At 60.0% G+C, this 56,092-nt stretch carries 58 protein-coding genes (2 of these 58 only partly in view); 27 read left to right on the forward strand and 31 right to left on the reverse strand.

The window, feature by feature from the left end:
* A protein-coding gene (locus CD58_RS00260) for a nucleoside recognition domain-containing protein (protein ID WP_025211102.1) crosses the window boundary here: on the forward strand, window positions 1–508 show its end. Its footprint begins 722 nt before the window's first position; 508 of the gene's 1,230 nt are visible here — the last part of the coding sequence; the start codon falls outside the window, past its left edge; it ends in the stop codon at window positions 506–508.
* A 5-nt stretch (window positions 509–513) separates the two neighbouring features.
* Here CD58_RS00260 and CD58_RS00265 read toward each other — a convergent pair whose 3' ends face one another.
* From CD58_RS00265 to CD58_RS00310, 10 genes are all read right to left on the reverse strand, one after another.
* Window positions 514–1,146, reverse strand: a complete 633-nt coding sequence (locus tag CD58_RS00265) for an ABC-type transport auxiliary lipoprotein family protein (RefSeq protein ID WP_025211103.1) — start codon at window positions 1,144–1,146, stop codon at window positions 514–516.
* Window positions 1,143–2,081: an MlaD family protein gene (locus CD58_RS00270; protein ID WP_025211104.1), complete on the reverse strand. Its 939-nt coding sequence runs from the start codon at window positions 2,079–2,081 to the stop codon at window positions 1,143–1,145. The genes CD58_RS00265 and CD58_RS00270 overlap by 4 nt, the downstream gene beginning before the upstream one ends.
* Window position 2,082: 1 nt before the next feature.
* Entirely contained in the window at window positions 2,083–2,886 is an 804-nt protein-coding gene (locus CD58_RS00275; RefSeq protein WP_025211105.1) for an ABC transporter ATP-binding protein, read from the reverse strand.
* Window positions 2,883–4,031, reverse strand: a complete 1,149-nt coding sequence (locus CD58_RS00280; protein ID WP_025211106.1) for an ABC transporter permease — start codon at window positions 4,029–4,031, stop codon at window positions 2,883–2,885. The genes CD58_RS00275 and CD58_RS00280 overlap by 4 nt, the downstream gene beginning before the upstream one ends.
* 52 nt (window positions 4,032–4,083) lie before the next feature.
* On the reverse strand, window positions 4,084–5,109 hold the full coding sequence (locus CD58_RS00285) for a DUF5924 family protein (RefSeq protein WP_025211107.1): 1,026 nt from the start codon (window positions 5,107–5,109) through the stop codon (window positions 4,084–4,086).
* Between the two features lie 301 nt (window positions 5,110–5,410).
* On the reverse strand, window positions 5,411–6,802 hold the full coding sequence (locus CD58_RS00290) for a M16 family metallopeptidase (RefSeq protein ID WP_025211108.1): 1,392 nt from the start codon (window positions 6,800–6,802) through the stop codon (window positions 5,411–5,413).
* Between the two features lie 170 nt (window positions 6,803–6,972).
* Window positions 6,973–8,631 (reverse strand): Na/Pi cotransporter family protein, encoded by a 1,659-nt coding sequence (locus tag CD58_RS00295; protein ID WP_025211109.1) that lies wholly within the window; start codon window positions 8,629–8,631, stop codon window positions 6,973–6,975.
* Between the two features lie 325 nt (window positions 8,632–8,956).
* A complete protein-coding gene (locus CD58_RS00300) occupies window positions 8,957–9,724 on the reverse strand; it encodes a TerC family protein (RefSeq protein WP_025211110.1) in 768 nt (255 codons plus the stop codon).
* A 62-nt stretch (window positions 9,725–9,786) separates the two neighbouring features.
* A complete protein-coding gene (locus CD58_RS00305; protein WP_025211111.1) occupies window positions 9,787–11,094 on the reverse strand; it encodes a CitMHS family transporter in 1,308 nt (435 codons plus the stop codon).
* Between the two features lie 372 nt (window positions 11,095–11,466).
* On the reverse strand, window positions 11,467–11,805 hold the full coding sequence (locus CD58_RS00310) for a DOPA 4,5-dioxygenase family protein (RefSeq protein WP_025211112.1): 339 nt from the start codon (window positions 11,803–11,805) through the stop codon (window positions 11,467–11,469).
* Between the two features lie 85 nt (window positions 11,806–11,890).
* Here CD58_RS00310 and CD58_RS00315 point away from each other — a divergent pair, with 85 nt between their 5' ends.
* Window positions 11,891–12,550: an NAD(P)-dependent oxidoreductase gene (locus tag CD58_RS00315; protein WP_025211113.1), complete on the forward strand. Its 660-nt coding sequence runs from the start codon at window positions 11,891–11,893 to the stop codon at window positions 12,548–12,550.
* Between the two features lie 111 nt (window positions 12,551–12,661).
* Here the strand turns inward: CD58_RS00315 and CD58_RS00320 are convergent, their stop codons facing one another.
* Window positions 12,662–13,612 carry a choline sulfate utilization transcriptional regulator gene (locus CD58_RS00320; protein WP_025211114.1) on the reverse strand — a complete coding sequence of 317 codons (951 nt, stop codon included), beginning with the start codon at window positions 13,610–13,612 and terminating at the stop codon, window positions 12,662–12,664.
* Between the two features lie 114 nt (window positions 13,613–13,726).
* Between CD58_RS00320 and betC the strand changes: the two genes are divergently transcribed.
* The 3 genes from betC (at window position 13,727) to CD58_RS00335 (ending at window position 17,941) form a co-directional block, all read left to right on the forward strand.
* Complete coding sequence (gene betC, locus CD58_RS00325; RefSeq protein WP_025211115.1) at window positions 13,727–15,241, forward strand: choline-sulfatase; 1,515 nt, start codon at window positions 13,727–13,729, stop codon at window positions 15,239–15,241.
* A gap of 15 nt (window positions 15,242–15,256) precedes the next feature.
* A complete protein-coding gene (gene choX / locus CD58_RS00330; RefSeq protein ID WP_025211116.1) occupies window positions 15,257–16,177 on the forward strand; it encodes a choline ABC transporter substrate-binding protein in 921 nt (306 codons plus the stop codon).
* A 195-nt stretch (window positions 16,178–16,372) separates the two neighbouring features.
* On the forward strand, window positions 16,373–17,941 hold the full coding sequence (locus CD58_RS00335; RefSeq protein WP_025211117.1) for a SulP family inorganic anion transporter: 1,569 nt from the start codon (window positions 16,373–16,375) through the stop codon (window positions 17,939–17,941).
* Between the two features lie 126 nt (window positions 17,942–18,067).
* Here the strand turns inward: CD58_RS00335 and aroE are convergent, their stop codons facing one another.
* Both aroE and hemF read right to left on the reverse strand, forming a co-directional pair.
* Entirely contained in the window at window positions 18,068–18,889 is an 822-nt protein-coding gene (aroE, locus tag CD58_RS00340) for a shikimate dehydrogenase (RefSeq protein WP_025211118.1), read from the reverse strand.
* 13 nt (window positions 18,890–18,902) lie between these two features.
* A complete protein-coding gene (hemF, locus tag CD58_RS00345; RefSeq protein WP_025211119.1) occupies window positions 18,903–19,817 on the reverse strand; it encodes an oxygen-dependent coproporphyrinogen oxidase in 915 nt (304 codons plus the stop codon).
* A gap of 329 nt (window positions 19,818–20,146) precedes the next feature.
* Here hemF and CD58_RS00350 point away from each other — a divergent pair, with 329 nt between their 5' ends.
* Entirely contained in the window at window positions 20,147–21,124 is a 978-nt protein-coding gene (locus CD58_RS00350; RefSeq protein ID WP_025211120.1) for an NADPH:quinone reductase, read from the forward strand.
* A 423-nt stretch (window positions 21,125–21,547) separates the two neighbouring features.
* Here the strand turns inward: CD58_RS00350 and CD58_RS00355 are convergent, their stop codons facing one another.
* The 3 genes from CD58_RS00355 to CD58_RS00365 form a co-directional block, all read right to left on the reverse strand.
* Entirely contained in the window at window positions 21,548–22,105 is a 558-nt protein-coding gene (locus tag CD58_RS00355; protein ID WP_014335849.1) for an L-threonylcarbamoyladenylate synthase, read from the reverse strand.
* Window positions 22,106–22,165: 60 nt separating this feature from the next.
* Window positions 22,166–23,266 (reverse strand): DNA-processing protein DprA, encoded by a 1,101-nt coding sequence (gene dprA, locus CD58_RS00360; protein WP_025211121.1) that lies wholly within the window; start codon window positions 23,264–23,266, stop codon window positions 22,166–22,168.
* 80 nt (window positions 23,267–23,346) lie between these two features.
* The gene (locus CD58_RS00365) at window positions 23,347–24,372 is read right to left on the reverse strand and encodes a LysM peptidoglycan-binding domain-containing protein (protein WP_025211122.1); all 1,026 of its coding nucleotides are present in this window, start codon (window positions 24,370–24,372) and stop codon (window positions 23,347–23,349) included.
* Window positions 24,373–24,539: 167 nt separating this feature from the next.
* Here CD58_RS00365 and def point away from each other — a divergent pair, with 167 nt between their 5' ends.
* From def to CD58_RS28840, 17 genes are all read left to right on the forward strand, one after another.
* On the forward strand, window positions 24,540–25,046 hold the full coding sequence (gene def, locus CD58_RS00370) for a peptide deformylase (RefSeq protein WP_003196300.1): 507 nt from the start codon (window positions 24,540–24,542) through the stop codon (window positions 25,044–25,046).
* Window positions 25,047–25,117: 71 nt separating this feature from the next.
* Window positions 25,118–26,077, forward strand: coding sequence for a methionyl-tRNA formyltransferase (gene fmt, locus CD58_RS00375; protein ID WP_025211123.1), 960 nt, complete (start codon window positions 25,118–25,120; stop codon window positions 26,075–26,077).
* Window positions 26,074–27,384, forward strand: coding sequence for a 16S rRNA (cytosine(967)-C(5))-methyltransferase RsmB (gene rsmB, locus CD58_RS00380; protein ID WP_025211124.1), 1,311 nt, complete (start codon window positions 26,074–26,076; stop codon window positions 27,382–27,384). Before fmt ends, rsmB begins: the two co-directional genes overlap by 4 nt.
* Before the next feature lie 24 nt (window positions 27,385–27,408).
* Window positions 27,409–28,782, forward strand: a complete 1,374-nt coding sequence (trkA, locus tag CD58_RS00385) for a Trk system potassium transporter TrkA (protein WP_025211125.1) — start codon at window positions 27,409–27,411, stop codon at window positions 28,780–28,782.
* 173 nt (window positions 28,783–28,955) lie between these two features.
* Window positions 28,956–29,267 carry a tetratricopeptide repeat protein gene (locus CD58_RS00390; RefSeq protein ID WP_025211126.1) on the forward strand — a complete coding sequence of 104 codons (312 nt, stop codon included), beginning with the start codon at window positions 28,956–28,958 and terminating at the stop codon, window positions 29,265–29,267.
* A 217-nt stretch (window positions 29,268–29,484) separates the two neighbouring features.
* A complete protein-coding gene (locus tag CD58_RS00395; protein WP_003177098.1) occupies window positions 29,485–29,787 on the forward strand; it encodes an ArsR/SmtB family transcription factor in 303 nt (100 codons plus the stop codon).
* 64 nt (window positions 29,788–29,851) lie between these two features.
* Window positions 29,852–30,826: a zinc-dependent alcohol dehydrogenase family protein gene (locus tag CD58_RS00400; protein ID WP_025211127.1), complete on the forward strand. Its 975-nt coding sequence runs from the start codon at window positions 29,852–29,854 to the stop codon at window positions 30,824–30,826.
* A gap of 32 nt (window positions 30,827–30,858) precedes the next feature.
* A complete protein-coding gene (locus CD58_RS00405) occupies window positions 30,859–31,152 on the forward strand; it encodes an antibiotic biosynthesis monooxygenase family protein (RefSeq protein WP_025211128.1) in 294 nt (97 codons plus the stop codon).
* A gap of 250 nt (window positions 31,153–31,402) precedes the next feature.
* Complete coding sequence (locus CD58_RS00410; protein ID WP_025211129.1) at window positions 31,403–32,050, forward strand: ferric reductase-like transmembrane domain-containing protein; 648 nt, start codon at window positions 31,403–31,405, stop codon at window positions 32,048–32,050.
* Between the two features lie 175 nt (window positions 32,051–32,225).
* A complete protein-coding gene (locus CD58_RS00415; protein WP_235195285.1) occupies window positions 32,226–32,858 on the forward strand; it encodes a histidine phosphatase family protein in 633 nt (210 codons plus the stop codon).
* 314 nt (window positions 32,859–33,172) lie between these two features.
* Entirely contained in the window at window positions 33,173–33,454 is a 282-nt protein-coding gene (locus CD58_RS00420; RefSeq protein WP_025211131.1) for a hypothetical protein, read from the forward strand.
* Between the two features lie 71 nt (window positions 33,455–33,525).
* On the forward strand, window positions 33,526–33,768 hold the full coding sequence (locus CD58_RS00425) for a hypothetical protein (RefSeq protein ID WP_025211132.1): 243 nt from the start codon (window positions 33,526–33,528) through the stop codon (window positions 33,766–33,768).
* A 236-nt stretch (window positions 33,769–34,004) separates the two neighbouring features.
* Window positions 34,005–34,313 carry a GNAT family N-acetyltransferase gene (locus CD58_RS28835; RefSeq protein WP_235195286.1) on the forward strand — a complete coding sequence of 103 codons (309 nt, stop codon included), beginning with the start codon at window positions 34,005–34,007 and terminating at the stop codon, window positions 34,311–34,313.
* 100 nt (window positions 34,314–34,413) lie between these two features.
* Entirely contained in the window at window positions 34,414–34,824 is a 411-nt protein-coding gene (locus CD58_RS00430) for a hypothetical protein (protein WP_025211133.1), read from the forward strand.
* Between the two features lie 252 nt (window positions 34,825–35,076).
* Window positions 35,077–35,853 carry a hypothetical protein gene (locus tag CD58_RS00435; RefSeq protein ID WP_144238491.1) on the forward strand — a complete coding sequence of 259 codons (777 nt, stop codon included), beginning with the start codon at window positions 35,077–35,079 and terminating at the stop codon, window positions 35,851–35,853.
* A gap of 405 nt (window positions 35,854–36,258) precedes the next feature.
* Entirely contained in the window at window positions 36,259–36,645 is a 387-nt protein-coding gene (locus CD58_RS00440) for a TIR domain-containing protein (protein WP_025211135.1), read from the forward strand.
* Window positions 36,645–37,631 carry a caspase family protein gene (locus CD58_RS28840; RefSeq protein WP_080712485.1) on the forward strand — a complete coding sequence of 329 codons (987 nt, stop codon included), beginning with the start codon at window positions 36,645–36,647 and terminating at the stop codon, window positions 37,629–37,631. Before CD58_RS00440 ends, CD58_RS28840 begins: the two co-directional genes overlap by 1 nt.
* 143 nt (window positions 37,632–37,774) lie before the next feature.
* On the opposite strand, the gene CD58_RS31320 is transcribed toward CD58_RS28840, so the two are convergent.
* Window positions 37,775–38,194, reverse strand: coding sequence for a hypothetical protein (locus CD58_RS31320; RefSeq protein ID WP_235195287.1), 420 nt, complete (start codon window positions 38,192–38,194; stop codon window positions 37,775–37,777).
* Between the two features lie 258 nt (window positions 38,195–38,452).
* Window positions 38,453–38,815, reverse strand: a complete 363-nt coding sequence (locus CD58_RS00450; protein ID WP_025211137.1) for a DUF6124 family protein — start codon at window positions 38,813–38,815, stop codon at window positions 38,453–38,455.
* Window positions 38,816–39,262: 447 nt separating this feature from the next.
* On the opposite strand from CD58_RS00450, the gene CD58_RS00455 reads away from it, so the two are divergent.
* On the forward strand, window positions 39,263–40,513 hold the full coding sequence (locus CD58_RS00455; protein WP_025211138.1) for an IS256 family transposase: 1,251 nt from the start codon (window positions 39,263–39,265) through the stop codon (window positions 40,511–40,513).
* A gap of 730 nt (window positions 40,514–41,243) precedes the next feature.
* Here the strand turns inward: CD58_RS00455 and CD58_RS00460 are convergent.
* Genes CD58_RS00460 through CD58_RS00480 form a run of 5 tightly spaced genes read right to left on the reverse strand, consistent with a single transcriptional unit; the run spans window position 41,244 to window position 45,149 of the window.
* A complete protein-coding gene (locus CD58_RS00460; RefSeq protein WP_025211139.1) occupies window positions 41,244–41,879 on the reverse strand; it encodes an SCO family protein in 636 nt (211 codons plus the stop codon).
* Window positions 41,876–42,775 (reverse strand): heme o synthase, encoded by a 900-nt coding sequence (gene cyoE / locus CD58_RS00465; RefSeq protein ID WP_025211140.1) that lies wholly within the window; start codon window positions 42,773–42,775, stop codon window positions 41,876–41,878. The genes CD58_RS00460 and cyoE overlap by 4 nt, the downstream gene beginning before the upstream one ends.
* Entirely contained in the window at window positions 42,763–43,842 is a 1,080-nt protein-coding gene (locus CD58_RS00470; RefSeq protein ID WP_025211141.1) for a COX15/CtaA family protein, read from the reverse strand. The genes cyoE and CD58_RS00470 overlap by 13 nt, the downstream gene beginning before the upstream one ends.
* Window positions 43,843–43,852: 10 nt before the next feature.
* The gene (locus CD58_RS00475) at window positions 43,853–44,446 is read right to left on the reverse strand and encodes a hypothetical protein (protein WP_025211142.1); all 594 of its coding nucleotides are present in this window, start codon (window positions 44,444–44,446) and stop codon (window positions 43,853–43,855) included.
* Entirely contained in the window at window positions 44,412–45,149 is a 738-nt protein-coding gene (locus CD58_RS00480; protein ID WP_025211143.1) for an SURF1 family protein, read from the reverse strand. The genes CD58_RS00475 and CD58_RS00480 overlap by 35 nt, the downstream gene beginning before the upstream one ends.
* 70 nt (window positions 45,150–45,219) lie before the next feature.
* Between CD58_RS00480 and CD58_RS00485 the strand changes: the two genes are divergently transcribed.
* Entirely contained in the window at window positions 45,220–45,423 is a 204-nt protein-coding gene (locus CD58_RS00485) for a twin transmembrane helix small protein (RefSeq protein WP_025211144.1), read from the forward strand.
* Window positions 45,424–45,431: 8 nt separating this feature from the next.
* Here the strand turns inward: CD58_RS00485 and CD58_RS00490 are convergent, their stop codons facing one another.
* The 4 genes from CD58_RS00490 to coxB all read right to left on the reverse strand — a co-directional run bounded on the left by CD58_RS00490 (window position 45,432) and on the right by coxB (window position 49,820).
* Window positions 45,432–46,319 (reverse strand): cytochrome c oxidase subunit 3, encoded by an 888-nt coding sequence (locus tag CD58_RS00490; RefSeq protein ID WP_025211145.1) that lies wholly within the window; start codon window positions 46,317–46,319, stop codon window positions 45,432–45,434.
* A gap of 24 nt (window positions 46,320–46,343) precedes the next feature.
* Window positions 46,344–46,895, reverse strand: a complete 552-nt coding sequence (locus CD58_RS00495; protein WP_025211146.1) for a cytochrome c oxidase assembly protein — start codon at window positions 46,893–46,895, stop codon at window positions 46,344–46,346.
* A gap of 122 nt (window positions 46,896–47,017) precedes the next feature.
* On the reverse strand, window positions 47,018–48,610 hold the full coding sequence (gene ctaD / locus CD58_RS00500; RefSeq protein WP_025211147.1) for a cytochrome c oxidase subunit I: 1,593 nt from the start codon (window positions 48,608–48,610) through the stop codon (window positions 47,018–47,020).
* An 82-nt stretch (window positions 48,611–48,692) separates the two neighbouring features.
* The gene (gene coxB / locus CD58_RS00505; RefSeq protein ID WP_025211148.1) at window positions 48,693–49,820 is read right to left on the reverse strand and encodes a cytochrome c oxidase subunit II; all 1,128 of its coding nucleotides are present in this window, start codon (window positions 49,818–49,820) and stop codon (window positions 48,693–48,695) included.
* Window positions 49,821–50,193: 373 nt separating this feature from the next.
* On the opposite strand from coxB, the gene CD58_RS00510 reads away from it, so the two are divergent.
* A complete protein-coding gene (locus tag CD58_RS00510; RefSeq protein WP_025211149.1) occupies window positions 50,194–50,844 on the forward strand; it encodes a hypothetical protein in 651 nt (216 codons plus the stop codon).
* Window positions 50,845–51,107: 263 nt separating this feature from the next.
* On the opposite strand, the gene CD58_RS00515 is transcribed toward CD58_RS00510, so the two are convergent.
* The 3 genes from CD58_RS00515 to CD58_RS00525 all read right to left on the reverse strand — a co-directional run bounded on the left by CD58_RS00515 (window position 51,108) and on the right by CD58_RS00525 (window position 54,738).
* On the reverse strand, window positions 51,108–52,640 hold the full coding sequence (locus tag CD58_RS00515) for a SulP family inorganic anion transporter (RefSeq protein WP_025211150.1): 1,533 nt from the start codon (window positions 52,638–52,640) through the stop codon (window positions 51,108–51,110).
* A gap of 92 nt (window positions 52,641–52,732) precedes the next feature.
* The gene (locus tag CD58_RS00520) at window positions 52,733–53,464 is read right to left on the reverse strand and encodes a carbonic anhydrase (protein ID WP_025211151.1); all 732 of its coding nucleotides are present in this window, start codon (window positions 53,462–53,464) and stop codon (window positions 52,733–52,735) included.
* 215 nt (window positions 53,465–53,679) lie between these two features.
* Window positions 53,680–54,738, reverse strand: a complete 1,059-nt coding sequence (locus CD58_RS00525) for a PA0069 family radical SAM protein (protein ID WP_025211152.1) — start codon at window positions 54,736–54,738, stop codon at window positions 53,680–53,682.
* Between the two features lie 196 nt (window positions 54,739–54,934).
* On the opposite strand from CD58_RS00525, the gene CD58_RS00530 reads away from it, so the two are divergent.
* Entirely contained in the window at window positions 54,935–55,615 is a 681-nt protein-coding gene (locus CD58_RS00530; RefSeq protein ID WP_025211153.1) for a tyrosine-protein phosphatase, read from the forward strand.
* Here CD58_RS00530 and CD58_RS00535 read toward each other — a convergent pair.
* On the reverse strand, window positions 55,557–56,092 hold the final stretch of the coding sequence (locus CD58_RS00535) for a M3 family metallopeptidase (RefSeq protein WP_025211154.1). Its footprint extends 1,516 nt past the window's final position; 536 of the gene's 2,052 nt are visible here — the last part of the coding sequence; its start codon lies off the right edge, out of view — the gene reads right to left on this strand; the stop codon is at window positions 55,557–55,559. The two genes, CD58_RS00530 and CD58_RS00535, sit on opposite strands and share 59 nt — an antisense overlap.

A 56,092-nucleotide genomic window follows, 5' to 3' on the forward strand; every position in this document is an offset into this window, starting at 1 on the left:
ACTGTTCGGCTTGATCATTGTGTTTCTGGTGGTGGGCGCCCTGCGCAAGGTCAAGGTGTATGAAGCCTTCATCGAGGGCGCCAAGGAGGGCTTCGACGTCGCCAAGACGTTGCTGCCATACCTGGTGGCGATGCTCTGCGCGGTTGGCGTGCTGCGGGCCTCGGGGGCGCTGGATTTCGGCCTCGACGGGATCCGGCACCTGGTGGAGTGGGCCGGCTGGGACACGCGTTTCGTCGATGCCTTGCCGACCGCCATGGTCAAGCCGTTCTCCGGCAGCGCCGCCCGGGCGATGCTGATCGAGACCATGAAAACCTCCGGCGTGGACAGCTTCCCAGCCCTGGTGGCGGCGACCATTCAAGGCAGCACGGAAACCACGTTCTATGTGCTGGCGGTGTATTTCGGCGCCGTGGGCATCCAGCGGGCGCGCCATGCCGTGGGCTGCGCGTTGCTGGCCGAGTTCGCCGGGGTCGTGGCGGCGATTGGGGTCTGCTACTGGTTCTTCGGCTGAGGCCTTCAGGGCGCCGGCGTTGCGAAACGCTGGCCCTGCTCCAACGTCCAGCTCACCACCTCGGCGGTCAGTCGATCACTGGCCCGGCCAAAGCCATCCACCACTGCCGGCACTTTCACGTCGTTCAATGGCTGGCGAACTTCGAAACGGCGGCTGGCCAGGATGCGCTGGTCGAACCCTCGCACCAGCAACGCGTCCAGGCGAATCACCACGCTGGCGGCGCTGCCCTGGTATTCGGTCTGGAACGCCTGCAATTGCCCGCCCAACTCCAGGTCGGCTTGCAGGTTGCTGTCGGCGACACTCAACAGCCTGACCCGTCCATCCTGGGCAAAGCCATCGAGCAGGCGGTTGCGCAGCAACACCGGGGCAGGGTCGCTCCAGCGCGAGGCGGCGTAGCTGCTGAACAGATTGCCTTGGGGAATGACCGCGATTTTCGGGCTGTTGAGCACTTCGCTGGCCTGGGGGCTGGCCAGGCGTAATGACCAGTTCACCGGCGTGCCGGCGGAGGCCGGTGCCTGGGCGGCGGGCAGGCGATAGATGTCCGAGGGCTCGGCCTTGGGCAGGATCGAGCAACCGGCCATCAGGATGAACCCCGCCAGCACGAGGCCAGGGCAGACGAATCGATCGAAGGGCTTCATGGCGTGAACTCCTTGTTCTTGTCATTGCCCAGCAAATAGCCGCTGGGGTTGGCATCCAGGCGCCGGGAGATACCCCGCAGAGCGCTCAGGGTCTCGCGCAGCTCACGCACGGCAGGCGCCAGGGCATTGAGCCCCTGCATGCCGTTATTCAGCGAGTCGCGATTGTCGTTCAGCAGTTTGTCGAGGGTGGCCGTGCTGCGAGCCAGGGATTGCATGGCCTGCCCGGCGTTGCCGAACGCCTGTTTGCCCTGGTCGTTGAGCAGGCCATTGGCATTGCGCATCAACGCCGTGGTCTGTTCCAGCGTGGCGCTGGCCTGTTTGCCGATGGACGCCAGTTGCTGCATGGCCTGGCGAATGTCACCGCGCTGCTCGGCGATGACCCCGGTGGTTTGCTCCAGATGATCGAGGGTATTGCTCAGGCGCTGGACGTTGTCCGAGGAAAACACCTCGTTGGCGTTGTGCAGCAGCAGGTTGATGCTGGTCATCAAGTCATCGCTGTTGTTCAGCAGGCGGGCGATCGGCGAGGGCGCGGCGATAATCACCGGCGGCTCGCCGTCATGCCCGGTCAATGGCGGGCTCTGGGGCGTACCCCCGCTGAGCTGGATGATCGAGGTGCCGGTGATGCCGGTCAGGGCCAACTTGGCCTGGGTGTCTTGCTTGATCGGGGTCTCACCGCTCAAGCGCACCCGTGCCAGCACCCGGCGCGGATCGTTCGGGTCCAGGCGCAGATTGACCACGTCGCCGACCTTGATGCCGCTGTATTCCACCGAGCTGCCCCTGGACAAGCCGCTGACCGCCTCGTTGAACACCACTTCGTAATACTTGAACTCGCTGTCCACGCTGGACTTGGCCAGCCACAGGCCAAACAGCAGGGCGCCGACCACTACGATCACGGTGAACAGGCCGATCAATACATGATGGGCTCGGGTTTCCATGTCAGACCTCATTCAATTGTGTAGCGGCCGATAACGCCGCGCGACCGCGAGGGCCATGGAAGTATTCGTGAATCCAGGTATCGTCGGTTTCCGATACCTTGTCGATGGCATCGGCCACCAGGACTTTTTTCTGGGCCAGTACAGCCACCCGGTCGGTGATGGTGTAGAGCGTGTCCAGATCATGGGTGACCAGGAATACGCTCAGGCCCAGGGCATCGCGCAGCGTCAGGATCAACTGGTCGAACGCCGCCGCGCCGATGGGGTCGAGGCCGGCGGTGGGTTCGTCGAGAAACAGGATGTCCGGGTCCAGGGCCAGCGCGCGAGCCAGGGCGGCGCGCTTGATCATGCCGCCGGACAGCGAGGCGGGGTATTTGTCCGCCGCCGAGAGCGGCAGCCCGGCCAGTGCCAGCTTCACCGCCGCCAGGTGTTCGGCATCGGCCCGGCTGAGCCCTGCGTGTTCGATCAGGGGCAGGGCGACGTTTTCGGTCACGGTCAGGGACGAAAACAGCGCGCCCTTCTGGAACAGCACGCCAAAGCGCCGCTCTACCCGTGAACGTTGTTCCTGGGGCAGGCTTGGCAAGTCCTGGCCGAACACCCGCACTGAGCCTTCGCTGGGCCGGCGCAAGCCGACGATGCTGCGTAGCAGCACTGATTTGCCGCTGCCGGAACCGCCGACCACGGCGAGGATCTCGCCCTTGTATACGTCCAGGTCGAGGTTTTCGTGCACACTCTGGCGGCCAAAGCGGTTGCACAGGCCACGCACCTGAATCACCGCCTCGGCGGGCGCTCTGGAAGGTCGACTCACCAGCTCATCTCCATGAAAAACAGCGCGGCCACGGCATCCAGCACAATCACCACGAAAATCGACTGCACCACGCTGGACGTGGTGTGAGCCCCCACCGACTCGGCGCTGCCGCTGACCTTGAAGCCCTCCAGGCAGCCCACGGCAGCGATCAGAAAGGCAAAGATCGGCGCCTTGACCATGCCCACCACGAAATGCTGAACGCCGATGTCCGATTGCAACAGCGTCAGGAACATGGCCGGGGAGATACCCAGCGACAGGGCGCACACGACTGCGCCGCCGATGATGCCTGAGAGCATGGCCACGAAGGTCAGCATGGGCAGTGCCACCAAGAGCGCCAACACCCGCGGCACCACCAGCAGCTCGACGGGATCGAGGCCCAGGGTGCGGATCGCGTCGATTTCTTCGTTGGCCTTCATCGAGCCGATCTGCGCAGTGAACGCGCTGGCGGTGCGGCCTGCGATGAGGATCGCCGTCAGCAGCACGCCGAATTCGCGCAGGAACGAGAACGCCACCAGGTCCACGGTGAAGATGCTGGCGCCGAAATCCGCCAGCACCGTCGCTCCGAGGAAGGCCACCACCGCGCCCACCAGGAACGTCAGCAAGGCGACGATGGGCGCCGCGTCCAGGCCGGTTTGCTCGATGTGAACGACCATCGGCGTAATGCGCCAGCGCCGGGGGTGAAACAGGCCGCGGCCCAGGGTTTCCAGGATCAAGCCGATAAAGCCGAGCAATTGCAGGGTGTCCTGCCAGACCTTCTCCACGGCGCGTCCGATCCGCGTCAGCAACTGGATCACGACGCTGACTTTTGGCTCTTTTTCCGGTACGCAGAAATCCGTCAGCGAGCAATAGACCGTCTGTAACAGCGCTCGCTCGGCTGCCGGCAATCGGCAATCGGGGTGTTCGGCGGTCTTGCCCAGCCGTTCGGAACCCAGCAGTTCCACCAGCAACGAGGCCCCGGCGGTATCGAGGGCGCCGAGGCCGTTGAGGTCGATTTGGGTGTTTTCGTCGTACTGGCCGCGCAGCGATTCGCTCAAGCGCTTGAGCTGTGTGTAATGGGCCAGCGTCCAGTCGCCGCTGATCCATAGCTGCGCCGGAGAGCGAGACGTGTCGAGTCGGGCACTGCCAGTGGGGGGGCTGGGGATCATAAGCTCCATGCTCGTTTGGCTTAAGCAGCGCTACCTAATAGCACGACCGCCATCATTTTGCTTCGGGTGCGGGGGCGCTCACATTGAAACGCAGCACACCGATCATCTGGCCGTTCTCCGTCAGCACCCGCACCTGCCATTTGCCTGTCGGGTCTTCCGGGAAGTTCTGCTTGTGGGTCCAGGCGCGATAGCCTTCCTTGCGCCCGCCGTGAATGTCCAGGGCGATGCGGTCCACTTCTTTGCCGTTGAACTGCCAGACATGGTAGATACGCTCATCGAGCCCCCGTGGCGCGTTGATGGCGGTGTAGGCATACAGGCCGTTGCCGCGGATCTGGGCGGCGCTGACTTCCTTGAGGCTGGCGCCGGGCGTGCGGTCTTCCAGTTGGGTGCTGATCGCCACTTCGGTCATCCACAGCGTGGCCGGCGGTACCCAGGAGCGCAGCACCCAGCCGGCGGCGCCAATCCCGACGGTAATACATAAAATGGCCAGGGCGTTGCGCACGGTGCGGATCGGAAAGATCGACGCCAGGCTCGGAAACGACAGCAGCATGGCGATGCCCAGGGCCAGCTTGAAGCTCTGGTCGGTGGTCAAATGCAGAATGACCGGCAACGCGGTGAGCAGGGCGGCGAACAGTGTCAGCGTATGCAACGCCAGGAACGCCCAGCGCCGGGGCGCCAGCCATTTGTAGTACAGAGGGTCAACGATTGAGATCAGCGCCGCCGTAGCGAGCAGGCCGGTGAAAAGCAGCTGGCTGCTGTTCCAGGTGGTGGTGATGAGGAAAAACGGCAGGACGAAAAACAGGCTTTCCTGGTGAATCATCTGCGTGGCGTAACGCAACAACGGCTGGGGTATTTCCCGCTTGAAAATGCGCGCGAACAGCCGGGTCATGCTGTTCTCGACCATCAGCCAGAGCCAGCTCACCAGCATCATGACCGCAATCCAGGTCGCCAGGCCCTGCTGGCGGTCAACCAACATGAAGCTGCCGAGCCCGGAGATGAAACCACCCAGCGCAATGACCCCTGGATAGCGCTTCATCAACTCAAGGAGGCGCTGGATGTAGACGGTCAGGTTCTGCATTAGGTGGTTTCACAGTAAGTCGTAGGAAATATCCCTGACAGGATATCGCCAGGCCAACGGTGTGACGAGCATGCTTTTGTGGTGAGGGGATTCATCGGGCAAGGGGACTTATCTGTGGCATGAGGTATACCTGTGGCATGGGGATTTATCTGTGGCGAGGGGATTTATCCCCGTTCGACTGCGAAGCAGTCGCTATCAAGGGCGGCTCGATTTTACTCAGTGGGGGCTGCTTCGCAGCCCAGCGGGGATAAATCCCCTCGCCACAGATAAATCCCTCATCACACAGGTACATGTCGCGGACTCAGCCCTCGGTCGGTCGGGCCCGGCGACGCACTTGCCAAGCCACCAACCCCAGCAACAACAAGCCCAGCACACCGACCAGCCCCCAAACGAGTTCGTCATCGCTGAGCAAAGGCTTCTCGATGCGCAGATAACCTGGGTCCTTGAGCAGCTCGCGCAGGGCCTGGTTGGCCTGTTCCAGGCTCACCCCCTGCAAACGCACGGCCGGGTTGGCGAAGCGGCCGTCTTCATAATCGCCCAGGGCTCCCCAATAGTAATCGGCCAAGGCACTGTTACCTTGAACCGCCCAGGTCTGATGCGCGATGGCCGCTCGTTTGATGCGCATGAAGCTGTCGGGGTCCAAGCCATCCTTGAGCAACGTACTGCGCAGCTCTTCGAGGGCTTGTTCGGCTTGCGGCAGGTCTTCGCGGGCCAGGTCCGCGTTCAGGCTGAAGAAGCCGACGCCGCCGAATACTTCCCGTTCCACCCACGGCCCATAGGACAGACTGCGGGCCAGGCGCAACTGGCGATAGAGCGCCCAGTCCAGGTAATCCTTGAGCAGGTCGAAGGTTTCGTCGTGTTGCTGCTCCAGCACCGGCTCCGGAAAAAGCCAGTGAAGCTTGGCGCCATTGCCGACCAGGCCACGAATGAGGTTGCGCTTGGTGACCGCGCTGTAGCGGATCTGTGGCAGCGGTTTGTGGGTGCTGGGTTCGACCGGCTCGAGTGCGCCAAAGGTGCGTTCCAGATAGGCCGGCAGCAACCGGTCGAGATCGCCGACCACAATCAGCGTCATGTTGTTCGGCGCATACCAGGCCTCGCGCGCCTGCTCGATCTTGGCGAGGGTGAGGCGTTCGACCTCGGCCCGTTCCGCGCAACGCAGGCCCAATTCCACTGCCAGTTGATTGCTGGCCTTGTGGCTCAGGTCCTGCTGGTCGAGCCAGCGTTGCAGATGAGTGTAATGGCCGCCGTCTTCGCGTTCGACCACCCGCTTGGCAGCCTCCAGGGCTTTGTCGTCGATGCGGGTGCGGGTCAACAGCGCCAGCAGCAGGTCGAGGATCTTGCGTTGATTGCGTGCCGGCGCTTCGATGACAAACGTGGTGTCGGCATTGCTCGTGAAGGCGTTCCACTCGCCGCCCAATGCCTGCATGCGTTCTTCCAGGCCGCCTTCGCCGCCCTCATCGACACCGCTGAACAGCAAATGCTCAAGCAGATGGGGCAGTTCCTTGTCGGCGCAGCTGAAATCGTCCAGGCCCACGCCGACGACCAGCCGGATCGCCACGTGCCCGCGTTCACTGCCGGGCTTGAGCAGCAGTTGCAGGCCGTTGGGCAACGCATAACCCTCGACCTGGAATCGATCCTGGGCTACCGCAGGCAGCGAGCCGAGCAAAAGAAAGGCGAACAACAGACAACGCATAACGGGCTTCCTGGCGGCTGAGTGGGGTCCATGTGCCGGGCAGGCCGTTATCGCAAGCAAGCGTGTTCCCACCTTGAATCGATTGGCTGGATGACACGGTGGGAGCGTGCTGGCTCGCGAATGGCTTTAAACCCAAGCCACTGTTACTGACTGGCCAATGCGCCAGTCGTTCACGGCGAATGGGTGATGTCGGACATTTCATCCGCCGCCAGCGCACCGATCTCGGCGGTTTCCAGTACCACGTAGGCGCTGCCACAGAACAGCGAATTGAGGCGCCGCATGTCGGCGATCAGTTCCAGGTGCAAGGAGCTGGTCTCGAGGCTTTGTACGACTTTGCGCTGTAGACGACTGACGTGGGCGTGGGCCATTCGCCGTTCCTGCGCCCGAAAGCGCCGTTTCTCCCGCAGCAACTGACGGGCGCTCTCCCGATCGGCACTGAGAAACACCGACAGCCCCAGCCGGAGGTTGGCGATCAAATGGCTGTGCAGCCCGGCCAGTTCTTCCAGGCCCACATCGGAAAATGAACGGCGTTGGGAGGTTTTCTGCTGCTGGACCTTGCGCAACATGCGTTCGATCAGGTCGCTGGCCAGCTTCAGGTTGATCGCCAGCTCAATGATTTCCGCCCAGCGGCGGCTGTCCTGTTCGCTGAGGTCCTCACGGGGCATTTGTGCCATGTACAACTTGATGCTGCTGCACAACGCCTCAACGTCATCGCTCATGCGCCGCACTTCCTGGGTGACCGCCGTCTGCTGACCGCGCAGCACGTCCAGCATGGCTTCGAGCATGTTTTCGATCAGGTCGCCGATGCGCAGGGTTTCCCGGGCGGCATTGGCCAGCGCCAGGCTCGGCGTGGGGAGGGCGGCGAGGTCCAGGTGGCGGGGCTTGGCCGTGCCGTTGAGGTCCGGACGCTCCGGCAGCAGCCAGGCACAGAGCCGGGCCATCGGTGCGACGCTGGGCAGCAGCACCAGGCAACGCACGGAGTTGTAGAGCAGGTGAAAACCAATGACCGTTTCCTGGGGACTGAAATCCAGACCGTCCAGCCAGCCCACCAGCGGATCGAGTACCGGAATGATCAGCAACAGGCCGATCAGCTTGTACAGCAGGCTGCCCAGTGCCACCTGACGTCCGGCGGCGTTCTGCATGCTGGTGCTGAGAAAGGCCAGTATGCCGCTGCCGATGTTGGCGCCGATCACCAGGCCGATGGCCACCGGCAGGCTGATCACCCCGGCACCGGCCAGGGTTGCGGTCAGCAGCACGGCGGCCAGGCTGGAATAGGAAATCATCGCGAACAGCGCGCCCACCAGCGCATCGAGCAGGATGTCGCCGGTCAGCGAGGCGAAGATCACCTTCACGCCCTGGGCCTGGGTGATGGGCGCGGCGGCTTCGACGATCAATTGCAATGCCAGGATGATCAGGCCCAGGCCGATGCTGACCCGACCCATTTGCCCGACGCGGGTCTGTTTGCGCGAGAGGAAAAAAATCACCCCGAGGAAAATCAGCAACGGTGACAACCACGAAAGGTCCAGGGTCAGCACCCGCGCCATCAGCGCGGTACCGACATCGGCGCCGAGCATGGTTGCCAGGGCAGGGGTCAGCGCCATCAGGCCCTGGCCGACGAACGAGGTGACGAGCATGGCCGTGGCATTGCTGCTCTGGACCATGGCCGTGACCATGATGCCGGCGACGAACGCCAGCCAGCGCTTGGACATGTTCTGGCCGATGACATGGCGCAGGTTCGAGCCATAGACCCGCAAAATGCCGGTGCGGACGATGTGCGTGCCCCAGATCAGCAGGGCCACGGCGGAGAGTAGATTCAGCAGGGTCAGCATGAGGAGCCCCCTGTTAGCGTCCCAAAGGGACAAATTGACAGTGCCACATCATTTTTAGGTATGTACTTAAGCTGTAGTTGGCTAATGGTTCGAGCGCCAGCATTGCACAGCTAAAGAATCGATTGAAACAAAACTGTCATAAAAAATACCGCGCCCCTGTGGGAGCGAGCTTGCTCGCGATGGAGCCCTGACATTCAACATCTTCATTGGCTGACAGAACGCTATCGCGAGCAAGCTCGCTCCCACAGGGTTATGCGCACCGGGCTTTTCTCGGGGCATGAAAAAGGGGCTCCAAAGAGCCCCTTCATTCAAATGCCCCACGCCATTACTGACCCGGAACATCCTTACGCAGTTTCACCGGATCCTGCTGCTTGCGCTTGCGCGCCATGGCAGTCCGCATCTTGATGTTGACCGCTTCCACCGCCAGGGAGAATGCCATGGCGAAGTAGACGTAGCCTTTTGGCACGTGCACGTCGAACGACTCGGCGATCAGCACGGTACCGACCACCAGCAGGAACGACAGCGCCAGCATCTTCAGCGACGGGTGCTTGTCGATGAACTCACTGATGGTGCCCGAGGCCAGCATCATCACCAGCACGGCGACGATGATTGCCGCCACCATCACCGGTACATGGGAAACCATGCCGACAGCGGTGATGACCGAGTCCAGGGAGAACACGATGTCGATGATCGCGATCTGGATGATGGTGTAGATGAAGTTGCCGCCCTTGCCCGAAGGTTCGTCGTTGCTTTCGTCTTCGCCCTCCAGCGCGTGGTACATCTCCTGGGAGCTTTTCCACAGCAGGAACAGACCACCGAAGAACAGGATCAGGTCGCGACCGGAGATGCCCGTGCCGAACACTTCGAACAGGTCGTTGGTCAGGCGCATGACCCAAGTGATGGACAGCAGCAACAGGATCCGCGTGACCATGGCCAGCGCCAGGCCGAAAATCCGGGTGCGCGCCTGCATGTGCTTGGGCATGCGGCTGACCAGGATCGAGATCATGATGATGTTATCGATGCCCAGAACGATTTCCAGGGCGGTCAGGGTAAAGAAGGCAACCCAGATTTCCGGGTTGGTCAGCCATTCCATGTGAGTTCCTTTGAGCGAGTGTTAAGCCGCGTCACCTGGGGGTGACGCAGCGGGCATTGCTTTTATAGAGTGCTGAACAGCGGAAAAATCCCCATCAGCAACGCGGCGAACATTATGCACAGGCAAACCAATACTGCCCACTTCAGGGTGAAGCGCTGGTGATCGCCGAACTCGATCCCGGCCAGGGCCACCAGCAAGTAGGTGGACGGAACCAGCGGGCTCAACAGGTGGACGGGCTGGCCGACGATCGAGGCACGTGCCATTTCAACGGCGGTGATGCCGTAGTGGCTGGCCGCTTCGGCGAGAACCGGTAACACCCCGTAATAAAATGCGTCGTTAGACATGAAGAAGGTGAACGGCATGCTCGCCAGGGCGGTAATCACCGCCAGGTACGGGCCGAGGAAATCCGGGATCACCGCCAGCAGGCTCTTGGACATGGCGTCGACCATGCCGGTGCCGGACAGGATGCCGGTAAAGATACCCGCCGCGAAAATCAGCCCGACCACCGCCAACACGCTGCCGGCGTGCGCCGCGACGCGGTCCTTCTGCTGTTGCAGGCAAGGGTAGTTGACGATCATCGCGATACTGAAGGCCACCATGAACAACACCGGCAGCGGCAACAGGCCGGCAATCAGGGTGCACATCAGGCCGAGGGTCAACGCGCCGTTGAACCAGATCAGCTTCGGACGACGGGCGTCCGGGAACTGGGAAACGCTGATTTCGCTGTGGTCGATGTCATCACCGGCCAGGTGCAATTCACCCAGGCGAGCGCGCTCGCGTTTACCGTACATGTAGGAAATCGCCAGGATCGCCACCACACCGGCCAGCATCGCAGGAATCATCGGCACGAAGATGTCGGATGGATCGACATGCAGCGCACTGGCCGCCCGGGCAGTCGGGCCGCCCCAGGGGGTCATGTTCATCACGCCACCGGCGAGAATGATCAGGCCAGCCATGATGCGTGGGCTCATGCCGATGCGGCTGTAGAGCGGCAGCATCGCGGCCACGCAGATCATGTAAGTGGTCGCGCCGTCACCATCGAGGGAAACGACGAGCGCCAGAACGGCGGTACCGACCGAAACTTTCAACGGGTCGCCCTTGACCAGCTTGAGGATCTTGCGCACGGCCGGGTCGAACAGGCCGGAGTCGATCATCAGGGCAAAGTAGAGAATTGCGAACATCAGCATCACCCCGGTGGGGGCGAGCTTGGTAATGCCTTCGAGCATCATCGGACCGATCTTCGGCGCAAAGCCACCGAACAGGGCGAACAGGATCGGGATGATGATCAGGGCGATCAGCGCGGACAGGCGCTTGGTCATGATCAGGAACATGAACGTGATGACCATGGCGAAGCCAAGGAAAGTCAGCATAGGAAATACTCCAGGCGTGGCGCGGCGGGCAAAGGCGAACCGGACAGGTCAGCGCGGGATGCAAGGCTCGGGACGGACGGACGGAGTGGGTGCAACGGAGTGGGGAGCAGCGGACATCAGAATCACCATTGTTGTTGTTAAAAGGGCCAAACGAGCGTTCAACACTCGCTTCTGGCCACCGGTCTTTTGCCGGTAGTGGGGGCGATCCTAATCGCGCTAGCTTTCAGTAACCTTTCGCGGCTGGCAATGACTGACGGTTGGCCCTGCCTTTGTGGCGAGGGAGCTTGCTCCCGCTCGGTTGCGCAGCGACCGCAAAATCTTGGGGCCGCTTCGCTGCCCAGCGGGAGCAAGCTCCCTCGCCACAGAGGTCAGTCAGGGACTGACTTTAAACGCCGAAAGATTTAGCGGCCGCATCGCGCCCATCCAGATCGCATGCTCGGTGTGGTCCGTCAGGTCGTCGCCGGTGTCCGGGTGCATGAAAATCACCAGGCCTTTGCGATTGAGCGCCAACCACGGCAGGACCACGCCGATGTACTGCGGATCGAACGCCAGCTGACAGCTCCAATCCGGATGCGGGCCGACCGGGCGTTGGTGGACGCGGCCCATTTTCAACGGGAACAGTTGCGCCGCTTCCTCGCACAGCGCCCGCGCCTGATCGAGCGTACTGGCGTCGAAATATACGTGGGCATGGTAGCCCTTGATCCGCTGCATCTGTCGCTCCTCGATAAAGAGGCCGAACCCTCTTCGTTTTCCGCGGGTCAGAGGCCTTACACGCGGATTAAAAGGAAAACCAGCCATGAAAAATGCCGAAACCCCGGCCGTCAAAGTGGTGCTCTATGGTGCCATGAGCAGCCTTGGCAGTGCGTTGATGGCTGAAATGCTGCGACGCCAGCATGAAGTCATTGCCATTCTCGATGATCTCACGGCCCTGGCGCCCCGTCCGGGCCTGCGGACCAAGACCGGAGATCTCTATGACCCGGAACGGGTCAAGCAAAGCGTGGCCGGCGCCAGCGCCGTGGTGTGTCTGCTGAACGCGCCGGGGTTGCCGATGAACAGCGAACAGGTAGAACGTACGCTCATTCCCGGCCCCGTGGAGCAGGTGCTGGCCGTGGATGCATTGATCGCCGGCATGGAGGCAGTGAGCATCTCCCGGCTGTTTCTGGTGGGTGACTTCGCGGTGCTCGACGAGGAAGCGTCGGACGATGATCTGCAACGCCATGCCGCCGAGGAAGTCCTCGATGCCCTGAAGAACAGCACCTTGCAATGGACTCTGGTCAATGCCCCCTATGCTGCTCCAGGCTTGGGCATCGAGCATTTCAGCCAGGTCAGTACCAGCCTGGAACCGGGCATGGCCGAATCCCTGGAGCGACTTAATCGGGTGGCGGTGGGCATCGCCGACGAGCTGCGCCTGAACCTGCACGTCGGCGAGCACGTCAGCTTCGTGGCCGCCAACTAGCTGTCGACATCCACCCCTGTGGCGAGGGAGCTTGCTCCCGCTGGGCTGCGAAGCAGCCCCAAGATATTGCGGCCGCTGCGCAACCGAGCCGGAGCACCCCTCACCACCGCCTCAAACCGCAATCGAAGGCAACGGCAACCCCGTGAGCGATTCAGCACTGTTGGCCTGTTCTTCCGTCAACCAATCCACAAACTGCCGGATCAACGCCCCGCGCCGTTTACGCTGGGGCAGGACCACGTAATACCCCAACCGCGATAACACCGTTTCAGCGATGGGCCGGCACAAGAGCCCCTGCGCCAGCAAGTTATCCACAAGGTGGCGCCAGCCGATCGCCACGCCTTGGCCGCCAATCGCGGCCTGGATCAGCAAGGTGTAATTGTCGAACCGTAGCTGTCCGGGTGCCGGCGGCGAGGTGATGCCCAGCTCACGGAATACACCACTCCAGTCGAACCAGTTGCTGCTGTTTTCTCCGCGCAGGTGCAGCAGGGGGAATTCCGACAAGGCCTGGGCGGGCAAGGGCAGGGGGCGCTCCTTAAGCAACAGCGGGCTGCACACCGGAAAAACTTCTTCGCTGAAAAGCCAATGACTTTCGCCTTGTTTGAAGCGTCCATCGCCGAACAGTACGGCAACGTCGATATCCGTGCGCAGCATGTTGTGGTTGCGCTCGCTGGTCACCAGGCTAACGTCCACCTGCGGGTTGGCGGCGTGAAATCGATGCAGTCGCGGCATCAGCCAATAGGCGGCGAAAGCGAAGTCCGTGGCGACTTGCAGCACCTCATGCTGATGTTGGGCGGTGATCGCGTGCAATCCGGCGTCGATGCTCTGCAAACCGGCCTGCACCTGTTCGAAGAGGATCGTCCCGGCCTCGGTCATTTCGATGCCGCGATAGATGCGATCGAACAACCGTGTACCCAGTTGTTCTTCCAGGCGTTTGATCTGCTGGCTGATGGCCGGTTGCGTAGTGCCCAGCTCAATCGCCGCCGCCGTAAAGCTGCGATGGCGGGCTGCGGCTTCAAAGGCACGGAACAGGTCCAGAGACAGGTCACCCAAGGCTTCATACATAAGCTGTGCTTATCCTAGTCATTACCTTGCATGGGCTTTACCCCAAAAGATGGGCGCTACATGCTCAATCGCAGCAATGTCGCATAACTATCCACTATGGAATGCCGCGAATACATGAAGCGCAAGAACATTCTTTTCATCATGGCCGATCAAATGGCCGCGCCAATGTTGCCGATCTACGGTCCTTCGCCGATCAAGCTGCCCAACCTGTCGCGCCTGGCCGAGCAGGGCGTGGTCTTCGACGCTGCTTATTGCAACAGCCCGCTCTGTGCGCCGTCACGCTTTACCCTGGTGAGCGGCCAATTGCCCAGCAAGATCGGCGCCTACGACAACGCCGCGGATTTCCCGGCAGACGTTCCCACTTATGCCCATTACCTGCGTCGCCTTGGCTACCGTACGGCACTGTCCGGCAAGATGCACTTTTGCGGGCCGGACCAACTGCACGGCTACGAAGAACGCCTGACCAGTGACATTTATCCGGCCGATTACGGCTGGGCGGTGAATTGGGACGAACCTGATGTGCGGCCGAGCTGGTACCACAACATGTCTTCGGTGTTGCAGGCCGGGCCGTGCGTGCGTACCAACCAGCTGGATTTTGACGAAGAAGTGGTGTTCAAGGCCCAGCAGTACCTGTTCGACCACATCCGTGAGGACGGCGACCAGCCTTTCTGCCTGACGGTCTCCATGACTCACCCACATGACCCGTACACGATTCCCAAGGCCTTTTGGGATATGTATGACGACAACGACATCCCGCTGCCGCAAACCCCGGCGCAAACGGAACTCGACCCCCACTCCCAGCGCCTACTGAAAGTGTATGACCTGTGGGACAAACCGCTGCCTGTGGATAAGATTCGCGATGCCCGCCGTGCGTACTTCGGCGCGTGCAGCTACATCGACAGTAACGTCGGCAAACTGCTGCAGACTCTGGAAGACACCGGCTTGCTGGACGACACCATCATCGTTTTCTCCGGCGATCATGGGGACATGCTTGGCGAAAAAGGCCTGTGGTACAAAATGCACTGGTTCGAAATGGCCGCCCGTGTACCGCTGCTGATCAGCGCGCCGGGCCAGTTCGCCAGCGCCCGGGTCGGCGCGGCGGTGTCCACTGCCGACCTGCTGCCGACTTTGGTCGAACTCGCCGGCGGTACGCTGGAGCCCGGGTTGCCGCTGGATGGCCGTTCGTTGCTGCCGCATCTGCAAGGGCAGGGCGGGCATGACGAAGTCTTCGGTGAGTACATGGCCGAAGGCACCATCAGCCCGTTGATGATGATCCGCCGTGGCCCGTGGAAGTTCATCTACAGCGAAGATGACCCGTGCCTGCTGTTCGATGTGCGCAACGATCCCAAGGAGCAGGAAAACCTCAGCCAATCAGCTGAGCACCAGGCGCTGTTCGCCGAATTTCTCGCCGAGGCGCGGGCCAAATGGGACATTCCAGCCATTCATCAACAGGTGCTCGCCAGTCAGCGCCGCCGCCGTTTCGTCGCCCAGGCCCTGGCCTTGGGCAAACTCAAGAGCTGGGATCACCAGCCGCTGGTGGACGCCAGTCAGCAGTACATGCGTAACCACATCGACCTCGACGATCTGGAGCGCAAGGCCCGTTATCCACAACCCTGCCAAAACCAATAACGTAAGGGGAAGCACATGCAAAAGTTATCCACAGTACTGACCGCTGGGCTGTTGGCGTTGAGCAGTGTTTCGGCGTGGGCCGAGCAGAGCTGCGAGACCGTGAAGATGGCCGACCCGGGCTGGAGTGACATCGCCGCGACCAATGCCATCACCGGTTTCCTGTTGGATGGCATGGGCTACAAGGCCAAGGTCGATACGCTCGCGGTGCCGATTACCTTCGGCGGCCTCAAGGACGGCCAGGTGGATGTGTTCCTGGGTAACTGGATGCCGGCGCAGCAGGGGTTCTATGACAAATTCGTGGCCACTGGCGATGTCACGCAACTGGCCAAGAACCTCGACGGCACCGAATTCACCCTGGCGGTTCCGGATTATGTCTGGGACGCGGGTGTGCATAACTTTGCCGACCTGAACAAGTTTGCCGACAAGTTCGACAAGAAGATCTACGGCATCGGTTCCGGCGCTCCGGCGAACCTGTCCCTGAAAGACATCATCAAGACCAATGACTTCGGCATGGGCGAGTGGAAACTGGTGGAATCCAGCGAACAGGCGATGTTGGCGGAAGTCTCCCGGGCCGTGAAGAAGCAGAAGTTCGTGACCTTTCTCGGCTGGACGCCGCACCCCATGAACGTGCAGCTGAAAATGCACTACCTCAAGGGTGGCGAGAAATACTTCGGCGACACGGGCAGTGTTTATACACTGACGCGCAAGGGTTATGCACAGGCCTGCCCGAACGTTGGCAAGCTGCTGACCAACCTGAGCTTCACCCAGGAAATGGAAAACAGCATCATGGCCGAGGTGGTGAACAACAAAATCAGCAACGCCGATGCGGCCAAGGCCTGGATCAAGGCCAACCCGGCGGTGCTGGATAAGTGGCTGGACGGCGTGAAGACCCTGGATGGCAAGGATGCGTTGGCGGCGGTGAAGGCCAAGCTGTAAAGCCCATGTGCCGGTGAGTTGCTCTTGTGGCGAGGGAGCTTGCTCCCGCTGGAGGGCGAAGCCCTCCCAAAACCGATACGGTGTCGTGCCGTCTCAGATTTTGAGGCTGCTTCGCAGCTCAGCGGGAGCAAGCTCCCTCGCCACGGGTGGGCGCTCGCCTGATACTCTTGCGCCAAACCCCATCCTTGAGGCCCCATGGCAATCCCCACTCGCCATTCACTCTTTCCGTTCCTGAGCTGGCTGCCCCGACAGACCCGCCAGAGTGTCGGCCGCGACCTGATCGTCGGCCTGAGCGGCGCGATTCTCGCGTTGCCGCAATCCATTGCCTACGCCCTGATTGCCGGGTTGCCACCTGAGTACGGCTTGTACGCGGCGATTGTCCCTGTGCTGATCGCCTGCCTGTGGGGTTCGTCCTGGCATTTGATCTGCGGTCCTACGGCGGCGATCTCCATCGTCCTGTATGCCAGCGTCAGTCCCCTGGCCGTGCCCGCGACCCAGGACTACATCACCTTGATTCTGTTGCTGACAGTACTGGCGGGTATTTTCCAATGGCTGTTGGGGCTGTTGCGTTTCGGTGCGCTGGTGAATTTCGTTTCGCACTCGGTAGTGCTGGGGTTCACCCTGGGGGCGGCGGTGGTGATTGCATTGGGGCAGCTGCCAAACCTGCTGGGCCTGGATTTGCCGAATGAAGCCACGGCGTTGAAGGGCTTGCTGATGTTGCTCAGCCACATCGGGGCTGTGGATAAACCGTCCTTGCTGCTGGGGTTAGGCACGCTGGTCCTGGGCGTGGTGCTCAAAAGGCTGCTGCCACGCTGGCCGAGCCTGTTGATAACGTTGGTCATCAGTAGCCTGGTGGTCTGGCTATGGCCGGCGATGTTCGGGCATGTGGCGCTGGTCAGCGCCTTCGCCGGGCGCCTGCCGCCGTTCACAGTGTTGCCGCTGGACCTGGAATTGATCCTGCGCCTGCTGCCCGGCGCAGTCGCGGTGGGCATGCTTGGGCTGGTCACCAGCCTGTCCATCGCCCGTTCGTTGTCGGTACGTTCCGGGCAATTGCTCGATGCGAATCAAGAGGTGAGGGCGCAGGGGCTTTCCAACATCGTCGGAGGATTTTTCTCTGGATCATTGTCGGCCGGTTCTTTCACCCGTTCCGGCCTCAGCTATGACGCTGGAGCCTGTTCGCCCCTGGCCGGTGTGTTTTCGGCCTTGTGGGTGGCGTTGTTCGCCGTGGCTGGCGCGAAGCTGATCGCGCACATCCCGATTCCGGCCATGGCCGGCAGCATTCTGCTGATCGCCTGGGGACTGGTGGACCATCGCGGCATCCGCGCGTTGTACCGCGTGAGCCGCGCCGAGTTCGTGGTGATGGGCCTGACCTGCCTGGCCACGTTGCTGCTGGAGCTGCAAACCGCCATCTATGCCGGTGTGCTGGCCTCGCTGTTCTTTTACCTCAAGCGCACCTCACAGCCGCGCGTGCACCACTCCTGTGAGGGGGAGGCCGACATCCTACGGGTGGGCGGCTCGATCTTTTTTGGTGCCAGCCATTACCTGCAAGTGCGGCTGCAACGGTTGCAAGCGCCGCGGGTGGTGATCGATGCCCAGCAGATCAACTTCATTGATTATTCCGGGGTGGAAATGCTCCACCAGGAAGCCCGGCGCCTGCGCAGCCAGGGGCGTAGCCTGACGTTGCGCAAGGCCAGGCCGCATGTGGTGGAGGAGTTGAAGAAGTTGGAAGGGGCGGAGCACTGCCCGATTCACTTCGAAGACTAGGGCTTAAGGCAGACATACCCTGTGGCGAGGGGATTTATCCCCGTTGGACTGCGAAGCAGTCCCAAAAAAGCGGGGCCGCTTCGCGCCCCAGCGGGGATAAATCCCCTCGCCACAACAGCCTAAAACCTACAGCGCCAGTTGGCGGCGCAGCTCGACGAGCACCGGCGCGGTGTCCGGGCGTACCCCACGCCACAAATAGAACGCTTCGCCCGCCTGTTCGGCGAGCATACCCAGCCCATCCATCGCCACCGCCGCGCCGTGCTCACTGGCCCAACGGCAGAACGAGGTCGGCTCCTTGCCATACATCATGTCGTAGCAGACCGTCTTGCCGGGCTCGATCAAGCTGGCGGCAATCGGCGGTACATCCCCCGACAGGCTGGCGGATGTGGCATTGATGATCAGGTCCACCGGCTCTTGCAGCCAGTCGAAACCACTGGCCGACACCGGGCCCAGGTCCGCGAACAGCTCAGCCAGCAACTCGGCCTTTTCCACCGTACGATTGGCGATGATCAGCGAGGCCGGCCCTTCGGCCAGTAGCGGTTCCAAGGCGCCTCGCACCGCGCCGCCAGCCCCCAGCAACAGGATGCGCTTGCCCTTGAGGCTGAAGCCGGCGTTGACGGTCAGGTCCCGCACCAGCCCGGCGCCGTCGGTGTTATCACCCAACAGGCGGCCGTCGGCCAACTTGCTCAACGTGTTGACCGCCCCGGCCCGCTGCGCCCGTTCGGTCAGGCTGTCGGCCAAGCGGAAGGCGTCTTCCTTGAACGGCACCGTGACATTCGCCCCACGGCCCTCGCGGAAAAATGCCCGGGCGCAACCGGCAAAATCATCCAGCGGCGCGAGCAGTGTGCTGTAGTCCAGTGCTTGCCCGGTCTGCTCGGCAAACAAGCGGTGAATCAGTGGCGACTTGCTGTGGCCGATGGGGTTACCCATTACAACGTAGCGATCCATGAGTAATCCCCGTTCAGGCCTTCGCCAGCCAATCGCGATCCTGCAGGAAGTAGTTGGTCAGCCGCGCTTCTTCGCTGCCCGGTTCGGCCTTCCAGTCATAACTCCAGCGCACTTGTGGCGGCAGGGACATCAGGATCGACTCGGTACGTCCGCCCGATTGCAGGCCGAACAGGGTGCCGCGATCGTAGACCAGGTTGAATTCCACGTAGCGCCCACGGCGGAACTCCTGGAACTCCCGTTGCTTGGCGGTGAACGGGTCCTGCTTGCGGCGGCGCACGATGGGCAGATAAGCCTCGATGTAGGCATCGCCGATGGCGCGCATGAAGGCGAAGCTGGTGTCGAAATCCCATTCGTTCAGGTCATCGAAAAACAAGCCGCCAATGCCCCGGGGCTCGTTGCGATGCTTGATATGGAAGTAGCTGTCGCACCAGGCCTTGTAGCGCGAATACACATCAGGGCCAAACGGCGCGCAGGCCTGCTCGGCAACGCGGTGCCAATGCACGCAGTCTTCCTCTACGCCGTAGTAGGGCGTCAGGTCGAAGCCACCGCCGAACCACCAGACCGGTTCTTCGCCTTCCTTTTCGGCGATGAAGAACCGCACGTTGGCGTGGGAGGTTGGCACATGGGGGTTGTGCGGGTGGATGACCAGCGACACGCCCAGGGCTTCGAAGCCGCGCCCGGCCAGTTCCGGCCGATGGGCGCTGGCTGACGGTGGGAGACCGCTGCCGAAGACGTGGGAAAAGTTGACGCCGCCCTTTTCGATCACCGTACCGTTTTCGATCACCCGTGTGCGCCCGCCACCACCGGCAGGCCGGGTCCAGGCATCTTCGACGAAGCGCGTGCCGCCGTCTTCGGTTTCCAGGGCCGCGCAGATGCGGTCTTGCAGGTCGAGCAGGTAGGCTTTCACGGCCTCGGTGCGAGTGGACATGACATCACCTTGATCAGGGCTACGCTACGCGGCGGGCAACGGGCCGGTGGCAAATGGGCGCACAGGATAACACCGCACCTGGCGACGCTACAGTTGACGAAGGTCAAGCTTAGGAGTCCGATAGCAGGCTTGGTAAAAAGTCTTGTGGCGAGGGAGCTTGCTCCCGCTGGGTCGCGAAGCGGCCCCAAAACTTGCCGAATGCGCCGCATCAGGCACACCGCGCCGACGAATCACGACTGCTTCGCAGCCGAGCGGGAGCAAGCTCCCTCGCCACGGGTTTGTCGGTGGCCTTAAGTCAATAGCATCACTGCGACAAGGAGAAAGTGAAGATGGCCAAACGTATCCAGTTCAGTTCCCACGGCGGCCCCGAAGTGCTCGAGTATGTGGACTACCAGCCCGCCGAGCCGGGCCCGCAGCAAGTGCGCGTCAGCAACCGGGCGATCGGCCTGAACTTCATCGACACCTACTACCGCAGCGGTCTGTATCCGCCGCCGACGCTACCATCGGGCCTGGGCGCCGAAGGGGCGGGCGTGGTCGAGGCGGTCGGCAGTGAGGTCACGCGATTCAAGGTCGGTGACCGGGTGGCTTACGGCAGCGGTCCGTTGGGGGCCTATAGCGATGTGCATGTGCTGCCCGAGGCCAACCTGGTGCATTTGCCCGAATCCATCAGCTTCGAGCAGGCGGCCGGTGTGATGCTCAAGGGCCTGACCGTGCAGTACCTGTTGCGCCAGACTTATGAACTCAAGGGTGGCGAAACCATCCTGTTCCATGCCGCCGCCGGTGGTGTGGGTTCCTTGGCCTGCCAATGGGCCAAGGCCTTGGGCGTGAAGCTGATCGGTACCGTCAGTTCACCGGAAAAAGCCGCCATCGCCAAATCCCACGGCGCTTGGGAAACCATCGACTACAGCAAGGAAAACGTCGCACAGCGAGTGCTGGAATTGACTGACGGCAAAAAGGTGCCGGTGGTGTACGACGGGGTTGGCAAGGACACCTGGCTGACCTCCCTGGACAGCGTCGCCCCCCGTGGCCTGGTGGTGAGCTTCGGCAATGCCTCCGGTGCGGTGGACGGCGTGAACCTGGGGATCCTCTCGGCGAAGGGCTCGCTGTACGTCACCCGCCCGACCCTGGCGACCTACGCCAACAACGCCGAGAACCTGCAGCGCATGGCCGATGAGCTGTTTGGGATGATCAGCAGCGGCAAGATCAAGGTGGACATCAACCAGCGTTATCCACTGGCGGAAGCGGCCAAGGCCCAGACCGAGTTGTCGGCGCGACGGACGACGGGGTCGACCATTCTCTTGCCCTGAGATTTGATGGTTCAGGTTGCTTGAAAACCTGTGGGAGCGAGCTTGCTCGCGATAGCAGTGTGTCAGTCAACATCAATGCTGGCTGACCTGGCGCCTTCGCGAGCAAGCTCGCTCCCACAAGGGTTTTGCAGTGACCACAGATCCGGCATTCGCCACAAATTCCTGTGGGAGCGAGCTTGCTCGCGATAGCGGAGTGTCAGTCAACATCAATGCTGGCTGACCTGACGCCTTCGCGAGCAAGCTCGCTCCCACAAGGGTTTTGCAGTGACCACAGATCCGGCATTCGCCACAAATTCCTGTGGGAGCGAGCTTGCTCGCGATAGCGGTGTGTCAGTCAATATCAATGCTGGCTGACCTGGCGCCATCGCGAGCAAGCTCGCTCCCACAGTGGTTTTGTGCAAGATGCAGAGTTTGTATCCGGGCTCAGTCCGGCCGCACGACCTTGCCGGTCGCCAGGTCGCGAATCACGCTGGGGTTCTTGCGCCCGCCCAGGTTGCCACCCAGCACCAGGTCGATCTGCCCACGGAAATACTGCTCGACCCGAATCCGCGTGCGCGCCGCCGGGCGGCCCTGGGGGTTGGCCGAGGTGGACACCAGCGGTCCCACCAGTGAGCACAGGTCGCGCACGGTGGGATGATCGCTGACCCGCAGCGCGACCGTGTCATGCACGCCGGTGATCCATTCCGGCAGCAGATTCTGGTGCGGCACCAGCCAGGTGTTAGGCCCCGGCCAAGTGCTGGCCATGCGGTCCATCCAGGTTTCGGGGAAGTCTTCGAACAGGAAATCGAACTGGTGGATGTTGTCCGCCACCAGGATCAAGCCCTTGTCGGGCAACCGCGACTTGATCGCCAGCAGGCGTTCCACCGCTTCCTCGTTCCACGGATCACAACCCAGGCCCCAGACCGCTTCGGTTGGATAGGCAATCACCGCCCCGGCGCGAATTTCCCGCGCGGCTTGTTGCACACGCCAACTGTTGACCATGAAAGATTCTCCGCAACACAAATAAGGCTGTGGGCAGTTTACCGATCTTCCCCATAAAACCTAGCGTGTCCGCGCAAACCAGCACCCGTTGTCGCACGTGGCCCGTCCTTCCATTTCCAACTCGGTCAGCGCCGCCAACACTTTGGGCAAGCCCCAGCCACTGGCGTCGGCCAACGCTTCGCTGGTGAGCGGTGCGGCATGGAGCAAGCGCAACAGCGGATGCGTGACAGGCACAGGCTCCGCGGTCAGCGGTAACCGCTGCCAACCGCGCAGTGCTTCCAGGATGTGCTCGACGGTTTCCACCAGCACCGCGCCGTCGCGGATCAATTGATGGCAGCCGCGGGCGCCCGGGTGGTGGATCGATCCCGGAATGGCGTACACCTCGCGGCCCTGTTCCGCCGCCAGGCGTGCGGTGATCAGCGAGCCGCTGGCGACACTGGCTTCAACCACCAGCACACCCAGGGATAAACCGCTGATGATCCGGTTACGGCGCGGAAAGTGGCTGGCGTGGGGTGGCGCGTCCAGCGGGAACTCCGACACCACCGCGCTGCCTTGGTCGATCATGGCGTCCGCCAGCCGTCGATTGCGCTGTGGATAAAAATTTTCCAGCCCGGTGCCCAACACGCCAACGGTCTGCCCGCCGACATCCAGGGCCGCTTGATGAGCCGCCGCATCGATGCCCAGGGCCAAGCCGCTGGTGATGACAAAACCGGCCCCGGCCAGGCTTCGGGAAAATGCCGCCGCCGTGTCCATGCCCGGACGCGATGCCCGGCGGCTGCCGACCAGCGCCAGCTGCGGTTTTTCCAGGAATCCGGCGTCGCCGGCGACGAACAGCAGCGGTGGCGCATCGCTGATCTGCGCCAGCAACGCCGGGTAGTCAGGCTGGTCCCACATCAGTAAATGCTGGCCCGAACGCTCCAGCCAGGCCAATGCGTGGTAGGCACCGTCACGCACATCCGGGTGGCGTCGAGCCTCGGCACACGTCGCGGGCAAGCCCAGCGCTCGCCAGGCGCTGGCCGGCGCGCTGACGGCTTTGGAGGCTGAGCCAAACGCCTCCATCAAGGTCATGAAACGTTTGGGTCCCAGCTCCGGCAAGCGGTGCAGGCGCAGACGGGCTTCCAGTTCCGCAGGGGAAACCGAAGCGAATTCAGGCAGTGACATGTGATCATCCTTGATCGTGATAAGCCCCGTTCAAACGGGAACAAGCTGTGGATAACTCTGTTGGTAACTTGTGAGACCCGTTACGGATTGCGCACCTTGTCGAGCACGGCCAATGAGCGCGAGGCATACAGCACCAAGCCGTAGCTGAGCTTGTCGTAGGTGCGGAAAACCATCAGCAGGCCGGCCCGTTCATCCGGGATCTTCACCTGCTCGCCGCTGATGCGATCACGCACGGTTTCCCCGGTCTTCATCACCGCCAGCACGTTGCCTTCGGCCAGCCCATCGCGACGGCCCTTGTTCAGGGTGACCACATCCATTGCGCCGATCTGGGTCACGCCGCGAGGCACGTCAAGGATCAGCCCGTTAATGTCGGTTTTCGGCGCGCTGGGCATGAAGGTGGAGTTGATCGAGCGTTCTTCGCCGCTGAACAAGCGGTCACCGAGGCGCACTTCCTGGGTGGTGCGTTGCAGGGCCAGGGTGGTGACATCACCTTCGGTGGCAACCACCTCGCCGCCGCCGATGTCGTCGGCGTTGATGCCCAGGAATTCCTTGGTCTCGGGATCGGTGTAGACCTTGCCCTGGCGGAAGATGCCGTAGGCCGATTGGCTCGTCTCGAAGGTGCCGCGGGCAAAGATCCGGTCCCCCATGCCGCTGAGTACCCGCTCGGCATTGCCGGCGACGACGTAGGGCGCCTTGTTGAAGTCCTCGGCTGTGTCGACGATGCGGTTGCTCAGCAAAAAGCTGTTGATGGCTTGCAGCGGGATGCTTGGGATGGCATCGGCCACTGGCGAGCTGCGGATGCGCGGCGACAGTTTGATGGTGCCCCGCGAGGCGCCGCGATTGAGGGTCAGGCGCGGCTGGCCGTTGACGTAGACCAGCGACAGGGTGTCGCCGGGATAGATCAGGTTGGGGTTTTCGATCTGCGGGTTGGCCTGCCAGAGTTCCGGCCATTTCCAGGGTTCGCGCAGGTACTTGCCGGAAATGTCCCACAGCGTGTCCCCCGTCACCACCGTGTATTGCTGGGGAAAACCTTCCCGAAGTTGCACTTGCCCGTGCGCGATACCGGCCGAGGCCAGGAGCAGCAGGGCGAGTAGTGATTTCCTCATGCGGTGAATCCCTTTATTATGTGCGTTCGCGTAAAACGCCAGAGCCCCCGTGGCTCGCTTCTTGAGAAGCTGTGTCTCAGAAGCTACGTTTTACAACGGTAGCCTGCATCCCAAGACACGCCAGGCCAGCCACCCGACTTTACCTCACACGTGCATTTATCAAGCTTATGGCCATTTTGAACATTCTCGAATTTCCGGACCCGCGCCTGCGCACTATCGCCAAACCCGTGGCCGTAGTGGACGACGAAGTGCGTCAGTTGGTCGATGACATGTTTGAAACAATGTATGAAGCGCCAGGTATCGGCCTCGCCGCGACCCAGGTCAACGTGCACAAGCGTATTGTCGTGATGGACCTCTCCGAAGACCGCAGCGAACCGCGAGTGTTCATCAACCCCGAGTTCGAAACCCTGACCGACGAGATGGACCAATACCAGGAAGGCTGCCTGTCGGTGCCGGGTTTCTACGAAAACGTCGACCGTCCGCAAAAGGTCAAGATCAAGGCCCTGGACCGCGACGGCCAGCCTTATGAACTGATCGCCGAAGGGTTGCTGGCGGTGTGCATCCAGCACGAGTGTGACCACCTCAACGGCAAGCTGTTCGTGGATTACCTGTCTACCCTCAAGCGTGACCGGATCAAGAAAAAACTGGAAAAACTTCATCGCCAGAATGCTTGATGCCTCCTTTCAAAGGCTTGCCACGGCAAGCCTTTTTCTTTTTGCGACTGCTTTGTAATTGAGAGCTTCCCATGACTGAGCCACTGCGCATCGTCTTTGCCGGCACTCCCGAATTTGCCGCCGAACACCTCAAGGCCCTGCTGGCCAGCCCCCACGAAATCGTCGCGGTCTACACCCAGCCGGATCGGCCGGCCGGCCGTGGGCAAAAACTCATGCCCAGCCCGGTCAAGCAGCTGGCCCTGGAAAACGGTATTCAAGTGTTGCAGCCACCAACCCTGCGTGATGCCCAAGCCCAGGCCGAACTGGCCGCGCTGCAGCCGGAGCTGATGGTGGTGGTCGCCTACGGCTTGATCCTGCCGCAAGTGGTGCTGGATATTCCGCGCCTGGGTTGCATCAACAGCCACGCCTCGCTACTGCCGCGCTGGCGCGGTGCGGCGCCGATCCAGCGCGCCGTGGAAGCCGGCGATGCCGAGAGCGGCGTCACGGTGATGCGCATGGAAGCCGGCCTGGACACCGGGCCGATGCTGCTCAAGGTCAGCACCCCCATCAGCGCCGAAGACACCGGTGGCAGCCTGCACGACCGCCTTGCGCTGATCGGCCCGCCCGCCGTGGTCGAGGCCATTGCCGGCCTGGCTGCCGGCACGCTGGAAGGCGAAGTGCAGGACGACAGCCTCGCCACTTACGCACACAAATTGAACAAAGACGAAGCCCGCATCGACTGGAGTCGCCCGGCCATTGAGCTGGAGCGCCTGGTGCGCGCCTTCAATCCTTGGCCAATCTGCCACAGCACCTTGAACGGTGAAGCCCTGAAAGTGCTGGCGGCCAGTTACGCCGAAGGGCAGGGCGCCCCCGGTGAAATCCTCGGCGCCAGCAAGGACGGCCTCGTCGTCGCCTGCGGTGAGCAAGCGCTGTGCCTGACCCGTTTGCAATTGCCCGGCGGCAAGGCCCTGAACTTCAGCGACTTGTTCAACAGCCGCCGTGAGAAATTTGCCGTCGGCACCCTCTTGGGCCAAGCGGTGGATGCCTCATGAACCCGCGTCTGGCCGCCGCCAAGGCACTTGCCGCTGTCCTCAGTGGCAAAGCCTCGCTCAACAGTTCCCTGCCGACCCAACTGGACAAGGTTGAAGACCGTGATCGCGGCTTCACCCAAGACCTGGCGTTCGGCACCGCCCGCTGGCAGCCGCGGCTGTCGGCCCTGGCGGCCAAGTTGCTGCAGAAACCGTTCAAGGCCGCCGACGCTGACGTCGAAGCGCTGCTGCTGGTGGGGCTTTATCAATTGCTCTACACCCGCGTTCCCGCCCACGCTGCCATCGGCGAAACCGTGGGTTGCGCCGACAAGCTGAAAAAGCCCTGGGCCAAGGCCCTGATCAATGCCGTGTTGCGCCGCGCCCAACGGGAAAGCGAAGCCCTGCTGGCCGAGCTGGAACACGACCCGGTGGTGCGCACCGCCCACCCGCGCTGGTTGCAGAAATCCCTGAAGGCCTTCTGGCCCGAGCAATGGGAAGCCATTTGCGCGGCCAACAACGCCCATCCGCCGATGATCCTGCGGGTCAACCGTCGTCACCATACCCGCGATGCCTACCTGGCCTTACTGGGCGAGGCGGGCATCCCGGCCATCCCGTGCCAGTACAGCCGCGACGGCATCGTGCTGGAAACCCCGGGCGATGTGCGCGCCCTGCCGGGCTTCGCCGAAGGCTGGATCAGCGTCCAGGACGAAGCCGCGCAACTGGCCGCCGACCTGCTGGAGCTGGCCCCCGGCCAACGGGTGCTGGACGCCTGCTGCGCGCCGGGCGGCAAAACCTGCCACATCCTTGAGGCCGAGCCGAAGCTGGCCGGCGTAGTGGCGGTGGATCTGGAAGCCAAGCGCCTGGTGCGGGTCAAGGAAAACCTCGAACGTCTGGGCCTGGACGCCGAGCTGATCGCCGCCGACGGCCGCGACACCGCGACCTGGTGGGACGGCAAACCGTTCCAGCGCATCCTGCTGGACGCGCCGTGTTCGGCCACCGGGGTGATCCGTCGCCACCCGGACATAAAACTCACCCGCCAGCCGGACGACATCGCCGCACTGGCCACATTGCAAGGCGAACTGCTCGATGCGCTGTGGCCGATCCTGGAAGTCGGCGGCATGTTGCTCTACGCCACCTGCTCGACCTTGCCGACCGAGAACACCGAAGTGATCGAGGCCTTCCTCGCCCGCACCCCGGGCGCCCGGGAACTGGACATCGCCAGCCAGGCCGGTCTCAAGCAGCCCCATGGCCGCCAGTTGCTGGCCCAGGAAGGCGGACATGACGGGTTCTACTACGCCAAACTGATCAAGATCGCCGCCGCACGCGGTTAAAACCGATTCGATAGGAGTGACTGGATGAAAATCATCATCCTCGGCGCAGGGCAGGTCGGCGGTTCGCTGGCGGAACATCTGGCCAGTGAGGCCAACGACATCACCGTGGTCGACACCGACGGCGAACGCCTGCGGGGCTTGGGCGACCGCCTCGACATCCGCACCGTACAAGGCCGGGGTTCCTTGCCTACGGTGCTGCGCCAGGCCGGTGCCGACGATGCCGACATGCTGGTGGCCGTGACCAACAGCGATGAAACCAACATGGTCGCCTGCCAGGTCGCTCACACCTTGTTCCACACCCCGACCAAAATCGCCCGGGTGCGCGAAGCGGCCTACCTGACCCGCGCCGACCTGTTCGACAACGAAGCGATTCCGGTGGACGTGCTGATCAGCCCCGAGCAGGTGGTGACCAACTACATCAAGCGCCTGATCGAGCACCCCGGTGCCCTGCAGGTGATCGACTTCGCCGAAGGCAAGGCGCAACTGGTGGCGGTCAAGGCCTACTACGGCGGGCCGCTGGTGGGCCAGCAACTGCGCCAGCTGCGCGAGCACATGCCGAATGTGGAGACGCGGGTCGCGGCGATTTTCCGACGTGACCGGCCGATCCTGCCCCAGGGCGATACGGTGATCGAAGCGGACGACGAGGTGTTTTTCATCGCCGCCAAAGCGAATATTCGCGCGGTGATGAGCGAAATGCGTCGTCTCGATGAGAACTACAAGCGCATCGTCATCGCCGGCGGCGGGCAGATCGGCGAGCGCCTGGCCGAAGCCATCGAAAGCCGCTACCAGGTCAAGATCATCGAGATGAACCCGGCGCGCTGCCGTTACCTCTCGGACACCCTCGACAGCACCGTGGTGTTGCAAGGCAGTGCCTCTGACCGCGACCTGCTGATGGAAGAAAACATCGCTGACGCCGACATCTTCCTGGCCCTGACCAACGACGACGAAGCCAACATCATGTCGTCGCTATTGGCCAAGCGCCTGGGGGCGAAGAAGGTCATGACCATCATCAACAACCCGGCCTACGTCGACCTGATCCAGGGCGGCGACATCGACATCGCCATCAGCCCGCAACTGGCAACCATTGGCACCTTGCTCGCTCACGTGCGCCGCGGCGACATCGTCAGCGTCCACTCCCTGCGCCGCGGCGCGGCCGAAGCCATCGAAGCCATTGCCCACGGCGACGCCAAGTCCAGCAAAGTCATCGGCAAAGCCATCCGCGACATCGGCCTGCCGCCCGGCACCACCATCGGCGCGATCATCCGTCACGAAGAAGTACTGATCGCCCACGACGACACCACCATCCAGACCGGCGACCATGTCATCCTGTTCCTGGTGGACAAGAAGCACATTCGCGACGTCGAGAAACTGTTCCATGTGGGGTTGAGTTTCTTCTGATCCGGAATCTGCGATGCCTGATCGTTCGACTTCGCGGGCAAGCCCGCTCCCACAGGATTAGGTGTTGTTCACGACAATTGTGAGCAACACAGATCTACTGTGGGAGCGGGCTTGCTCGCGAAAGCGGTCCAACGGCCAACAGATCAATCACTGACACAACCGAGGACGCCCCCATGCTCGACTCCCTGGAAAAAATGCTCGCCAAAGGCGTGGACAACGCCCTGCTACGCTTCGGCCTGGGCAAGGGCTATCTCGACCTCGGCGAATTCACCCGAGCCGCCGAACACTTCCAACGTTGCGTCGAACTCGACCCCAAGTACTCAGCCGCCTGGAAACTACTGGGCAAGGCCCACCAAGGCCAAGGAGACCTACCGGCCGCCCGTCAAGCCTGGGAGCAAGGCCTGGAAGCCGCCCGCGCCCACGGCGACAAACAAGCCGAGAAAGAGATGACCGTGTTCCTCAAGAAACTGGATCGCCATCCCTGAATTCACAAAAAACCGCTTTTTGTGGCGAGAGAGCTTGCTCCCGCTTGAGTGCGAAGCACTCATATTCAATACCAGCCCCCCCCAAGCAACCGACACACAACTCCCTGTGGCAAGGGGATCTATCCCCGCTAGGCTGCGAAGCAACCTCAAAACCCTAGCTCACGAGCTATCCAAATTCACGTATTGACATATCGAAAAATCTCGATATCCTCGCCGCATGGACCTACTCGAAATATTCAAAGCCCTCTCAAACCCGACACGTCTCCAAATCCTGAAAGGTTTGAAGGATCCGGCAAAGAACTTCCCCCCGCAGGATGAGGGTGACGTTCACACGGTCGGCGTCTGCGTCAGCAGTATCCAGGAAGGGATCGGCCTGTCGCAGTCAACGGTGTCCGGTTATCTGGCCACGTTGCAACGGGTGGGTCTGGTCGAAGTCAGGCGCATCGGCCAGTGGACCTATTACAAACGCAATGAAGCAACCATCAGTGCTCTCGCCGAGATCATTGGCAAAGACCTGTAGCGTTTTTTTACCACAGAATATCGAGATATTCCGATATCCCTTTTTGTCGATACGAGGATTTACTATGAAAGCGATGATTCTTAAATCATTCGGCGGTCCTGAATCGTTCGAACTCCGCGACGTGCCCAAGCCCGTTCCGCAAGCGGGGCAAGTCTTGGTCCGCGTACACGCCACTTCCATCAACCCGCTGGATTACCAGGTTCGACGCGGCGACTATCCCGACCTGGTGCCACTGCCGGCCATCACCGGCCACGACGTATCCGGCGTGGTCGAAGCCGTTGGGCCCGGTGTGACCACCTTCGCCCCTGGAGACGAAGTCTGGTACACCCCGCAAATATTTGAAGGGTCAGGCAGCTATGCCGAGTACCACGTCGCGGCCGAAAGCATTGTCGGGAAGAAACCGCCCGAGCTGAGCCATCTTGAGGCCGCAAGCCTGACCCTGGTGGGCGGGACGGTGTGGGAGGCGCTGGTGGTGCGCGCGGCGCTCAGGGTCGGGGAGAGCATTCTTGTCCACGGCGGCGCTGGAGGCGTCGGGCATGTCGCGATCCAAGTGGCGAAAGCCATGGGCGCCCGGGTGTTTACCACTGTGCGCGAAACAAACGCTGAGTTCGCCCGCAACTTGGGGGCCGACGTGATCATCGACTACGAAAAAGAAGATTATGTCGACGCTGTCCTTCGGGAAACCGCTGGCCACGGCGTGGATGTGGTGTTCGATACGATCGGCGGCAACACACTGTCCCGCAGCCCCGACGTCCTCGCCCAACTGGGACGCGTCGTCTCGATCGTGGACATCGCCCAGCCACAAAACCTCGTCCAGGCCTGGGGCAAGAACGCGAGCTATCACTTCGTATTCACCCGACAAAACCGCGGCAAGCTGGACGAGTTGAGCGCATTGATCGCCCGCGGTCAGCTGCGCCCCCACGTCGGCGCCGTCTATTCGCTGGCCGACATACCCCTGGCTCATGCCCGGTTGGAAAGCCCCAACAACGGTCTTCGAGGAAAAGTCGCGATTGCCGTCGAGCCATCGCTCATCCCGTAAGTGCGGACTTTTAGCCAATTCAGAGGTGCGTCATGGTTTACGAAATCGCTGTGTTTCCTGTTCACAAAGAACGCATTGAAACGTTCCGAGGTGCATTTGCCGAGGTCGCTCCATTGCTCACACGGGCCAAGGGTTACGGCGGCCACATGCTGGCGCAAGGGATCGAAACCCCCGAGCAATTCAACCTGATCGTGCGATGGCAATCGCTGGAAGACCACACACCGGGCTTTGAAGCGAGTGAAGACCATCGGCTGTTCATGATGGGGTTGGAGGAATATTTTTCGGAGGAGCCGAGGGTTTACCATGTTGAAGGGGGCAGCTTTTAGGACTGACGAAGGGGGGCAGAAAATAAATCCGTCCCCCTATTTTTCTAGCTGCACGCCAAGTGCAGCCGCTACCGTTCGGATTCATGACCTGCATTTGTAAGCCACTGTATCCAGCGCCTTCACAGACTCAAAACAACGCATAAACGCCGGTTCTCGAACATAGCCGGTATACATCCCGTTGCCAGAATCCTCCCCATCGACTCGCCATCGGATCCCCGAATGACGAGCCCTTATTTCAGGAGATCTTGCGATGAATACCCAATCCTACCGTCCTCAAGGCTGGCAGCTGTTCAGCCTGATCGCCGCCCTGGTGGTGGCAATGAGCATCGCGGCTGTCGCGGTACAACCCGACCTTATCGAGGGCCTGCGCAGCGCCATCCGCGCCACCGCACGTTCCTCCTTCGCACTGTTTCTGATCGCGTTCACCGCGTCGGCCTTTGCCGTACTGGTGCCTTCACCGCTCGCCAAGGCACTGGTCCGCGAGAGACGCTTCATCGGCCTCGCCTTTGCCTTCTCCCACCTGGTGCATGCCGTGCTGATCTACGCCTATGGGCAACTCAACACCGAGTTCTGGCCCGCCCGCACCGTTGCCAACAACATCCCGGGCGGGACCGCCTACGCCTTCATCCTGCTGATGGCCCTGACCTCATTCAAAGGGCCCGCCCGACTGCTGGGGCCCAAGGCCTGGAAGGCATTGCATGTCACCGGCATGTGGGTCATCGCCGCGGTATTTGCCTTCTCCAACTTCAAACGTATCCCGATGAGTGACTGGTACGTGCTGCCTTTCGGCCTCACCTGCGCCGCCGTGGCGATCCGACTGGTCGGCAAGCTGGCCATGGCTAACAAACGCAGCCAAGCCAGGCAAGCGTCGATGCGCCGGGCAGCGGTCGCCTCCTGATCGTCCAGACAGGCGGCCCGCCATAGCGGTCCGGAACACGCGAAGCGGCTTTCTGGTTGTTTATTGCAAAGCGCTCCGTGGCGAGGGCGCTGCTCCTCACCGACAGCGAACGCGGACGCCTGCGCGGGCTGCCTTTTGGCGAGGCTGTTATAGTTTCCTGCCCTGAGCGATGGAAATGGATCTCGTGAATCTATGGGTAGTACGGCATGGGGAAACCGAGCCTAACGCTGAGAAGCGCTACGTCGGATCCATTGATCCCGGGCTAAATCAGCGGGGTAGAGAGCAGGCTCTCGCGCTAGCCAAGCACTTGCCCGACAACCTGGATGCGATGGTTGTATCCCCTCTGCGTAGAGCCCAAGAAACCGCCGTTATCCTGAACCGCACGTTGAACCTCCCAAGCTCAACCCTGGATGCGTTTCGCGAACGCAGTGTGGGTGTTTTCGAGGGGCTGACTCAGGCTGATGCAAGCGAGCGTTACCCGCAGCTTTGGTCTCAAAACATCACGCGGTGCTGGGCGGTTGGGCCAACGGATGGAGAGTCGGTTCGCGACGTGGTTCAGCGTGTTCGAGAGGGGCTGCTCGAGCTGCAAAAGCGCTACCCGTCGAAACACGTTTTGCTGGTCGCCCACGGCTTCGTTGCAAAGACGATCCGGGCCTTGGCGAAAGCAGACTTTTCAGACTTCTATGATTGGCAGCTCGGCAACGGGCAGATGCTCTTGCTGGAGAATGTTGATGTCGAGCTACGCGATGCTTTCGGTCAGAAGCGCCCTGAAGGGTGGGATCCTTCGGATTTGGTTTTGGAAAGGTAAGGGCGTTGGTGGTTGACTGCTTACGATGAAGCGGGAGTTCAGGTAAGCCAGTGGATCGTGGTATCCGAGCTCATGAGCAACTGTCTGTCGAGAACCCGAAAAAGAAATGATCGTATTCCTCAAAAAACTGGATCGCCATCCTGACACCGCCCTTAAAGCCGACAAAGGTCCCGTGGCGAGGGAGCTTGCTCCCGCTTGAGTGCGAAGCACTCATAGAGTAAGGCTTTGCTAAGTGCCGGCGTCAGCGCACGATCAGCTTATGGCATCATCCGACTGAAGGGCTACATGGCTCAAGATTAACCGAAGGAACGACGATGCTTCGCACCTTGCTTATGGCAGCAACCGCTCTATTTCTCGCCGCCTGTGCAGGCATAGCTCACGACACACCTGTAGCTAAACAGCAAATGAAGCAGGATCTGCATCTGGCCACGATCATAGACTCCTCCAGAATGAACTGGTGCGTTCACCCCTACGGGAGCGCTCCGGGATGTAAGCCGGAGAAGGGCGTTGGCATTGTTACCCCGGACGGCTTAGTGATGGCCCATTTTGTCGAAGGTAAGTATGTGTTAGCACGTATTCTTAAATCGGGGAAGTGATGTGCTCAGCCGTACCTGGCGGAGCATCTGCAGACGGGTATTTTTTTGCGTTTGCTTCCAATGCGGCTTATATGCTGGGCCCCCTGAAAGCCGATCGGGATGAGATCAATACGCGCTTCAAAGCCAACATGTTCTACTATCTTCACAGCAAGGGTCAACATAGCTATAGCGGGCCGGAAGTGAACTTTCAGCGTCCGACCGGTGAAAAAATCAAACAGATAACTTTCATTCCTGTCGGTCTGTCTACTGTAAGTACCACTGAAATGATTGATGTGCTAGAAATTTACAATCCCTGCGCTGACGGCGGCAGTTAATAGACTGTTGGACGGTTCATAGAGCGCGTTCGGAAAAATTGCGGTAAAGCAGTATGACTATTTGTAATGGATTTTATTTGAGTTTCACTTTGTCGAGAACAATATGAAAATTCGAAACGCCTTACTAACCGATGCGGAATCGGTGTCTAAACTCCTAGGGCAGCTAGGTTACCAAGCCTCGCCACAGCTTATCCGGAATAAGATTGAGGCTTTAGACGTTAGTACCTGCGATACCAGTGCTACTGGCTCAAGACGGTGAAAATATTGTTGGTGTTATAAGCTTGCACGTACTTGAGCTGTTTCATCAGCCAGGCAGACTCGGACGTATTACCTCGTTAGTCGTTGACGATAACTTCCGAGGACAAGGAGTAGGGGCAAAGCTAGTTGCCGCTGCCGATGCGTTTTTTACAAGTCAACTTTGCATCCGGGCTGAGGTGACTAGCAGTGACCACCGAATAGAGGCCCACACATTTTACCAGCGGCTAGGTTACGCGGCTGACGAGCGTCGGTTTGTAAAACAATATGGATTTTTCGAGGCAGAGTAGTTTAAATTCAGCGCGTAAACGAAAGAGGACTAAATGAAGGGACAAGTTTATTTACTGGAAGTAAATCTGTCCCTTTGTTCGGGAGCTGGAGGGATATTGAATGAGTCTTGATCTGCACATAGAAGCTGATCGCGTTTTGACAATTCCGATGCTGAGCACGGCATTGGCAAAAGCCGGTGCGACAGAGGTCGAAAATGTGAATGGCGCTTTGGAGGCCGCCTTCGCCTCCGGGCTAAGGCTGACAGCAGACGACGAAACCACTGACTTCACGATATACGCCGAAGACAAGAAAGGTCTTGAATTCAAAGTCGGTATGCGTTGCAGCATTAGAATCAAAGGTCCTGAACCTGAAGGTCAGTCATCTATGGATGAGCTGGAAAAAATCGCTGAGTCGATTGCTCAGACTTGCTCATCCCTCTTCCTGCTAACCTTCCAGTATGAGAGTACGTTGTACTGGCGGGACGCAATGGGCCTGCACCGTTCCCGGGCTTACGGTCGCCGAGAAATTTGACCCTCCCGCTATGGGGCGGAAGCAGCCGCTCATCACTGACCGCTTTCGGCCGATTGCTGCCTGTCACCGAAGGTTGCAATCGACTGTGGATTCAACGTATCCGTCCGGCCAACACACCTTCCTGAGCCCAACAAAAAGGGGGCAGATTTCTTAAAATAAATCTGTCTCCTTTTTTGTCGTCCCCTTTTTTGTAGCGCAAAGTCAGGTTTTTAATGTTTTCCTTAATTTTATCAGCTAGTTAGCTGTAAATAAGTGCCATTCGGGACGGGTTTATTTTGTAAAAATAAAGCTGTTCCCTTTCTGGTCGTGACGAAAGGAAAAATCGCTCATGAGCAGATTATCGAGCAAGTGCGCGAAATTGGATCCATCGTACGACTTTGCTCTGGCGCAAAATGGCTTTTTGATACTATGATGGGTTTAACCTTGGGTTATGGTCGCATGCAGATGAAGTCAGACGACGAAGAATACAAGCTTTACGAGAAAATTTACCTCGCAGAAGCCGAACGAAAAGAAAAACTGATGTCGCGTCTCAATCTACCTTTGGCAATGATTGTGGCGCTGCTTAGCTTTCTTTCTTATCTTTTGTCGAAGGCACCAAGCGTCGAAACCACCGAAGGGGTTCTTTTCTGGATCGCTTATCTTATGGCCGGAGTCTATCTCTTGGTCGCGATGGCCCATTTTTCAAAAGCTTGGCGGGTGCGCAAGGACGATTTGGTCATTCCGACTGCTGAAAAACTCGAAAGTCACCGAAAATCGTTGTTCGACTATTATGATGGGAATATCGTACAAGCCAATGGGCAGTTCATGCAGACCATGATGGACTATTACATTATGGGCGCAACGAGAAACGCGACGAATAATGATAGCCGTAGTGCCCAGCTAGACCAGTTTTCTAAATATGTTATCTACGCGGTTATCGCGTCAGTTATCGCTTTTATTCCAGCTTATGCAGCAACTAACAACAGGGAGATATGTGATGTCCGACCAAAAGCCGCCACCACCACCGCCACCACCGATGCGCAATGTTAGAGGTGATGTGCCGTTGCCACGTCGTGAGCCACCGCCACCGCCGCTACCCAAGAAAGCTTAAGTTGAAAGAAACTTAACCCCTGAGCTTAAATCGCTCAGGGTTGACTCTTATCTGCAACGGATCGGAACTTAATTGGCAAATTTTTCAGAGTAGATCTTGTCCGTTGGTAGATGTGCGAATCAGTAGCTTCGTCGGCCGACGTGCGCCAGCCGTCAAAATCGAAGATACCGTGCGCTGTAAAGTTTGTTTTTTTAAAAAATAAATGCTCTAAAAAAATTCATAGTTTATTTTTATCTAGGAACTACGACTGATAGGTACTTGACCGCATTGAACCTGATGATCTTGAGAGGCTGACATCTAGGTGATATCACAAACTTAAACGCAAGTAGATATGGATTTCTCCAATGAAAACACGCGCTTTCATTTCTTTTGACTATGACAATGATGTAACCTTGAAAAACCTTCTCGTCGGCCAAGCAAAGCTGGAGGACAGCCCTTTTTATTTAGCGGATTGGTCAATCAAAGAACACATTGATGATGACTGGAAGGCGAAAGCTAGAACGAGGATTAAGGCTGTTGATGTTGTGTGCGTAATATGCGGCGAGAACACCGATACAGCCGTCGGCGTAAGCGCGGAAGTAAAAATTGCTCAAGAAGAAAATATTCCGTACTTTTTTCTTAAAGGCTACTCAGAAGCTGTGTGTGTCAAACCTAAAGCTGCATTACTTGGTGACAAGCTTTACAAGTGGACGTGGGATAATCTGAAGGCTTTGATCGGCGGGGGACGATAATGAAAAAAGCCTTAGTAATTGGCATAGATGCATATCCTAGTGCCCCGTTAATGGGTTGTGTGAATGATGCTGTTGCTATCGCTGAGTTGCTAGAGAATGACGGAAACGGTGATCCCAATTTTTCTGTTGTAAAATTGGTCAGCAATGAACAGGAAGTTACGAGTGAGTCGCTGGTTAATGCGATCTCTGAGTTGTTCAGCGGGGAGGCTGATACGGCGCTCTTATATTTTGCCGGGCATGGAATAATCGTGCCCGAGACAAATGCTGGATATATTGTGAGTAGTGATGGACGCCGTGGCGCTTGGGGCACTTCACTTTCTGAAATTCTCGGTTTGGCGAATAGAGCCCACCCGAAGATTAAGTCTTGTGTGATCATCCTTGATTGTTGCCATTCGGGTTATGCTGGAGAAGTGGCGGGAGTTGATGGAAATGCATCAGCGATCGGTACTGGTGTCACGATATTGACTGCTAGCCATCGGGAAGGTGGCGCAATGGAGGAGGACGGCCGAGGAATTTTCACGGATATATTGCTTGATGGTCTTAGAGGCGGGTGTTCGGACATTCTTGGAAATATCACGCCGGCTGCAATTTATTCGCACGTCGATCAAACCCTTGGGCCATGGGAGCAGCGGCCAATGTATAAAGCAAATGTTCAGCATTTTGTAACATTGCGAAAAGTTGAACCGAAAGTCCCAAAGGATGTGTTGCGCAGGCTAGTGACATACTTCCCCAACAAGACTGATGTTTTCGCACTTGATCCATCTTTCGAGCCTGATAGGATAAACATTCCAGAGAAATATAGGCATCTGCCCGTTAACGATGAAAATGTAAAAGTCTTTAAAGAACTCCAAAAATGCAATCGTTATGGTCTAGTGGTTCCGGTAGATGCAGATCACATGTTTTATGCCGCTATTAATTCCACAGGATGTAAACTGACAGGCCTTGGGGCGCACTACAGAAAACTGGCAGAAATGAAGAGGATATAATTTAAGCGTAGTTTTTTGACTCCATTGATAAAGCAATGCAGAAAAAATTAAGGGCGGGTTCTGGCGTCGTCGCTTCTACGGTTTTTATTTATGCAACCTCGTCTGAGTGAGACGGTGAATTTGGTATTTACCGAGATTGATCGTTAGATATCAATTTGTTGCAGGATGAAATCCAAATAGCGTTTGACTTGCTCTCTATCGCTATCCTTTTCTTTTTGAGAAAGGTTGTGGTAGGGCGTTTTTAATTGCTGCTCCCATCTCTCAACAAGTTCGCAAGGAATTGTCAGGGAACCGTCACGGTTCTTTGAGCACTGAGAATGAAGATATTTCTGCCAGTGGGACCAGCGCTCGTGTTCGATTGCTGCAAGTGGTTCTAATAGTTCAAGTAAATCCTGCGCTAACATTTGTTTACTCACTTTTCTCGGTGGGTTTTGAGCCGGCGGCATGTCATCGTAGCAATTGCTGCGGTAAAAATCTGCCGCGTCTTGTAGAACATGTGCTCTAGAGTTGATGCAAGGTAAAGTACAGTGCTTGCCAGAACAACTCGTATCGCTTACGTACATTATCACCCCGGGCTACTAAAGTATGGAGGTGCGCCGCTTCACTCTACGAAGAGGGCTACTCCCTGGGGACGTAGTCTTTCATCTGTATTTTGCCATCTGATCCCTTTATTTTGTAGATACACGGGATGCCTGCTTGAGTGTGGTGGGATACGCGGGGAAAACTATCCGAGACTTCTAGAGCTTTTTCGTCAGCTCCTACGGACGGAAGAACCAAAACCCGACGCAGAACGCCGGGTTTTTTCATGGGCAAACGTTTACCTACTGCCGCGGCTCCACATTATCCAACACCCGATTCGCCAACAACGAACCCAGCTCAATCAACTGCTGAATCCCCAGCGCCACATGACGCCTCGATCCATCCAACTCAAACGCCAAATCACTCACCATCGCATCAGCCGAAGCCAGCGTCTCACTGAGGTTAGCGAGCAAGCATTCGTTATCGAGGCCTTTCACGACGGTGAATAGCTGGCCCGGTTTTGGTTCATCTTTAGATTTTTCAGATTTCGGCAGCAAGTAGTGATCGAGCACGCGTTTGGTGGTTTCGTCTTGCTTCTTGGCTTTGGATTTTGCGGACTGTGCGGTGGAGTCTGTTTCTGGTGGGTTCGGAGTTACTTTGAACATTGGTGTGATCCTCTAACGGGCCGCACCATTTCGCTACTAAACGGAATGGAGGCGGCTGTGCGCAAGTTAGTAGACCGGTGATCACACCAAACCCGGCGCGCCCGAAGGCGCCATGCGCACAGCCACCATCGAGAATAGGCTAATGCCTATCTGATGAGACTTGTACAACCGTGATGTGAACCGGGCTACTAAACCCGACCACTGATGGGCAGTGGCAGGAAAACAATAGAACCCCGGGACAAGGCGCACAAGCGGGCGGATTCTGGCGTAGTTGTAGGCAAAGGCGCAAGGATGCGTGGGTTGGTGGTGGGGTGTAGGTGGAGTCTGTAGGAGCAGGGTTTGTCGGCGATGCGGGTGACTTGTTTTGGTCTGGAACCGAGTCGATTTCATCGCGAGGGGGTGTCAGAAATTTTGTGTTCGGGCATAACATGAGTAAGAGGTGCATGTATGCCAACCAAGAAGAAACCCGCGTTGCGAGAGCTGCCGAAAATCCCGAAAGAGCTGCTTGAGCAATTTACCGATGGACCGATGACCGCTGAAGCCATTGAGGATGCCTCTGCGGCGTTCAAGAAGGCTTTGATCGAGCGAGCCTTGAGTGCTGAGCTTGGCCACCACCTGGGCTATCCGCCGGGCGCGCAGCGCCCAGAGGATGAAACCAACCAGCGCAATGGCAAAAGCGGCAAGACGGTTCTAACCGGTGATGGTCCGCTCCGACTGGATATTCCTCGCGACCGGGACGGCAGTTTTTCTCCCATCCTGATCCCCAAACACGAGCGGCGTTACACTGGGTTCGACGACAAGATCATCGCCATGTATGCCCGCGGAATGACTGTTAGAGAGATCCGTGCGTTTCTTTCCGAGCAGTACGGTACGGACGTTTCTCCCGACTTCATTAGCTCTGTAACCGACGAAGTCATGGCAGAGATCGGTGCCTGGCAACAGCGGCCTTTGGAGCCGATGTATCCGGTTATTTTCTTCGATGCTCTGCGGGTCAAAATCCGCGAAGAGGGGCTGGTTCGCAACAAGGCAATCTACCTGGCCTTGGGTGTTTTGCCTGACGGAACACGCGATATTCTCGGCATTTGGATCGAAACGACCGAGGGCGCCAAATTCTGGATGAAGGTGTTCAACGACCTCAAGACACGCGGCGTCGAAGACGTGTTGATTGCTGTGACCGATGGCCTTAAAGGCATGCCGGAAGCTCTCAGCGCTGTATTTCCGGACACGACACTGCAAACATGCATTGTTCATCTGATCCGCAACAGTCTTGATTACGCGGCTTGGGATAAGCGCCGCGAACTGGCCAAGGCGCTCAAACCGATCTATCAGGCAGTCACCGCCGAAGCGGCCGAGCAAGCGCTGGATGCGTTTGAAAGCGGGCCATGGGGCAAGCAGTATCCGACGGTAGTGGCTGCTTGGCGCCGCGCTTGGGATCGTGTGATTCCTTTTTTCGTTTTCCCGCCGGCGATCCGAAAAGTGATCTACACGACCAACGCCATTGAGAGCATCAACGCTCAACTGCGCAAGATCATCAAGACCCGAGGCCACTTCCCGACCGACGATGCGGCGACCAAGCTGATCTGGCTTGGGCTGCGCAATATCACAGCAAACTGGGGTTCAGCGGCCCATGACTGGAAAAGTGCGATGAATCAATTCGCGATTCTGTACGGAGATCGATTTATCAGACCGACCTGGTAAAAGCATGGCCTGCCTAACGGCAGGCCGTTACCGGCCCGCACACAAAATATCTGACAGTCCCCATCGCGAGTAAGCTCGCTCCCACAGAGAGTGGCAACAGGAACAAACGCCTACGCCCACGCCCCTGCGACTTTGCCTACAACCAAACCGGACCCAGCCTGATTGTGCGACTTGGTCCGTGAGTCCTATTGTTTCCTAACACTTCCGCCATCTTATTTATTGCCCGAGTTTTCCATGAAAACTTCAACGCGTACTCCAAAGCCGTTGCTTGCTGCCCGGTACCAGGTAGAGGCCCGCCTTCTGGCTGGTTGCCCGTCCAGCATCGAGCGCCAGTTCTTGTCGGTCAGCCTCGCCAAAGGTAAGGAGCTTGAACCCATTGGCCTAATGGCTGGTGTCAGAACCTGAGCTTTGTTGACACAAAAAAACCACCACATGGGCGGTTTTTTTTGGTTCTTGCTATGAACAAAGCTAAATCTACCGAGCCGCAGCCACGGGGTTACGCGCCAACGCTTTTGCCCAATAGAGTGCCCAGCCACAGCGTTTTGCCGTGTTGATTGCGTTCAGGCTTGGGGGGCTGCTGCGCAGCCCAGCGGGGATAAATCCCCTCGCCACAAGGGACTCCTCACCACAGGGAATCCCTTCGCCACAGGGAATTCCCTCACTACAAGGAGTTCCCTCACCACAATGGATCGGCATGGATGGTTAGCTGAACGGCATGCCCTTGGAAGGGTTATTTGCGCTTCAGCATCTCCGGCAACTGCGCCACCAGTTTCTGGTTATTCAACGGCGCGCGGATGAAGCCGCGTTGGGTGCCGTCCGGGCCAATCACTGCGAGGTTACCGCTGTGGTCGACGGTGTAATTGGGCTTACTGGTATCCGCCGGAATAAACGGAATGCTCACCGCATTCGCCAGTTTCTGCAGGTCTTCAACCGATGAAGCTGTCAGCCCTATGAACTGCGGATCGAAGTACCCCAGGTACTGCTTCAACTGCTTGGGCGTGTCGCGGTTCGGGTCGACGCTCACCAGTACGATCTGCAACTTATCCACAGCCTCTTTCGGCAGCTCGCTTTTGATCTGGCGCAGTTGGGCGAGGGTGGTGGGGCAGATGTCCGGGCAGAAGGTGTAGCCGAAGAACAGCAGGCTCCATTTATCCTTCAAGCCATCGATTGCCACGGGCTGGCCGTCCTGGTCGGTCATTTTCACGTCCGGCAGGTTGCGGCTCTGGGGCAGCAGGATGATGCCGGCGTCGATCAGTGCGGTCGGGTCGCCCTGGCCTTTGCCCGACAGCACTTTGTTGATGGTCAGGCCGAGAATCAGTGCGATCACGGCCACGAGGATGAAGACGGTTTTCTGGGTTCGAGTCATAGGCTCAACAGTAAGTAATGATCTACAAGCAGGGCGATGAACAGCAGGAACAAGTAGTAAATAGAGTACTTGAAGGTGTTGATCGCCGCGTGCGGCCGAGTGCCACGGTACAACACCACGGCCCATTGCAGGAACCGGGCGCCGAGCACCAGCGCGCAAATCAGGTAGAGCATGCCGCTCATCTGGATCACGAACGGCATCAGGCTCACCGCCAGCAGCACCAGGGTGTAGAGCAGGATATGCACCTTGGTGTAGTGCTCGCCGTGGGTCACTGGCAGCATCGGGATGTCGGCCTTGGCGTATTCCTCTTTGCGGTGGATTGCCAGGGCCCAGAAGTGCGGTGGGGTCCAGGCGAAGATGATCAGCACCAGCAGCAGTGGTTCGGCGCTGACGTGCCCGGTGGCCGCGACCCAGCCCAGCAGCGGTGGCGCCGCGCCGGCGAGGCCGCCGATGACGATGTTCTGCGGCGTTGCGCGCTTGAGGAAGCCGGTGTAGACCACTGCGTAACCCAGCAGTGAGGCGAGGGTCAGCCAGGCTGTCAGCGGGTTGGTGAAGGCCAGCAGCAAGGCTTGGCCGATCACGGCCAGGGCCAGGGCGAAGGTCAGGGCGGCGGCCGGGGAGATCCGCCCTTCGGCCAGTGGCCGTTTGTGGGTGCGGGCCATCACCGCGTCGATGCGCCGGTCCACCACATGGTTGACCGCTGCCGCACCACCGGCGCACAGGGCGATGCCCAGGTTGCCGAATACCAGCACCGTCCACGGCACGCCGGCGCGGGTGGCGAGGAACATGCCGACCAGTGAGGTGATCAGCATCAGCACCACCACTTTGGGCTTGGTCAGCTCCAGGTAATCGCGCCAGATCGCTTGGCTGTGGCGTTCACCGGTCAAGGTTGCCATGGCATCTCTCCTTTTATAGTTATGGGGCTGGCGCCGTGTTTATGCGGGTTGAACCGCCAGCGCAGCGGGACTTGATGCTTGACCCGGACCAGGCTGGTGCGGGCGTGATAATTGACCAGCACCAGGGTCAGCAGCAGCGCGGCGCCCCCGGCGTTGTGGGCCACGGCCACCGGCAGCGGCAAGTGGAACAGCACGTTGCTGATGCCGAGGGTGATCTGTGCTGCCAGTGCAGCCAGTACCAGGCCGGCCAGTCGGGTCATGCCGACGGTCTTCAATTGCCAGGCCAACCCCAGCAGTACCACGGTCACCAGCAAGGCGCCGATGCGGTGGGTCAGGTGGATGGCGGTGCGGGCGTCGCTGTCGAGCTGCCCGCCCAGGTAGTTCGGGCCGATGTGCTGGGTGAGGTGGAAGCCGTTGGCAAAGTCAGCCGGAGGCAGCCATTGGCCGTGGCAGGTGGGGAAATCGATGCAGGCCACGGCGGCGTAATTGGAGCTGACCCAGCCGCCGAGGGCGATCTGGCCGATCACCAGCAGCAGCCCGGCGGTGGCCCAGTGTTGCAGGCGTTTGGGCACGGTCAGCGCTGGCAGGACGCCGGACAATCTCAGCGTGAGCAGGAACAGCAGGCTCAACGTCGCGAACCCGCCCAGCAAATGCCCGGTGACTACTTGGGGCCAGAGCTTGAGGGTCACGGTCCACATGCCAAACGCCGCTTGCGCAAAGACCACGGCCAGCAGGAACAGCGGCAATTTCAACGGCAGGCCAGGATGACGGCGGTTCATCCAGGCGCGGGCGGCCAGTACGGTAATCAGCAGGCCCAGGGTCCCGGCGAAGTAGCGATGGACCATCTCGTTCCAGCCCTTGTGGGCTTCCACCGGAGTGTCGGGAAAGTGCAACTCGGCATGGGCCAGTTGGGCTTCGCTCTTGGGCACGCTGATGAACCCGTAGCAACCGGGCCAGTCGGGGCAGCCGAGGCCGGCGTGGGTGAGCCGGGTGTAGGCGCCCAGCAGGACGACGATCAGTGCCAGCAGCGTGGCAAACAGCGCGAGGCGAAATCCAGGTTTGGCCATGTCGATGCCCTCATCCGATGTTCGACAGTTTCAGCAAGTGGCGCAGGTCGTTGAGCAGATCCTTGCCCTTGACCCGGGCGTCGTAGCGCAGCACCAGGTTGCTGTGGGGGTCGATGATCCACAGCTGAGCGCCGCCAGAGCCTTCGGCGCCTTTCTGATAGGCCGGTAGGTCCAGTGGATAACGTTGCAGCTGCGGGTATTCGCGTTGCAGTTGCGCGTCATATTCGGCGTCCAACGGTTGCGCGATGGCCAGGGCGTGGCTGGCGCGGGACGCTTCGCGACCGAGGCCGATCTGCACCTGGCGGGCGAGGTACACCAGTTGGCGACAATCCACCGCACAGCCCTGCGGCGCCGTGACCAGGATCTGCCAGCGCTGTTCATCGGCCTGCACGCCAATCTCGGCGCGGGTCTGGCCGGTGCCGATCAGCTCGCCGTGGTAGCTGCGGCTGTCCGGCACCCAGAACTGGAATTTGTACATGACGGTGGCCAGGAGCATCGGGCCGACCACCCCGAGCACAATCAGCAGCAATTGCAGACGCCCCTTGCGCCGGTTGTGGGCCGTGGGTGCTTCAGACGTGTTGGTTGGATTCATGGCGGTTCCCATGGTGTCTCCCTGCGTTGTGCCATCCGAGATAAAGAAAAAGGCCGAACAGCGCCGCCGCCATGGCGAACCACTGCACGGCATAACCGAGGTGTTTTTCCGGCCCCATGGCCACCACGGGCCAATCGGTCCGGTAGGCGCCGGGGCCGTTTTGTTGGCGTAATTCATAGGTGAAACCGCTGCGGCCCAGTTCGGCCCAGAGCTTGTCGGGCTCGACGGCGGTGACCAGGCGCGGCCACGCGGCGCCGGCCGGATCGGCGTGCAGTTGGAACGTCGCGCCAGGGGCGACGTAGACCCAGGCTTGCAGGCTCACCGGTGCATCAGGCGTGTTGAAGACCGGCGGGGTGCGTCGGTCCGGCCACGGCAACCAGCCGCGATTGACCAGCAACCACAGCCCGGTGGCGTGATCGAGAAAGGGTTGCAGCAGTTCGACGCCGACCTTGCCGTCGTGCTGGCGGTTGTCCAGGAGAATGCTGTGCTCGGCGTCGAACTGGCCGTGCAGGCTGACGGGGCGAAACGCCGGATCTGTCGTGTGTTGCAGCTCGGCGCTGTCCAGCGGCGGCGCCACGCGGCGCTCGGCATAACTCTCCATGAGCACACGTTTCTGTTCGCCCCGGCTCAATTGCCAGAAGCCCAGGCACACCATCACCGGCACCAGAATGGCGACCACCAGCGACGGCACGATGCCCGGCCGAAAGTGTTTCATGGCGCCGTCCGAAAGCCGTCGAACGGGATAGCTATACTCATGTGCATCGCGTCCCCCCGGAGTGTCCCTAATGCTAAAAGCAGCCATCGTCCTGATGCTGATTGCCACGATTGCCAGCCTGTTCAGCGGTCTGTTTTTTCTGGTCAAGGATGAGGGCAATTCCAATCGCCTGGTCATCGCCCTGGCGATTCGGGTCGGTCTGGCCGCTATCACCGTCGGCTTGATTGCCTGGGGTTTTTTCAGCGGCCAGTTGGTGTCGCATGCTCCTTGGTAACGCCTGCCTCAGAGCACGTAGACGAAGATGAACAAGCCGATCCACACCACATCGACGAAGTGCCAATACCAGCTCGCCGCCTCGAAGCCGAACTGATGCTCGTTGTCGAAGTGCCCGCGCATGATCCGCATCAGCATGACGAACAGGATGATCGTGCCGATGGTGACGTGGGCGCCGTGAAAGCCCGTGAGCATGAAGAAGGTCGCGCCGTAGACGCCGGAGCCCAGGGTCAGGCCCAGCTCTTTATAAGCGTGGATGTACTCCTCGGCCTGGAAGCCCAGGAAGGCACAACCCAGCAGTACGGTGAGGGCCAGCCAGATTTTTAGCGCGCCGCGATGGCCTTTTTTCAACGCATGGTGGGCGATGGTCACGGTGACGCTGGAACTGACCAGCAGGATGGTGTTGAGCAGCGGCAAGCCCCAGGGGCTGATGACCTCCTTGGGCGCCGGGAAGAGTTTCGGGTCGGGGTTGTTCAGCAACGGCCAGGCGAACTCGAAGGTCGGCCAGAGCATATGGGAAATACCCTTGGCGCCTTCACCGGCTAAACCTGGCGCGGAGATCGTGCGCACGTAAAACAGCGCACCAAAGAACGCGATGAAGAACATCACCTCGGAAAAGATGAACCAGCTCATGCCCCAGCGGAACGAGCGATCGAGCTGCGCGCTGTAGAGCCCGGCGCGGCTTTCCTTGATCACCGCGCCGAACCAGCCGAACAGCATGTAGGCCACCAGCAGGCCGCCGACGAAAAAGATCAGCGGGCCGTGGGATTCGGGTCGGGCGGCCTTCAGGTCGTTAAACCAGGTCGCCAGGCCGTATACCGTGACGAACATCCCGACCGTGGCGATGATCGGCCATTTGCTCTGGGCCGGAACGTAATAGTGTTCGTGAGTTGCCATTTATTGTTCTCCTTATCGGGCACGCTATCGGTCAGTGCTTAGAGCCACCGGTGGATGACGAGCGGTGATATCGAACAGCGTGTAGGACAGCGTCAGGTGCTTCACTTCCTTGGGCATGTCCCGGTCGACGATGAAGCGCATGGGCATTTCGATGCGTTCGCCGGGTTGCAGCACTTGCTGGGTAAAACAAAAACATTCGGTCTTGTGGAAATAGGCCGCCGCGTTGCTCGGCGCGATGCTCGGAACCGCCTGGGCACTCATCGGCCGGTTGGTGGGGTTGTGGACGACGAAGACCATCTCGTTCACCGCCCCCGGCCGGACCACCAGCTCATTGCCCTTGGGGTAGAAGTCCCAGGGCATGTCCACCGAATTGGTCGACAGGAACTGCACGCGAACCTGGCGCGACTCATCGACGGTTTGCTCGCCTTCGTATTGCCCGGCGGTCTTGCCGTTGATGCCGAACGCCTTGCACATCACGTCGTAGATCGGCACCAGGGCAAACCCGAAGACGAACATGGCCACCACCACCAGCAACAGGCGGGTGACCAGTTTTTTCATCGAGATTGAATCAGCCATGATTTCCAGTCCCTACCAGGAACCCTGTGGGAGCGAGCTTGCTCGCGATAGCGGTGTGTCTGACACACCGAGTCGCGGCCATCGCGAGCAAGCCCGCTCCCACACAGGTCCTCTGTGTCATCTCATTTCACTTCCGGCGGCGTAGTAAACGTGTGATACGGCGCCGGCGACGGCACGCTCCACTCCAACCCTTCCGCCCCATCCCACGGCTTGGCCGGTGCCGGCTCGCCGCCACGGATGGTCTTGATCACGATGAACAGGAAGAAGATCTGCGTGGTGCCGAACATGAAGGCGCCGATGGACGAGACCATGTTGAAGTCGGCGAACTGCAGGTTGTAGTCCGGGATCCGCCGAGGCATGCCCGCCAGCCCGACGAAGTGCATCGGGAAGAACGCCATGTTCATCCCGACGAACGACAGCCAGAAGTGCAGCTTGCCGAGGGTTTCGTCGTACATGTGGCCGGTCCATTTCGGCAGCCAGTAGTAGGCCGAGGCGAAGATCCCGAAGATCGCGCCGGGCACCAGCACGTAGTGGAAGTGCGCGACCACGAAGTAGGTGTCCTGGTACTGGAAGTCCGCCGGGGCGATGGCCAGCATCAGCCCGGAGAAACCACCGATGGAAAACAGGATCACGAACGCCACGGCAAACAGCATCGGCGTCTCGAAGGTCAGCGAGCCTTGCCACATGGTGCTGGCCCAGTTGAACACTTTCACCCCGGTGGGCACGGCGATCAGCAGGGTGGCGTACATGAAGAACAGCTCGCCCACCAGCGGAATGCCGACCACGAACATGTGGTGCGCCCAGACGATGAACGACAGGAACGCAATGGCGGCCGTGGCGTAGACCATCGAGGTGTAGCCGAACAACGGCTTGCGCGAAAAGGCCGGGATGATCGAGCTGACGGCGCCGAAGGCCGGCAGGATCATGATGTACACCTCGGGGTGGCCGAAGAACCAGAACACGTGCTGGAACAGCACCGGGTCACCGCCGCCGGCGGCACTGAAGAAGCTGGTGCCGAAGTGGATGTCCATCAGCATCATCGTCACGCAGCCGGCCAGCACCGGCATCACCGCGATCAGCAGGAACGCGGTGATCAGCCAGGTCCAGACGAACAGCGGCATTTTCATCAGGGTCATGCCGGGGGCGCGCAGGTTGAGGATGGTGGCGATCACGTTGATCGCGCCCATGATCGAACTGATGCCCATCAGGTGGATGGCAAAGATGAAGAACGTCACGCTTTCCGGCGCATAGGTGGTGGACAGCGGCGCGTAGAAGGTCCAGCCGAAGTTAGGCCCGCCACCGGGTGTGAACAGTGTGGACACCAGCAGCAGGAACGCCGCCGGCAACAGCCAGAAGCTGAAGTTGTTCATGCGCGGCAGGGCCATGTCCGGCGCGCCGATCATCAGCGGGATCATCCAGTTGGCGAGGCCGACGAATGCCGGCATCACCGCGCCGAAGACCATCACCAGGCCGTGCATGGTGGTCATCTGGTTGAAGAACGCCGGCTCCACGATCTGCAGGCCAGGCTGGAACAGCTCGGCGCGGATCACCATGGCGAACGAGCCGCCCAGCAGGAACATGGAGAACGCGAACCACAGGTACAGCGTGCCGATATCCTTGTGGTTGGTGGTCAGTACCCAGCGCATCAGGCCCTTGGCGGGGCCGTGGGCGTGGTCGGCACCGGCATGACCGTGGTCATCGATCACAGCACTCATGTCCTGTCTCCTTCGATCGAGTGGGCTGGACGGCGCGGGGCGATGAGCCCCGACCGGTTACGGGAACACACGTCAGGCCGGCTCATTTGCTTTCTGCCTGTTTGAGTTCCAGCACTTCTTTAGGCGTAACCATGTCGCCCTTGTTGTTGCCCCAGGCGTTACGTTCATAGGTCACGACCGCCGCAATATCGACTTCCGACAGCTGCTTGCCGAACGCGGCCATGGCGGTGCCGGGTTTGCCGTGGAAGACAATGCTCAGGTGATCAGCCTTGGGCCCGGTGGCGATTTTCGAGCCCTTGAGCGCCGGGAACATCGGTGGCAAGCCCTGACCTTCGGCCTGGTGACAGGCCACGCAGGTGGTGTGGTAGATCTTGTCACCACGCTCCTTGAGTTCTTCGAGGGTCCATTCCTTGCTGGTCAGCTCTTTAAGCTGCGCGGCCTCGGCCTTGCGCTCGCCCAGCCACTTTTCGTAGTCGGGCTTGCTCTTGACCTCCACCACGATGGGCATGAAACCGTGGTCCTTGCCGCACAACTCGGCGCACTGACCGCGGTACAGGCCGGGTTTATCGACACGGGTCCAGGCTTCGTTGACGAACCCGGGAATCGCATCGCGCTTGACCGCGAAGGCCGGCACCCACCAGGAGTGGATCACGTCGGCGGAGGTCACCAGAAAGCGCACCTTGGCATCGACCGGCAGCACCAGCGGCTTGTCGACTTCCAGCAGGTAATGCTCGCCCTTGGCGCTCTGGTTATGGATTTGTTCGGCGGGGGTGGCCAGGTTGCTGAAGAACTCGACGTCCTGGCCCAGGTACTTGTAATGCCACTTCCATTGATAGCCGGTGATCTGGATATCGATGTCCGATTCACTGGAGTCGTACATCTTGATCAGGGTCGCGGTGGCAGGAATCGCCATGGCCACCAGGATCAGGAAGGGCACGATGGTCCAGAGAATTTCGACGCGGGTGTTTTCGTGGAAGTGCGCGGCATTTTGGCCGGTTGAGCGGCGGTGCATCATCATCGACCAGAACATGGCGCCGAAGACGATGATGCCGATGACTACACAGATCCAGAAGATGGTCATGTGCAGGTCGAACACTGCGTTGCTGATCTGTGTCGCTCCAGGCGCCATATTCACAGTCCAGGCCGCTTGCGCCTGACTGAAAATCGACCACAACAGGAGGCCCATCCATACGTGTGGATGTCGCGTCATTGCGGGTTCCCCTTATCGTTCTTGTTATCCCGTAGGCGTAAAGCCTGCGGCAAGGGATCGGCTACTTCAGACTACCAACTTGAACCGCCGCGCCTTGCTGCACATGCAATCGGGTGTCATCAGCTAACTCCATTCCAAACCGAGTATAGACAGCGACTGCAACCTCGCAACGCGATGGCGTAAATCGTTTGAAACAGACGGGGCTTGCGCTAGAGCCCGCGAATGGAGAAGGATGCGAACCTGAGTGATGGCAAATCGATATAACTGCGACGTAGCAAGGAAGCGACGGTTATGAAAAATAGGTCTTAGGAGTGTTTTTGCGCCAGCTAAGTTATGTCTTCCCTATTTCATTGCCTTGTTTACTGGAGTTGTCATGAACACCGCCGCATTGCGCGAGCAGATCCAAAAAGCCCAACAACACGAGGCCGAGACCGGCCAGTTGACCCGTCAGTTGACGGCCCAGCTGCCGAACCTGCACCGAGCCATTCAATTGCCGGACGCGAACGCCAACGACGTCCTGGCGCGTTTTGTCGCCGCCTACATTGATGAAGTACCTGACCTGCTGGATGCAGCCAATGACGTCGCCAGGGAGGCGGGTATCGAGTCGCAGATCAAACCGGTTTTGAAGATTGCCGAACAGTACTTCCTCCAGCCGCCGACCATCATGGCCGGGCATGTCGGGCTCGACAGCCTTCTGGACGAAGCCTACCTGGCACATCGGTTTGTCGAAGAGGTCAACGACCTGTACATCAAGCATTTCGGCCAGCCATTGATCCCCTTGGACATGACGGTCGCCAATCTGATCGCTCACCAGTTGATCGGTGAGGCATTTGCCAACCAACTCGATGAAGTGGTCCATCACACGTTCGATGAGATGCTCAACGACGAGACGTTTGCATTGGAGTCGGTAGAAACCTACCGCGAGAAGCTCAGCAGCCCGGAAACCGGCGCGGCCTGGAAGCGCTGGCCGTGCATGTCCCGCCGCTTGGGCGTGGGACTGGAGCTGGATCAGCCGGCGGCTTGATCGGGCTGAAACACATAACCCCTGTGGGAGCGGGCTTGCTCGCGAAGGCGATGTATCAGCTAACGAAAGAGTTGCCTGACACTACGCCTTCGCGAGCAAGCCCGCTCCCACATTGAATCCGGGTGGTTCATAAAAGTAGGTGTCCAGCAACAATCCCCCTGTGGGAGCGGGCTTGCTCGCGAAAGCGGTGTAGCAGTTAACGAATGAGTTGCCTGACACTACGCCTTCGCGAGCAAGCCCGCTCCCACAGGGTTTCTTGGGTGTCAGGCAGAAGCCGCGCCAACCCCCACGGTCGTACGCAACCGCCCTTCCAACCTACGCTTGAGCCCACGGGATTCGATCAGCAGCTTCGAGCCCTTGCTGGCATTCGCCCGGCCCCATTCTTCCAGCAACTCCAGGCATGAGTGGTCGATGTAGCTCAGGTTGTTGAGCGGCACATGCACGGTCGCGCCGGTCGGTATGGTGCCCAGTACCTGGGTCAGTGCCGGCACCTTGAGAAAGGTCGCCGCCCCCACCAGGCGCAATTCCATCTCACCCTCCTGGGGCAGATCGATCAGGCTGATTTTCAGTCGCGAGGCTTTCCAGGCCAGTTTCGCCAGGGTCAGGCCGAAACCGATCAGCACACCGGTCAGCAGGTCGGTGAAGATGATCGCCAGGGCCGTCGCGGCATAGGTGAACATCGGCATCCGGCCATAACGGCCCAGGCTGCGAAACGCCTTGAGGTCCACCAGTTTGAAACCGGTGTACACCAGCACACCCGCCAGGCTGGCGACCGGAATGCTTTGCAGCACGCTGGACAGCAACAGCACGAAGAGCAACAACCACAGACCGTGGAAAATCGTCGACATCCGTGTGGTGGCCCCGGCCTGGACGTTGGCCGAGCTGCGTACGATCACCCCGGTCATCGGCAACGCGCCGAGCAGGCCGCACAACATGTTGCCGATACCTTGGGCCGACAGTTCGCGGTCGAAGTCCGCACGCTCACCGCTGTGCATGCGGTCCACGGCGGCGGCCGACAGCAGGGTTTCGGCGCTGGCGATAAAGGCCACGGCGAAGGCGGCGATCAGCAACGTGGGATCGGCCAGGTTCAACAGGTCCGCCGGACGCAGCCAATCGATGGCTTCGGCGAGGTTCTCCGGGACTTCCACACGCTTGACCTGCAAGGCCAGCATCAGGCTGGCAACGGTCGCCAGGCCTACGCCGAGCAGGGCGCCGGGAATGAAACGCAGGCTATGGGGGCGAAACTTTTCCCACAGCCACATCACCGCGATCGTCGACAAACCGAGCAGGCCGGCCTGCCAGCCAAAGGACGGCAACGCCTGGGCTACTGCCGCCGGGAACGCCGCCAGGTTATCCAACCCGGAAGGCTTGGGTGCCGCGTCGAGCATCACGTGGACCTGGGACAGCACGATCAGCACGCCGATACCCGCCAGCATGCCGTAGACCACGGCCGGCGCAGTCACGCGGAACCAGCAGCCCAGGCGAAAGCGCCCGGCCAGCAACTGCAGAAGACCCGCCAGCAACAGGATCGGCCCGAGCATCGCCACGCCATGTTGGCGCACCAGTTCGAAGACCAACACCGCCAAGCCGGCGGCCGGGCCACTGACTTGCAGCTTTGAACCGGCCAGGAAACCCACCACCAAGCCACCGATGATGCCGGTGATCAAGCCCTTGGCCGGCGGCAGGCCAGAAGCGATGGCGATGCCCATGCACAAAGGCAGGGCCACCAGAAACACAACCACCGAAGCCAACAGCTCCCGAGGCAGAACAGCTTTGAATTGTTGAGCAGCACGCATGGCGACTCTCCCGCAGATTTCTTCTGGCATGGCGAGGCCCTACCGCGCAAACAGCGGTAAGGCTTGAACCATGCAAGGATGATTAGGAGTGGTTAGAAGCGCGCTTTGGGCGTCGCCACCGGAATCGGATGGCTGCCATCGAGCGGCAGGAAACGTCCCTGGTCCGCGTCATAGGCTTTGATCTCGCTGGTCTCGATGTTGTACACCCATCCGTGAATGAACAATTGACCATTGGCCATGCGCGAGGCCACCGAGGGATGCGTTCGCAAATGCTGCAACTGCGCGATCACGTTCTCTTCGGTAAGGACAGGCATGACCTGTTTTTCGTCGCCGCACGGGCAGTTGTCATGGACCATGGTCTTGGCCACTTCGGCGTGGCGCAGCCAGGCTTTGACCGTGGGCATTTTTTCCAGCGTGTCGGGGTTGAGCACCGCACGCATGGCGCCGCAATCGGAGTGGCCACAAACAATGATGTGTTGCACGCCGAGGGCCAGCACGGCGTATTCGATGGCGGTGGAGACGCCGCCGTTCATCTGCCCGTAGGGCGGAACGACGTTGCCGACGTTGCGGGTCACGAACAGGTCGCCGGGGGAGCTATGGGTGATCAACTCGGGCACGATGCGCGAATCGGCGCAGGTGATGAACATCGCCCGGGGAGCCTGGGCGGTGGCGAGCTTCTTGAAGAGTTCTTCCTGCTGCGGAAAGATCTCGTGATGGAAATGCAAAAAGCCGTCAACAATATGCTGCAGCGCTGCATCGGCGGTCTCCGCCTCGGGTTGGGCTGAAGCCGACGCAGCCAACGGCTGTTTATCCTTGTCACTCATGATTCATCCTCTTTTGACGGTACGACGCCAGTGGCTGGTTAAAAAACGTCCAGGTCGAAGGGGCCCGACCTGTCAGTCACTCGATGAACAAGGTAGCGGCCGAAACTTAACTCAAACTGAATCGAAGGCTCTAGGACGTATCTTGCAAGGCATAAACAACGTGGTTGAAGCGTGTAAGCCATCGGGTTCGAAAGCCAATTTAAGGTCAACTGTATTTAAATCAAAGACATCTGTCGGCCCGGCGGACAAAAGGCATCGCAATCGAGGTTGTAGCCTTCGCGGCGATCAAGCCCCAGGCGCTTGATCGCCTTGGTGAACCGCTGGGCCAGCAGGTCGGCGAAAGGCCCCTCGCCGCGCATGCGTTTACCGAACTGGCTGTCGTAGAGCTCGCCGCCGCGACTCTGGCGGACCAGGCTCAGCACATGGGCGGCGCGCTGCGGGTAGTGCGCCTGCAACCATTCCTCGAACAGCGGCGCCACTTCCAGCGGCAGGCGCAACATGATGTAGGCGGCACTCTGCGCGCCAGCGGCATGGGCCTCGGCCAGCAGGCTCTCGATCTCGCTGTCGTTGATCATCGGAATCATCGGCGAACACAGCACCCCCACCGGAATACCGGCCTCGCGCATCACCTTTATCGCCCGCAACCGCGCCTTGGGCGCCGCCGCGCGCGGTTCCAGGATGCGCTTGAGCTCATCGTCCAGGGTGGTGAGACTGATCATCACCGCCACCAGTCGCTGTTGCGCCAGTTCGCTCAACAAGTCCAGGTCCCGCAGGATCAATGAGCCCTTGGTCACGATGGTCACCGGATGACGATAGCGCAGCAGCACCTCGAGAATCCGGCGGGTGATTCGCTGCTCGCGTTCGATGGGCTGGTAAGGGTCGGTGTTGGAGCCCAAGTTGATCGGCGCGCATTGATAGCCGCGCTTGGACAGCTGCTCCTCCAGCACATCGGCGGCGTTGGTCTTGGCGATCAGCTTGGTTTCGAAATCCAGCCCCGGCGACATGTCCCAGTAGGCATGGCTGGGCCGCGCATAGCAGTAGATACAGCCGTGCTCACAGCCCCGATAAGGGTTGATCGAGCGATCGAAGGGGATATCCGGCGAGGTGTTGCGGGTGATGATGGTCTTCGCCATTTCGAAGCGCACTTCGGTGCCCTGGGTCGGCGGGACTTCCTGATACCAGCCGTCATCTTCGGCCACCGAGCGACTCGGGGCGAAGCGGTTATGCGGGTTGGTTGCGGTGCCGCGGCCGCGCGGCGGCAGAGAGGCTGACATGGATATGCTCCGAAAGCTGTATGCGCATACAGTATTCGCTGCCTTTCAGTTAGGCCAGTGCCATTCAGCAGTCCGATGGGCATTGGCGTCATCCCGGTGCGCAATTCACAACGCTTTGACGTCCTTCTTACGGGTTTTTAACCGGAGCGAGCCGAAACTGGTCACCTCGCATTCTTTCGCTCCCGGTCCCTCCTGCATGCTCACGCTATGTTCCCGCTCACTGCTCTGCCTGGCCTTGCTCATCGGGCTGGCCGAATCCCCGGCCCAGGCGGCCGATGCCGCTGAAACGAGGCCTGCTGAATGGGCCCAACCCGTGGAAAAGGACTACAACCTTTACCAGATGTCTCCCACGCTGTACCGCAGCTCCTTGCCGGACGGTGGGGCTTTGCCCTTGCTGAGCAAACTCAGGATCGGCACGGTCATTACCTTCCTGCCGGAGTCGGATAAGCGCTGGCTGTCCACCCCCGGCATCGAGCAAGTGCAGTTGCCCTATCGCACCAACCATGTCGATGACAGCGACATCCTCCGGGCCCTGCGCGCCGTCCAGACCGCCGAGGCCAAGGGGCCGGTGCTGATGCACTGCAAGCACGGCTCGGATCGCACCGGGCTGGTGGCCGCCATGTACCGGGTGGTGGTGCAGGGCTGGAGCAAAGAAGACGCCCTGAACGAAATGACGGAAGGCGGCTTCGGTGACAGCCATCACTTCAAGGATGGGGTTCGCTACATGATGCAGGCCGATGTAGAAAAACTCCGCACGGCGTTGGCGAACGGCGACTGCAGCACCAGTGTGTTTGCCCTTTGCTCCCTGGAAAGCTGGGTCAATTCAACAACGACGGCGCAGCACCTCGAGCCTCAGGTTGGGCAACCGGAGCGCTGATCGGCGGTGTTCCGGTAAAGGCTGCAATGGATTCGGACAACGGTCGCGAATCCCCCGGAGCGAAGATTGTTTCGCGCAGCGCCCGACCTGTTGCCGCGTTGAACAACCCGTCGCGCGTGAACCGCTCGAACACGGTGAGGGCCCATTCCTTCGACCAGGCATAGGCGTAAATCCTCGCCGCGTAGCCAGTCACCATATAGTCCAGGCCATTGGGCCAGCGTTCGTTCGCGTACACGGGCAGGTGCTTGGTGTGCGCATTGACCTGGTCGAACACCTGCTGGACGGTACGCCCGTCGCCGTGGGTCCGGTGCAACTCCATGTCGAATAGCGCGTTGCGCAAAAGGAGCGCGGTTTCCCAACTGGCCTGGGTGTTGGCGAAGGTCAGCAATTGATCGGCGACCTTGTCAGGCATCGCCGCGCCGGTTTGGTAGTGCTTTGACACGCGGACCAGGCATGGCTTGGAGAAGCACCATTGTT

The sequence above is a fragment of the Pseudomonas brassicacearum genome, assembly GCF_000585995.1.
GTDB classification, from domain to species: Bacteria; Pseudomonadota; Gammaproteobacteria; order Pseudomonadales; family Pseudomonadaceae; genus Aquipseudomonas; species Aquipseudomonas brassicacearum_A.

Bases quoted from the DNA above. Each gene is read 5' to 3' on its own strand.
- CD58_RS00395 (WP_003177098.1), top strand. From the start codon at position 29,485: ATGGACCTACTCGAAATATTCAAAGCCCTCTCAAACCCGACACGTCTC.
- betC (WP_025211115.1), top strand. From the start codon at position 13,727: ATGAAGCGCAAGAACATTCTTTTCATCATGGCCGATCAAATGGCCGCG.
- CD58_RS00470 (WP_025211141.1), bottom strand. From the start codon at position 43,842: ATGGCCAAACCTGGATTTCGCCTCGCGCTGTTTGCCACGCTGCTGGCA.
- rsmB (WP_025211124.1), top strand. From the start codon at position 26,074: ATGAACCCGCGTCTGGCCGCCGCCAAGGCACTTGCCGCTGTCCTCAGT.
- CD58_RS00490 (WP_025211145.1), bottom strand. From the start codon at position 46,319: ATGGCAACTCACGAACACTATTACGTTCCGGCCCAGAGCAAATGGCCG.
- CD58_RS00480 (WP_025211143.1), bottom strand. From the start codon at position 45,149: ATGAAACACTTTCGGCCGGGCATCGTGCCGTCGCTGGTGGTCGCCATT.
- fmt (WP_025211123.1), top strand. From the start codon at position 25,118: ATGACTGAGCCACTGCGCATCGTCTTTGCCGGCACTCCCGAATTTGCC.
- CD58_RS00310 (WP_025211112.1), bottom strand. From the start codon at position 11,805: ATGCAGCGGATCAAGGGCTACCATGCCCACGTATATTTCGACGCCAGT.
- CD58_RS00530 (WP_025211153.1), top strand. From the start codon at position 54,935: ATGCTCACGCTATGTTCCCGCTCACTGCTCTGCCTGGCCTTGCTCATC.
- CD58_RS00305 (WP_025211111.1), bottom strand. From the start codon at position 11,094: ATGCTGACTTTCCTTGGCTTCGCCATGGTCATCACGTTCATGTTCCTG.
- CD58_RS00295 (WP_025211109.1), bottom strand. From the start codon at position 8,631: ATGCTGACCCTGCTGAATCTACTCTCCGCCGTGGCCCTGCTGATCTGG.
- CD58_RS00265 (WP_025211103.1), bottom strand. From the start codon at position 1,146: ATGAAGCCCTTCGATCGATTCGTCTGCCCTGGCCTCGTGCTGGCGGGG.
- CD58_RS00300 (WP_025211110.1), bottom strand. From the start codon at position 9,724: ATGGAATGGCTGACCAACCCGGAAATCTGGGTTGCCTTCTTTACCCTG.
- CD58_RS00520 (WP_025211151.1), bottom strand. From the start codon at position 53,464: ATGAGTGACAAGGATAAACAGCCGTTGGCTGCGTCGGCTTCAGCCCAA.
- trkA (WP_025211125.1), top strand. From the start codon at position 27,409: ATGAAAATCATCATCCTCGGCGCAGGGCAGGTCGGCGGTTCGCTGGCG.
- aroE (WP_025211118.1), bottom strand. From the start codon at position 18,889: ATGGATCGCTACGTTGTAATGGGTAACCCCATCGGCCACAGCAAGTCG.
- def (WP_003196300.1), top strand. From the start codon at position 24,540: ATGGCCATTTTGAACATTCTCGAATTTCCGGACCCGCGCCTGCGCACT.
- CD58_RS00485 (WP_025211144.1), top strand. From the start codon at position 45,220: ATGCTAAAAGCAGCCATCGTCCTGATGCTGATTGCCACGATTGCCAGC.
- CD58_RS00415 (WP_235195285.1), top strand. From the start codon at position 32,226: ATGGATCTCGTGAATCTATGGGTAGTACGGCATGGGGAAACCGAGCCT.
- CD58_RS00290 (WP_025211108.1), bottom strand. From the start codon at position 6,802: ATGCGTTGTCTGTTGTTCGCCTTTCTTTTGCTCGGCTCGCTGCCTGCG.
- CD58_RS00495 (WP_025211146.1), bottom strand. From the start codon at position 46,895: ATGGCTGATTCAATCTCGATGAAAAAACTGGTCACCCGCCTGTTGCTG.
- CD58_RS00390 (WP_025211126.1), top strand. From the start codon at position 28,956: ATGCTCGACTCCCTGGAAAAAATGCTCGCCAAAGGCGTGGACAACGCC.
- CD58_RS00350 (WP_025211120.1), top strand. From the start codon at position 20,147: ATGGCCAAACGTATCCAGTTCAGTTCCCACGGCGGCCCCGAAGTGCTC.
- CD58_RS00475 (WP_025211142.1), bottom strand. From the start codon at position 44,446: ATGGGAACCGCCATGAATCCAACCAACACGTCTGAAGCACCCACGGCC.
- CD58_RS00320 (WP_025211114.1), bottom strand. From the start codon at position 13,612: ATGTATGAAGCCTTGGGTGACCTGTCTCTGGACCTGTTCCGTGCCTTT.
- CD58_RS00425 (WP_025211132.1), top strand. From the start codon at position 33,526: ATGCTGGGCCCCCTGAAAGCCGATCGGGATGAGATCAATACGCGCTTC.
- CD58_RS00450 (WP_025211137.1), bottom strand. From the start codon at position 38,815: ATGTTCAAAGTAACTCCGAACCCACCAGAAACAGACTCCACCGCACAG.
- CD58_RS00285 (WP_025211107.1), bottom strand. From the start codon at position 5,109: ATGCAGAACCTGACCGTCTACATCCAGCGCCTCCTTGAGTTGATGAAG.
- CD58_RS00365 (WP_025211122.1), bottom strand. From the start codon at position 24,372: ATGAGGAAATCACTACTCGCCCTGCTGCTCCTGGCCTCGGCCGGTATC.
- CD58_RS00280 (WP_025211106.1), bottom strand. From the start codon at position 4,031: ATGATCCCCAGCCCCCCCACTGGCAGTGCCCGACTCGACACGTCTCGC.
- CD58_RS00455 (WP_025211138.1), top strand. From the start codon at position 39,263: ATGCCAACCAAGAAGAAACCCGCGTTGCGAGAGCTGCCGAAAATCCCG.
- cyoE (WP_025211140.1), bottom strand. From the start codon at position 42,775: ATGGCAACCTTGACCGGTGAACGCCACAGCCAAGCGATCTGGCGCGAT.
- ctaD (WP_025211147.1), bottom strand. From the start codon at position 48,610: ATGAGTGCTGTGATCGATGACCACGGTCATGCCGGTGCCGACCACGCC.
- CD58_RS00335 (WP_025211117.1), top strand. From the start codon at position 16,373: ATGGCAATCCCCACTCGCCATTCACTCTTTCCGTTCCTGAGCTGGCTG.
- CD58_RS00355 (WP_014335849.1), bottom strand. From the start codon at position 22,105: ATGGTCAACAGTTGGCGTGTGCAACAAGCCGCGCGGGAAATTCGCGCC.
- coxB (WP_025211148.1), bottom strand. From the start codon at position 49,820: ATGACGCGACATCCACACGTATGGATGGGCCTCCTGTTGTGGTCGATT.
- CD58_RS00405 (WP_025211128.1), top strand. From the start codon at position 30,859: ATGGTTTACGAAATCGCTGTGTTTCCTGTTCACAAAGAACGCATTGAA.
- CD58_RS00430 (WP_025211133.1), top strand. From the start codon at position 34,414: ATGAGTCTTGATCTGCACATAGAAGCTGATCGCGTTTTGACAATTCCG.
- CD58_RS00515 (WP_025211150.1), bottom strand. From the start codon at position 52,640: ATGCGTGCTGCTCAACAATTCAAAGCTGTTCTGCCTCGGGAGCTGTTG.
- CD58_RS00510 (WP_025211149.1), top strand. From the start codon at position 50,194: ATGAACACCGCCGCATTGCGCGAGCAGATCCAAAAAGCCCAACAACAC.
- CD58_RS00440 (WP_025211135.1), top strand. From the start codon at position 36,259: ATGAAAACACGCGCTTTCATTTCTTTTGACTATGACAATGATGTAACC.
- CD58_RS00460 (WP_025211139.1), bottom strand. From the start codon at position 41,879: ATGACTCGAACCCAGAAAACCGTCTTCATCCTCGTGGCCGTGATCGCA.
- choX (WP_025211116.1), top strand. From the start codon at position 15,257: ATGCAAAAGTTATCCACAGTACTGACCGCTGGGCTGTTGGCGTTGAGC.
- dprA (WP_025211121.1), bottom strand. From the start codon at position 23,266: ATGTCACTGCCTGAATTCGCTTCGGTTTCCCCTGCGGAACTGGAAGCC.
- CD58_RS00400 (WP_025211127.1), top strand. From the start codon at position 29,852: ATGAAAGCGATGATTCTTAAATCATTCGGCGGTCCTGAATCGTTCGAA.
- hemF (WP_025211119.1), bottom strand. From the start codon at position 19,817: ATGTCCACTCGCACCGAGGCCGTGAAAGCCTACCTGCTCGACCTGCAA.
- CD58_RS00525 (WP_025211152.1), bottom strand. From the start codon at position 54,738: ATGTCAGCCTCTCTGCCGCCGCGCGGCCGCGGCACCGCAACCAACCCG.
- CD58_RS31320 (WP_235195287.1), bottom strand. From the start codon at position 38,194: ATGTACGTAAGCGATACGAGTTGTTCTGGCAAGCACTGTACTTTACCT.
- CD58_RS00410 (WP_025211129.1), top strand. From the start codon at position 31,403: ATGAATACCCAATCCTACCGTCCTCAAGGCTGGCAGCTGTTCAGCCTG.
- CD58_RS28840 (WP_080712485.1), top strand. From the start codon at position 36,645: ATGAAAAAAGCCTTAGTAATTGGCATAGATGCATATCCTAGTGCCCCG.
- CD58_RS00315 (WP_025211113.1), top strand. From the start codon at position 11,891: ATGAAAAATGCCGAAACCCCGGCCGTCAAAGTGGTGCTCTATGGTGCC.
- CD58_RS00420 (WP_025211131.1), top strand. From the start codon at position 33,173: ATGCTTCGCACCTTGCTTATGGCAGCAACCGCTCTATTTCTCGCCGCC.
- CD58_RS00270 (WP_025211104.1), bottom strand. From the start codon at position 2,081: ATGGAAACCCGAGCCCATCATGTATTGATCGGCCTGTTCACCGTGATC.